A 55,741-nucleotide genomic window follows, 5' to 3' on the forward strand; every position below is an offset into this window, starting at 1 on the left:
TCGAGTATCTTCGCTACTTGCCGAATTAGCGACTGAGGTGTATACCGTTTTTCTCCCTGAGGGATTCCGTGATGTGAATCACTTTTTTGTACAAGTAAAAAATCCGACAGATACCTTCCAGCAGTTACTGCAAGAAACCGTGGAAGAAAGTGTGAATGTTCCTGTTTCACCGGATGTTCGAAATTTGGTTGTTTTTCTGGAAGAATACCAAAAGCGACACCAGGGGCATTTGCAGGGAATATCCACTGGCTTTGACAGCTTAGACCAAAAGCTCATGGGCGGGCTGAGGACCGGACTTTACTTGATAACCGGCCTTGTATCGAGCGGGAAATCCATGCTTTTGCGGCAGATGGCGGACCAAATTGCCCAATCAGGTACACCTGTAGTTTACGTTTCCTGGGATATGACGGGCTTTGAGTTATGGGCAAGAAGCATGGCGCGCTTGTTACAAATGTCTCCTCAACATATCATTTCGGCAAAAGTTCCTATAAACAAGCTAAATCAAGCGAACCAGGAGTATCTGACAATTGCCAAGAATATGTGGACCCTAGAGGGGCGAATGGATACGACTCTCGATGAAGTGGAAGACTATGTAGAAAGGATTATCCAATCCATCGGAAAAGTACCAGTTGTCTTTATCGATCATCTTTTTCGCGTTCCCTTACGTGATAAGGAAGGAAGGTTGGTTCAGCAGAATTATTCCTTAGTCGCCTATTTCCTTCATCAATGGTCGCGCCAATGGGATACGCCAATCATTGCAGCAGCACCAAGGCAATCGCAGGATCCCCCTCTTCATTCTTCCATTGAAGCAGCGGTGGATGTCATTCTTTCACTTGAAGCTAATGAAGATCAAGAGCAGTCCATTACCCTACAGCTGAAAAAAAATCGTAATGGCACGTTAGGTGAGCTTGCGTTCACCTTTGATAAGGAAAAAGCTGTATTTTTTCCTTCTCAACCTAAGCTTTAAGATGTATACTAAACCACGAATGACTTTCTTTTGTAGCATATAATCGTTTTGAGGTGGTAATGATGGCAGAAAAAGAAGTGGCAGATAAACAAGGCACGATACAAGAGCCTGCAAAGGAAAATCTGAATGTCCTTGTGTCCACTCAACAAGTCATTGGTGAGGCCCTTTCTAAGCTGGGTTATCCTGCGCCTGTCTTTGAATTGCTTAAAGAGCCTATGAGGGTTTTAACCGTACGCATTCCAGTTCGAATGGATGATGGGTCGGTTAAAGTGTTTACAGGCTACCGTGCGCAGCATAATGATGCAGTCGGACCTACTAAAGGCGGGGTGCGTTTTCATCCGGAAGTTACGGAGGATGAGGTAAAAGCGCTATCCATCTGGATGAGCTTGAAGTGCGGAATTGTGGATCTTCCTTATGGAGGAGGAAAAGGGGGAATCATCTGTGACCCTCGTGAGATGTCTTTCCGGGAACTCGAGAGACTAAGCCGTGGGTATGTTCGCGCGATTAGTCAGATTGTGGGTCCCTCTAAGGATATTCCAGCTCCAGACGTTTTTACCAATTCGCAAATTATGGCTTGGATGATGGATGAGTATAGCCGAATCCGAGAGTTTGATTCACCCGGCTTTATTACGGGGAAACCGCTGGTGTTAGGTGGCTCACATGGAAGAGAAACGGCTACAGCTAAAGGTGTCACGATATGTATTGAAGAGGCTGCGAAAAGGAAAGGTATCGAACTCCAAGGCGCCCGTGTTGTCGTGCAAGGCTTCGGTAATGCAGGAAGCTTCCTAGCTAAGTTTATGCACGATAAGGGAGCGAAGATCATTGCGATCTCCGATGCATATGGAGGTTTGTATGATGAAGAAGGCTTGGATATTGACTACCTATTAGATCGACGAGACTCTTTTGGAACGGTTACTAAACTGTTCAAAGATACGATCACGAATAAACAACTATTAGAATTAGACTGTGATATCCTTGTACCTGCTGCGATTGAAAACCAGATAACCGCAGAAAATGCTTCTAACATCAAAGCGAAAATCGTGGTAGAGGCCGCAAACGGACCCACTACTCTTGAAGGAACGCGTATTCTAACGGAAAGAGGAATCTTGCTTGTCCCTGATGTGTTAGCGAGTGCTGGGGGCGTGACCGTTTCGTATTTTGAGTGGGTTCAGAATAACCAAGGGTACTATTGGACAGAAGAAGAAGTAGAGAAAAAACTTCGAGACGTCATGGTTCGTGCTTTTGAAAATGTATATAATACCGCTCAGACTCGACGAGTCAATATGCGATTGTCTGCTTATATGGTGGGATGCCGCAAAATGGCCGAAGCGTCTCGTTTCCGCGGTTGGGTATAAAAGAAAAGGCTGCCTCTTTTCCTAAGAAGGCAGCCTTTAGAATTGTTATTGAAAGAACTTCGCAAGTTCTATGGGATCCTTGGTCGTCTCCCACGCGATCATAAGCTTGATTCTAGCCTTTTGTCCATTTAATCCATTAGAGAAAATCACTCCCATTTTCCCCAGTTGATACCCTCCACCTTCATACCCGTAAAGGTCCTGGACGAAACCATTAAAACAGCGTGAAACGAGGACGACAGGCTTTCCTTTTTCGCAGAGTTCGCGGATGATCGGAACAATGCTTGGCGGAACATTCCCTGCACCAAAAGCTTCAATAACCACCCCATGGATATTATCTTCCAAGAGGAATGTCAGCCATTCTGGCTGCATCCCAGTGACTACTTTAATTAAAGGAATATTAGCAGAGATCCCTTGAAGATGGAAGGTTTCTCTTGGAAGAGGCGCTTCGGTATATTGTACCGCTTTTTTGGAGATCAAACCGACCGGGCCATGCTGTGGCGATTGAAAGGTAGCAACGTTACTGGTATGGGTCTTCGATACATACCTGGCAGCATGAATTTCATCGTTGAACACTACTAGTGCGCCTCTTTTTCTGCTTTCCGGTTGAGCAGCCACCCGAACCGAATGCACGAGATTGATGGGGCCGTCAGCTCCTAATTCATTACTGCTTCTCATCGCGCCAGTGACAACAATCGGCTTGTCAGTAGCTAGGGTTAAATCAAGCAGATAGGCGGTTTCTTCTAAAGTATCCGTCCCGTGGGTAACCACAACACCAGTGACCGCTTCATTTTGCAGGTATCCTTGTAGATGGGTAGCAAGCTGAACCATATGCTGAGGAGTCATATGCGGGCTAGGGAGGTTAAGGAAATCATCCATAATAATTTCACCAAATTCCTTTAAAAACGGAGTAACCTGATGCAGGGGCTGTTTACCCTGGGGCTTGACGGCTTCACTCTCCTCGTCAACGGCCATAGCAATGGTACCGCCAGTATTGATTATAACGATCTTGTTCATATATTCCTCCAGGTGTTTTATATTTCTTGAAAGCATGTTACGATGGAAAAGAACGGATGGTTACACGCAGTCTTTTCACTAGTATAATGAAAAAGTGCCCCAAGAAAAAGTGGGGGGGATAGGATATGATCGCCACGATTGGTGCATCCATCGCACCTGGTATTGCACTTCTTAGTTTTTTTTACTTGAAGGACCGTTATCAAACCGAGCCATTGCACATGGTTATTAAGACTTTTGTGTTTGGAATCCTATTAGTTTTTCCTGTCATGGTCCTTCAGTATGGGCTACAGGAGGAATTTTATTTTGGAGACTTTGGTAAGGCGTTTATCATTGCCGGTTTGATCGAAGAGTTTTTTAAATGGTTTATTGTCTATTATACGGTTTATAAGCATGTAGATTTTGATGAGCCTTATGACGGGATTGTCTATTCGGTTGCCGTTTCACTTGGCTTTGCTACATTAGAAAATTTCTTTTATCTGTATTCTTTTGGGATTCAAGAAGCTTGGATGAGAGCCTTGCTTCCTGTATCTAGTCACGCCTTATTTGGAGTGACGATGGGATATTATTTAGGAAGGGCAAAATTCGAAGGCACTCTCTCCAAACAACGCTGGTTGATGATTTATGCTGTAGTTGTTCCTGCGCTGCTGCACGGATGCTATGATATGATTTTGCTTAAGAGTAAGCATCACTACCTATGGATGATTACACCATTCATGGCTTTTCTTTGGGTTATCTCTCTAAGGCGTGTACGGAAAGTGCAAAGTAAGTCTAAAATGGCTTCCTTCTGATCAAACTAGAAATGAGGATGACTAGAAGGAGGAGTCTAAATGTCTATAAACGAACGGCATAAGGTGAGAATTCGCTGCAACTTATGCGGAGAGAAATTTACACTTGTCGGTAAACGGGCAAAGTCTGGAGAAGTAGAAACGGGCTTTAAACAATGCCTCTGCAATAATGATCGAGATTTTCAAGTTTCTGAGATAGAATATCTATAAGGGTATGCCTTCTAGCGGCATATCCTTTTTTTTTCGAATAATCCTCCTGGTTAAAACTCACAATAAGAGCAATACTATCACAAACTGGAAGCAGGAGGATGATCTATGAACCATCGCTTCAGAGTTCTTATCCTGATGGCCCTCTCCATTTCGATGATCGTGGCCCTTATAAATCTGACCTCTTTTATGGATAAGGAGACATTCAGCGGAAGAGTCCTGTCCCGAGGTTCCTCAGGCCAAGATGTAGTGGAGCTTCAGGAACGCTTAAAGTACATAGGGTATTTAAATGATGTGTCGGACGGTAAATTTGGATGGAACACGTACTGGGCTCTACGGAAATTCCAAAAGGATTTTGGACTGAATGTAGACGGAAAAGCAGGTCCGCAAACCCAAAGGATATTGGCCAGTAAGACAAAGTATAATCCGAAGCCTAAGCAGGCAGCAGCACCGAATCCAAAACAGAATCAAGCACCGGCCGGTGGGGGGCAGGCAAGCTATAAGCCCCATGGGTATTCCGATAATGATCTAAAGATCATGGCGAATGCCGTATACGGAGAGGCTCGGGGAGAGCCCTATGTTGGGCAGGTGGCGGTAGCTGCGGTGATACTGAACCGAGTGAAAAGTGCTACATTCCCCAATAATCCAACCGGTGTCGTCTTTGAGCCCAGAGCCTTCACTGCGGTTGCAGACGGGCAGATATGGCTGACTCCAAATGATACAGCCCGAAAGGCTGTTCAGGACGCTTTAAATGGCACGGATCCCACAGGCGGTTGTACGTATTATTTCAACCCGGATACCGCCACTTCCGGTTGGATCTGGACTCGCCCTCAGGTGAAAAAGATCGGAAAGCACATATTCTGTAAATAAGGAGTGGACTACCTATATGTATACAAAAGTAACCGGAGTCATTGCACCTGTACTTGCTGTAGCGGTCATTGGTCTAGGCATGTGGGGGTATCAAGAAAATCAGGAAAAAAACAGGGTTTTGATTAAGGCGGAAAATCAATATCAAAGAGCCTTTCACGAGCTAACTTACAATATGGACCAATTACAGGATGAGTTAGGCAAAACCCTTGCCGTCAATTCTAGAAGACAAATCGACGGAACCCTGAGTAATGTGTGGCGTCTAACTGCCGAAGCCCGCAATGATGTGGCTCAGTTGCCTTTAGGTATGCTGCCTTTTGGAAAGACCCAGGAGTTTCTAGCTAATATTGGAGACTTTTCTTATAAGGTAGCTATTAGAGATCTCAATAAGGACCCTCTATCCGAAAAAGAATATCAACAGCTAAAGGGCTTCCATAAACAAGCTCAAGAAATTCAAGAGGAGCTCCGTACTGTCCAAGACAAGGTGCTAGACCGACAATTACGCTGGATGGATGTTGAAACGGCATTAGCTCAAGAGGAATCTGGCTTGGATGCTACGATTCAAGATGGTTTTCGAGCCATTGATCAAACCGTAGATGAGTATAGCAATGTCGAAGTGGGACCTGGAATTAATTCGTTACAAAATCAGAAGCAGTTCAAGATAGAGAATCTCAAGGGCAAGGAAATTACGCAAGAAGAAGCAAGGCAAATTGCCATGAAATTTATCGGCATGAATGAGAATGAAGCGGATGTCAAGGTAAGAAAAACAGGGAAAGGGCTGGAATATCAAGCCTATAGTGTAAATGTTTCGCCTAACGAGAAAAATGCCGAAAGCATCAATCTCGATGTCACGACCAAAGGCGGACATGTGATTTGGCTACTGAATCCTGCCCAAGTGCAAGAAGCCAAGATTAGTCTGAATCAAGCAAAGCAAAAAGCAGACGATTTTCTGCAACAGCACGGCTACGATAACATGGAAGCTTTTGTTATCGATGAATACAGCAATATTGCTGTCATGAATTACGCGTATAGTCAAGACAATGTACGGATCTACCCTGACCTGGTTACAGTAAAAGTGGCGCTTGACTCTGGCAATGTGATTGGTTTCCAGTCGGAGAACTATATCTTTAATCATAAGGAACGGACGATTCCTAAGCCGAAGCTAACGGAGGCACAGGCTCGAAAGGAAGTAAATCCTAACCTCAAGATTGAAGAGTCAAGGCTAGCTCTCATCTTGAATGATGCAAACGAAGAAACGCTGTGCTACGAGTTTAGAGGACAGCTGGGCAATGAAGCTTATCGTGTTTTTATTAACGCAGATAATGGTGAAGAAGAAACGGTCGAAAAGCTGGATGGTCCAAGCCGTGACCGCTAAAGCATAAAAGAGAAGAGCCCGCTCAAGTGGGGCTCTTCTTTTGTGTTCGCGTTTAAGTTTTTTGGTATAATGGATAGTAGCAATAATGGTGGAGGGGTTCTATGTTCCCTGGAATCAGTACGGTCGTCAGAATTTACATCAGTTCCGCGGGTGATATAGAGCCGCAGGACATTTATAAGTCCAGGGTAGATAATCTATTAAGCGAGTCCTTGATGATTGAGGTACCGCTTCATGAGCAGAACGGGAGACCCATGGCTTATTCACCTGGACAAGAGATTACCATGTTTCATTTTGCTATCGATGGATCCAAATTTATTCTGCCTAGTCGGATTCTTAGCCGGGTAATTGACGGTGTACCTCTATGGGAGGTAGCATTGCCCCCCTCTGACGCTATCCAACGGATACAACGGCGAAATTATTTGCGAATCCCTGCTTCTTTGGAGCTGTCGCTTAAATCCTTAGCTAAGAAGAATCATTTTCTTGCACGTACGCTGGATGTTAGTGGCGGGGGTGTAGCTTTTACCTGCAAAACTGACTTTCGGATAGATCATGGTGAGCGGTTGGCTTGCTGGCTGGCCATCCCTACCAAACAAGGCATGGAGCATGCTTCTTTTATCGCGAAGGTAGTAAGAGTTGTACCGCCAAAGGAAGAAGGGGAGCAACAAGCTATCTCGCTTATGATCACGGAGATTCGAGAATTAGACCGGGAGAAGATTATCCGCTACTGCTTCGATCGGCAAGTGGAGTTGCGAAAAAAGGGCGTATTGTAGCGATTTATATTTACCTTCATTTGTGGTGATAATGGAAATGGAGGTGCCAATGTATGAGAAGTGAGAAGTTTCCTAGTTATGAAGAACGATTTTGCCTATTTTCCCAATCTGTTGAGAAGTGGTTGATTGCCGCTATTTTGCTCCTATTGGTCTCCCTGACCCTCTCTCAAGTCCTGCTGAATTTCGACAGCGTGCGCGCATGGCTTGTTGAAGTAGAGAGATTGGAAGGCGTTGCATCTTAAGGAACACTATGGTACTATCAAGGTATCCAATGCCTGATGATAATTGAATAGATAGGATGTATTTAGTCTTTCAGTCTGTGCTCTTTTTATCTTAAATATTTGATGTAACCTAATAACTTGAGCGTAAAAGCAGGCAAAACCCTGCTTTTTCTTATGGCTAGAAAGGGATGACTCCATGAATATAGCAATAGACGGGCCAGCTGGAGCGGGGAAGAGCACCGTAGCGCAGCTTGTTGCCAAACAGGTTGGTTTTACATACATCGATACCGGAGCCATGTACCGAGCTTTAACCCTTAGGGCATTAGATAGGAATGTTCCACTCGTAGATGAGGAAGGACTAGTCGACTTGCTTCGTTCCATGCTGATTATTCTTAAGCCAGGTGCGGAAGGCCAAAAGGTATTTGTCGGAGACACCGAAGTGACCGATGACATCCGGCACCCTGAAGTCAGCAGGAATGTTTCCATTGTAGCTAAGCACCCGAAGATACGCCACGAGATGATGGTGCTGCAACGAAATATGGCTAAGGAACAAAACGTGGTGATGGATGGCAGGGACATTGGGACACATGTATTACCCTCTGCAGAAGTGAAAGTGTTCCTTACGGCCTCGATTGAAGAGAGAGCTCAGAGGCGCTATAAGGAACTTCAGAGCAAGGGACATCCTGCAGACCTAAGCTTACTAAAGGAGGAAATCGCTCTTCGCGATAAATTGGATAGTGAGCGTGAAACAGCTCCGCTTCGTTGTGCAGAAGATGCGACTATCTTAGATTCTACAGGCTTGTCCATTGATCAAGTAGTGGAGAAGATCGTTGAACTTTATAGAGATACTGTAGAGTCAAGGCGGATCTGAGCTTATGGGATTGTATCGATTTTTCCGAGCCTTGTTCCGATTATTTTATCGATTGATATATCGTTGGCAGGTTATCGGCCTTGATCGAATCCCTAAGCAAGGGGGTGTCATTCTTTGTTCGAATCACATTAGCAACTTAGATCCCCCTTTTATTGCCGCACCGTTGGACAGACAGGTTATGTTTATGGCCAAGGAAGAGCTTTTTCGAATTCCCATCGTCTCTTGGCTTATTAGAGAATTTGGAGCCTTTCCGGTCAAGCGAGGAAATAGCGATCGCGCTGCACTGAAGAAGGCGCTTCAGATTTTAAGTGAGGGGAAAGTTCTGGGCATCTTCCCGGAGGGCACTCGTAGCAAGAACGGCAAATTAGGAAGACCTTTTCCCGGAGCTGCATTATTTGCCTTAAAATCGGATGCTGCCGTCATTCCTGTAGCCATCATTGGATCTTGGATCCCGTTCTCCAAAATGACGGTAGTGTATGGCCATCCGATGGAATTTAGTCCATACCGCAATATCAAGCTTACTACGGAAATAACTACAGAAGCAGCAGAAGCGATCATGAAGGAAATACAAAAGCTTCTTGACTTGAATCAAATATGTTAAAATGTTCTATACTAAGATTACCACAAATCGCAATCATTTCTTTTATAACATATAAGTAATGATCAATCTATTATCAGTGAAGTGTGCTAACTTTTAAGGAGGAATGGTCCATGGCTGAAGAAATGCAAAACGCAGAAGTGAGAGCAATTCAAGTGGGAGAAACAGTACAAGGTAAGGTAACAAAAGTAGATGCAAAGCAAGCTTTAGTAGACATTGGTTACAAGACCGAAGCAATTCTCCCCATCAGCGAAGTATCCAGCCTGCACATTGAGAAGGTGGGCGATGTACTGACTGAAGGAGAGGAACTAACCCTGCAAGTGACCAAAATCAACGAAGAAAAAGATGAGGTCATTGTGTCTAAGAAGGCAGTAGATGCAGTTAAGGCGTGGGATGAGCTTGAACAGAAGTTTCAGTCCGGTACCATCTTCGAATGTCAAGTAGCCGATGTAGTAAAAGGCGGATTAGTGGTGGATGTAGGGGTGCGCGGATTCATTCCAGCTTCTCATGTAGAGCGCCACTTTGTAGAAGACTTTTCTGATTATAAGGGACGCACGTTAAGCCTTAAGGTGATTGAATTAGATAGAGAAAAGAACAAAGTGATCTTATCTCATAGAGCCGTTCTGGAAGAGGAAGTAAACCAGGCAAAGAAAAAGATTTATGATGAAATCCAGGTGGGTGAAGTGATCGAAGGAACCGTTCAGCGTCTAACTGACTTCGGTGCTTTCGTTGACGTTGGCGGAGTAGATGGATTAGTTCACATCTCGGAATTAGCTTGGGGACGCGTTGATAAGCCATCTGACGTAGTAAGCGAAGGCGATAAAGTAAAGGTTAAAGTTCTCAAAGTTGATCGCGATGGAGAGCGTATCAGCTTGAGTATGAAGGAAGCTCAGCCTGGACCATGGGAAACGGCCAGCGCACAATTAAAAGCTGGAAGTGTAGTAACCGGGACGGTTAAGCGCTTGGTAAGCTTTGGAGCCTTTGTTGAAGTGGCGCCTGGAGTAGAAGGTCTCGTTCATATTTCTCAGATCTCTAACCGACATATCGGAAACCCTGCAGAGGTTCTACAAGAAGGGCAAGAAGTTCAAGTGAAAATACTAGATCTCAATACCGCAGAACAACGCATCAGCTTATCCATCCGCGAGGTTGAGGAAGAGACAGAAACGAAAGCTGTTAAGAAAGAATTAGCCAATTATGAAGCAGATCAAGGCGGCATGGGTGTAACCATTGCAGATCGTCTTGGTGATTTAGCTAAAAAATTGAAGTCATAAAATGAGGGCAAACGAATATGCAGAGGACATCACGAAAGAACGATCACATCAAATATGCGATTGAGACCGGGCAAAGTGGTCATCATGGTTTTGATGATGTGAGATTCGTCCATAACTGCATTCCCCAATCCCTTGTTTCCAACATAACCTTGGATACATCATTCGGCGGACTTTCCTTAAGTTCGCCGATTGTTATTAATGCAATGACAGGCGGCGCAAAAGAGACCTTTATCATTAATGAGAAACTGGCCCTTTTGGCTCAGCGCGCTCAATTGGCCATGGCCGTTGGGTCTCAGATGGCCGCACTAAAGGATCCGTCTGTGCGTGGCACCTATGAAATCGTCAGGAAAGTGAACCCATCGGGAATTATTTTTGCGAATCTAGGCTCAGAGGCAAGTCCCGAACAGGCGCTTGCGGCTGTGGAGATGATTGAAGCGGATGGCTTGCAGATCCATCTAAACGTGATTCAGGAGTTAGTCATGCCTGAAGGGGACCGTGATTTTAGAGGGGTACTTGAACGGATTCAAGCGATTGTCGAGACGGTTAAATGTCCAGTATTTGTCAAGGAAGTTGGTTTTGGGATGGCTCGCGAATCAATTTTGAAGTTGCTTGAAACAGGCATTTCAGGAATTGATGTTGGGGGTAGTGGGGGAACGAACTTTGCCCGCATTGAAAATGCCAGACGCAAGGTTCCTGTAGATATGTTTAATGAGTGGGGTATGACAACGGTTCAGAGTCTCCTGGAAGCTTCTTGTTGCTCAGGAAAAACCGATATAATGGCTACTGGCGGCATCCAGAACGGATTGGAAGTGGCTAAGGCTATTTCTCTTGGGGCTTCTGCTGTCGGCATGGCTGGATTCTTTCTGCGTTTAGTTACGGAGTGTAATGAAACCGAGAGTCTATCGGTAACTGAAGCTTTGCAAGAACAGCTGAGGTTGGTCATGACTGCTTTAGGAGCGGAAAATATGATCCAGCTTCGTCAGCGCCCCCTTGTTATTTCAGGTCAATCTTATCATTGGGCGAAGATGCGAGGTATTGACTGCAGTATGTACAGCAGGAGAGTGTAAATATAAAAAGGCGAATCCCATCGGATTCGCCTTTTTTTCTACCGCATAGGAAAGTAACAGGTTACTCTAAGCTTTAAGTGGTCGGATCTTACCGCTGCCGAGCTTAATGAAGAAATTTCCCTCCCCATTTTTCAGCAATTTGATCCCCATTAAATTGATGACCGTCGTGTAAAACGCCATTCTTACTTTCACCTCCTTCTCCATCCTATGAGGAATGGCTCAAGTCCTATTCCCATACAATTATTTCCTTTTTAATTTTCTTTTATGTTTTTATTGGATAGGTAAATACTAATGCAAGAGAAGTTAGGTATGAATTCAGCGAGGAGGATATTCATGGGTAAACCAAACATTTACCGTTTATTGGCTGTACTTCTCCTAGTTCCCTTACTGTTAGGGCAGCCAGGAGAAAGTTTAGCTGCTGGGGGTAGACTAAAAATTCCAGATTCTGTTAAGGACATATCCAGGCAAAATACGTATCCCAATCCAAGTATGGATCCTGAATATGTCCAACCTAGTTCATCCACCCTTGAACTATTTAAAACAACAAATTATGAGATTGAGAATCCAAATTTAATTCGACTGCTTAATGAAACGACAATCCAGCCTTCTAAGCTTGCGATTGGTTTCAGGGCAAATATATACCTGGGTAATTGGGCTCTCAACTATGAGTCAAAGGAGACTTCTGTCAACTGGGAGTACAAGCAGGCCAATTTGAATAAGTTAGACAATCGCGGAGGTAGAGAAACCTCAGAACTGACGTATGAGCAGCAAGAAGAATTTACAGCAGTGGGTGGACTTACTACAGATGTGTTAGCGGAAGAGGACGTAAGAAAGCTTATGATTGCCGCGGCGAAACAGAATACGGGGCTTAACCTAGCTTTCGAAAGTACAGTAGGAAAAGGAACCAAGCAGGAAACCATTATGCGAGTACCTGCAAAAAAAATCGGTTACCTTCAAGCCTATGTACCGGCGGCTAGCGAACGCGGAAATATTACTTATGGTGAAGTATACTTAAACATACAAGGAAGCGAAAAAAAATTAATCATTAAAAATGTGACCCACAAGGGAGTGGGAGCTTGGATCCCAGTACAAGATAAGCTATCTTTTAAGTATTCTTTGTCCGAAAACCCGAAAACAAATCAGCCATAATCTTAGAAGGTCTGAGTTTCTCAGACCTTTTTGTTTTTTCCATGCGGTTTTGAGGAATAATGAAAATACTGTCTACTTTAAGCAGAGAGGGGTTAATCGTAAAGTGAACGATGGCTTTTTAGGGATGATTGGGTTATGGTTCTTTCTTCTTTTCGTATGGATAGGTGTTTTTGAAAGATTCATGAAAAAACATCGCGTTAGCAAAGCAATGGTAAGCCTCGTACTATTGGCTGCCTTGATAGGAGGGGGCCTTTATATTGAACTGCCTGAAAATGGCAGGATGATGGTTATTCCTTTTGTGATTCCCCTGGCGGTGGGAGTATGGCTATGGATACGGCAGGGAGACCAACAACGTCTGCATCTTTTGACGGCAAGTTTTTTAATCGGGGCTTCTCTGTTCTTTATGCAATTACTCCTGCGCTTAGATCCCGTCTTAATGTTTATCCCAGAAAAGTATATGCTTGCAGGTTTTGTTGTCATCCTCGTTCTTGTGGCTGCACGGAAATCTTTTCATCAATATGTCCTTCTTTCACTCGGTTTGGGGTTAAGTGATCTTTGCATCCAGGCCTACATGTGGAATAAAACCGGTTCGTATGTATTGGGTGCATCTTACCAATGGGACGTATGGTGGATTAGCTTTTATCTTTTGATTGCCGTGCGGGGCATCGTACGCTATTTGAACCTACCAAAACTTTGGAAAAGGAAAAGAGCAGAAACCACTAGTTAGGAAAGGAATAATTTCTATGGAAAATTATACTGCAGCAGTAATTATGGGCGTGGTGGTTGGCATCATCAGTCGAATCCTTATGTTACGGACCGACTATCGTTCTTATCCTACATACCCCCATGGACAAGTCATCCACCTGGCTTTGGGCGTTATTGCTGCTGGATTAGGATCAGTAGCCGTGCCGGCTTTTATGGAGGAAGATTTTACGGCTGTCACGTTTCTAGGCTTAGCTGCTTCCCAGTTCCGCGATGTAAGAAATATGGAACGTAATACTCTGCAACAATTGGATCAGATGGAGCTAGTTCCGCGCGGAACAGCTTATATTGAAGGCATTGCGATGGTGTTTGAAGGACGAAATTACTTGGTTATGCTTACCTCCATCCTAACCACCGCTGGGACAATTCTTTGGGGATGGAAGTGGGGCATCGTGATCGGCCTTGCTACACTCTTAATTGATAAAATCTTCATGTCTGGTAAAAATGTAGGGGACATTGCTGAGGTAAAAGAAGGAACCATTCGGATGGAAGGCCAGCATCTGTATGTCGATGATATATACATCATGAATGTGGGTTTGGAAGATACGAGAAAGAAAATTCAAAAGCAAGCCATGGGGATGATCTTAACACCGAAGAACGCCAACGGAGTCGTAACCTTAGGAAACTTAGGTCAGAGGCAAGCTGTTCTCCATGACGTAGCCACAGTCCTTGGGGTTTTTCGTGATGCCGGCGAACCATCCCTTGTCCCATTAATAAAAAGAAGTTTGGATGATGGAAGATTAGGGGTTTTTCTTTTGCCTCAGTTAAGAGACGCAGAGAAAATCAAAGCGACTATTAAAAGGGTGCCTGTACTCGAAAGTATTTATCGAAAACCTCTGGAAGCTAAGGTTAATAAGTAAGGAGTGAGGGAACAAAATGGGAATGGCATTGGAAAAAACGATACTTGCTGTAATAACCACCAATCGGGAGCTGGTCTCAGGAGGGGCCCCGATTTTTTTTGCAGCGAATAATGAGGAAATGCAACAAATCTCCTTTACCCTAGAAAAAATTTTAGATGCTATGGCTCATACATTAACTGACGGAATCATGATTATTGTTAAGCATTTTTAAGTAACAATTGCAAGAACCTAAGAAATCAAGTAATATAGATGGTTGAAAGTGAGGTTGGAGAATTATGGCTAATCCAGTTGTGGCTATTGTAGGCAGGCCAAATGTTGGGAAATCAACATTGTTTAATCGTATTGTAGGAGAAAGAATCTCCATTGTTGAGGATGTTCCGGGGGTAACACGGGACCGCATATACAGTAAGGCGGAATGGCTCGATCGTCATTTTCACCTTATTGATACAGGTGGTATAGCATTCGATGACCATGATATTCTACTCGAACACATTCGCCATCAAGCCGAATTGGCGATTGATGAAGCGGACGTGATTATCTTTGTAGTCGATACGACGACCGGCATTACCAGTACGGATGAAGAAGTAGCTAAAATGCTGTTTCGTTCGAAAAAACCAATTGTATTGGGAGTCAATAAAGCGGATAATCCAGAACGCTTAAACCAAATGTACGAGTTTTATTCGCTAGGTTTTGGTGAACCGATTGGAATCTCGAGTGTCCATGGCCTAGGTATCGGGGACTTATTAGATGAAGTTATTAAACACTTCCCGGAGGATACCGAGGAAGAATATGATGAAGACACGATCCGCATTTCCCTGATCGGAAGACCGAATGTAGGAAAATCGTCGTTGGTCAACGCCTTGCTAGGAGAAGAGCGTGTAATTGTAAGTGATATCGCGGGGACGACCCGGGATGCGATTGATACCCTGTTGACGAGGGAAGGACAAGACTTTGTTCTCATTGATACGGCGGGGATGAGAAAGAAGGGTAAGGTCTATGAGGCAACGGAGAAATATAGTGTGCTCCGTGCCCTTCGAGCTATTGAGCGTTCGGATGTCTGTATCATTGTTATTAATGCAGAAGAAGGCATAATTGAGCAGGATAAGAAGATTGCGGGTTATGCTCACGAGGCGGGTAGAGCCGTTATTATTGTTGTTAACAAGTGGGATGCGATCGAAAAAGATGATAAAACGCTTCATCAGTTCGAGAGAACGGTGAGGGAACACTTCCTATTTATGGATTATGCTCCTATCCTATTCGTTTCAGCGAAAACCAAGCAACGGATCCACCAAATCTTGCCGAAGGCCAAAGATGTTGCCGATCAGCATGCCATGAGAATACCTACGAATGTGTTGAACGATCTGATTCATGAAGCTACTACGGTCACTCCTCCGCCATCGGACAAGGGAAGAAGGCTGAAAATCAATTATGTTACACAAGTTTCTGTTAAGCCGCCTACCTTTGTACTGTTTGTGAATGATGTAGAGCTGCTCCATTTTTCATACCAGCGTTTCTTAGAGAATAGAATTAGAGAAGCTTTTCCTTTTGAAGGGACACCGATTCGTCTGATTGCAAGGAATAAGGCAACCGAGTAGGTGCAAAGGATGAGGAAATAGGGAGAGGATTGAGGGGAATGTATACAGTCATCGCAGTTATCGCCGGGTACCTTCTTGGGTCCATCAGCTTCAGCTACTTGGTAGCCAAGAAGATAGCTGGAATTGACATTCGTCAGCATGGCAGTGGGAATGCAGGAGCCACGAATACATTAAGGGTTCTAGGGAAAGGACCGGGTATCCTGGTTCTGCTGTTGGATGCACTCAAAGGGATGGTTGCCGTTTGGCTGGCTCTCTGGCTGACAGACGGCCATCACTTAGCTACCGCTTTAGCTGGAGCAGCCGCTATTGTTGGGCATAATTGGCCCGTGTTTTATGGCTTTAAAGGGGGAAAAGGAGTAGCTACAACGATTGGTGTGATTGCTGCTCTTTCCTTCTACCCATTTCTCTGGTCTGTACTAGCTACGTTGTTGGTCATTTACCTTACACGGTATGTATCATTAGGGTCACTTGTGTTTCTTGTCCTCATTCCTATTTTCATGTTTGTCTATCGTGACCCACAGGAATTCATCTGGATGGCCATTATCTTGGCCATTCTTGGCTTTGCTAGGCATTCCCAAAATATTGTGCGCCTGCTTCAAGGAAAGGAAAGTAAATTGGGGCAAACCAAAAAATAAGGGAGATGAGCAGGGTGGAAATAGCATTGATTGGAGCGGGGAGCTGGGGAACGGCTTTAGCGATGGTATTGGCAGACAATGGCCATCATGTGCACATGTGGTCGAGAAGAGAAGACCAAGCGCGAGAAATAAATCTTCAACACACCAATACCAAGTACCTCCCCCATATTGAACTATCCGAATTCATTTCATGCTCAACCAATCTAGAAGAGGTAATAAAGGGGAAACCGGTTGTTTTGTTTGTTGTCCCCTCACATGGCATAAGGGAGCTAGCCAGAGAGGCAGCCGCATTTATGATGCCAGGGACGTTATTGATTCACGCTGTGAAAGGATTAGAACTCGGAACCTATAAGAGGATTTCGGAAGTCCTTCAAGAAGAACTGCCAGCTTCTGTTCATTCTCGTATTGTGGTCCTCTCCGGGCCCAGCCATGCAGAAGAAGTGAGCCAGAAATCTCCTACTACCGTTGTAGTGGCTTCCCAACCTATTGGAGCGGCCGAACAAGCGCAAGACTTATTGATGAACTCCTATTTTCGGGTGTATACTAACCCCGATGTTACGGGACTAGAAATTGGCGGAGCGCTGAAGAATATTATTGCCCTTGGCGCTGGTCTGTCGGACGGGCTAGGCTTTGGCGATAACGCCAAGGCCGCTCTGATGACAAGAGGATTGGCCGAAATTAGCCGGCTAGGTGTACATTTGGGGGCTGATCCCATGACGTTTTTGGGATTGGCGGGAGTAGGAGATCTCATTGTAACTTGTACGAGTAAGCACAGTCGGAACTGGAGAGCAGGGAACCTGCTTGGTCAAGGGATGTCTTTAGAAGAAGTGCTGGAACGAATGGGTATGGTCGTTGAAGGGGTGAAGACGACTAAGGCAGCCTATGAGCTTGCGGAAAGAATGCAGGTGGAGATGCCTATTACCAAGGAACTTTATGAGGTACTGTTTGAAGCGAAGCTGCCCCGTCATGCAGTTGAGGATTTGATGGGGCGTTTGAAGCGCCATGAAGGAGAAGAAATGGCACAGAATTGATGCTAATGTCATAGCATGATAAAGTGAGATTAAAGATCCACCATATAAAATATTGGGCTTCTAACTAAGTTGCATTATGCACAGCGTCCACATAGGATATATTGGGTTCTATTAACGCAGCCTTTAACAGGCGAAGATACAGTCAAAGAGGGGTAACGGAAACGTTACCCCTCTTCTTTTTTTAGGGACTCGTCCCGTGCGAAGGTTTCCACAAGGGCTTGGATCTCCGGAGATTGCAGTAGAGTCATCATTTGCCTATAGTCTAGGCTGTGCAGATTCTTAACCCAGTCTGAGGATGGAGGGCTTTTGAGGTTAAGGGAATCGACAAGTCTCTGGATGTTTTCTAATGTTGAGTGGAGTTTCAGCAGTTGCTCACGGACCATTTTCACTTGAGTTGCCATATCGGGGTAGGGTTCCTGATAGGCTTGACGGAAAGGCGCTGGGGCTTGTTTAGGGTAATTGCGTTGGAAGGTAGTAGGGCGCCTGCGCTTAATACGTTCTGGGTTTTTCCAGCTTGGATTCATCATATCCATGCGAATGCCTCCTTTTTAGCATTCTATTCACACTTGGGCTGAAAGGTGTTTTTGGCCAACTTATGCTATAATGAGAAGGATGACTAAAGAAAGAAGGATAGTGGAGAAATGGATAAAGAAATGTCGTCTTTTGTTGCTATGGGACTTATGTTTTTGGCGAATATCGCCATTATTTTTGCTCGGAGTAAGCTAAAAGGAATCCCACGATTTATTGTTTCAACGTTCGCCTTCTTGTTGTTGATCCCATCTTTGCTCCTTATTCTTGTTGTTTTGCTATGAGAGTCAAGATTGAGTTTCAGCCAAAAGGGAAGACGGTATCGGTTAACAAAGGTGAAAATATACTCCAGAGTGCGCTTAAGAATCGCGTAGCCATTCGCAACCGGTGTAATGGAAATGGAACCTGTACGACTTGTAAGGTTAAGATCGCGACGGCTGAGCCAATGGTATCTCTCCCGTCGACACAGGAGATGCGGATGCTGAGTGAACAAGCTCTTACAGAGGGGTATCGCCTGGCTTGTCAAACACGCGTCTATGGACCGATTCTCGTACAAATTCCTGAAGAGGCATGGAAGAGCACGGTCAAAGAGCAGATAGAACGACAGCGCCAGGAAAAGGAAGGAATATAGAAATGAGTAGACTATGGATTGTACTGCTAATTACGGTTTTAACGGGCTGCATGTACCCTCAAGAACGAAAACTAGAAAATCAACTGCCGCCTCTGCAACAGGTTCAGATGGTTCAGGGGGCTATTGATCAGTTTTTTGCGGAAACGCGGGTACTTCCGATCGCCACCAAAGAAGCGAATACTCCCATATTCGAAAAATATGTCATTCAATTTAATCAACTAGTACCTAAATACCTGCCTTATATGCCGGGTGCGGCATTCGAGCAGGGGGGATCGCATCTATTTGTGTTAACGAATGTAGAGGTTCAGCCTACCGTTAAACTACTGGATTTAAAAATGGTCGAACATATACATGATATTCAAACGAGAGTAAGTCGCTTTCATACACAAAATCAAAATCTTCCTGTAGCGGAGGTTATCCAGCCTGGTTATTTCAAGATCGATTTGAGGAAGATTGGTGTGGCGAAGGATAGGGACAGCGTCATAAGTCCAGTAACGGGGAATAAGCTTCCCGTCGTTATGTCAGCTGAGGGAGTGGTCGGGATCGATTATCAAAAGGACCTAAGCCAAATTATCCAAGGGGTACAAGGGCCCATCCCTCCAGGTAAAGATCTCCTTGAATTGATTCCAGAGAATTCCCTTTATGTACCGGTTAAAGCCTTTTCGTATACGCTTGTCGAAAACGTTCCAACACTTAAGTAAAATATTTTTATACCTAATTGTCATAGATCCATTGCCCAGGCCATAGGATGGTTTATAAAGGCAAAGGGGTGCGATCGGTGATCAAAAAGAACAATTGCCTTGTCAATTGTTCTTTTTATTTTTACTGAACGACATTTGATCATAAACTCGCCACCGCCTCATATATTTATAATGTCCTAATCTATCCTAGAGTCCAATGAAGCATTTATTTTGAAGGGGAGGTAAGAATGTGGAACGAGTAGATATTTTTAAAGATATTGCAGAACGGACAGGGGGAGACATCTACATAGGCGTAGTTGGTCCTGTCCGCACAGGTAAATCTACTTTTATCAAACGATTCATGGAACTCGTGGTCATGCCAAACATTAAGAGTGAAACGGATCGGGCCCGCGCGAAAGATGAATTGCCGCAGAGCGCAGCTGGACGCACCATCATGACCACTGAGCCTAAATTCGTTCCCAATCAGGCTGTGGAGATTCATGTTGCTGACGGCTTAGAGATCAATGTGCGGCTCGTTGATTGTGTTGGGTATGCTGTTACAGGAGCAAAGGGGTATGAAGACGAAAACGGTCCTCGCATGATTAATACTCCTTGGTATGACGAGCCTATTCCCTTTGAAGAGGCTGCGGAAATCGGGACGCGTAAGGTTGTTCAAGATCACTCTACTCTAGGGGTGGTGATCACAACGGACGGGTCGATAGCCGAAATACCAAGAGAAGGTTATTTAGTAGCCGAAGAAAGAGTAATCGCAGAATTAAAAGAAGTAGGGAAGCCGTTCATCATAGTTGTGAACTCTGTCCATCCAGAACGAAAAGAAGCTCAGGACCTTCGCCTCCAGCTTATGGAGAAATATGATGTTCCCGTATTGGTCATGAGTGTAGATGATATGGTAGAGGCGGATGCCATGGCTACCCTTCGAGAAGTGCTCTTCGAATTCCCTGTGCACGAAGTCAATGTCAATCTTCCTAGCTGGGTAATGGTACTTCACGATGATCACTGGCTCCGTCAGAACTATGAAGAAAGCGTAAGAGAGACAGTAAAAGAAATTCGTCGCTTGAGGGACGTAGACCGCGTAGTGGGGCATTTCAGTGACTATGAGTTTATTGAAAAAGCTTCCTTGTCTGATATGAATATGGGTCAAGGGATTGCTGAAATTGACCTCTACGCACCTGATTATCTATACGATCAGATCCTTGTAGAAGTAGTTGGCGTAGAGATTCGCGGTAAGGATCATCTCCTCCAGCTCATGCAGGAATTCTCACATGCCAAGCGTGAGTATGATCGGGTGGCGGTTGCCTTAAATATGGTAAGACAAACGGGCTATGGTATTGCTCCACCATCCATTCAGGAAATGACGTTAGATGAGCCGGAGATCATACGCCAAGGCAGCCGGTTCGGCGTTCGTTTAAAAGCGACAGCACCATCTATTCACATGATTCGAGTAGATGTGGAATCGGAGTTCTCTCCTATTATCGGAACGGAAAAGCAAAGCGAAGAGCTCGTACGCTATCTGATGCAGGACTTCGAGGAAGACCCGCTTAGCATCTGGAATTCCGATATATTCGGTCGTTCCCTTAACTCCATTGTCAATGAGGGCATTTCGGCGAAGCTTGGCATGATGCCAGAGAATGCACGGTATAAGCTTCAGGAAACCCTTCAAAGGATTATTAATGAGGGCTCTGGCGGGTTAATTGCCATTATTCTTTAAAAGAAGCAAACTTGTATGAAGGCCTCCATCTTATCGATGGGGGTCTTTTTTCTTCTATCCTCTCATTCTCTATAAATCTAGTGAAAAAAATGGCGAAAAATCCATATTTCATGAGAAAACCCCTTGAACTCAACGGTTTTCTATATTAATATAAAGCATGTTACGAGAGAAGAAACGCCGTAGTCTCAAGTGTTTTAGAAAGAAATTCTAGTAAATAGGTATAAATAATTGCAAAATGGTTAAAGAAAGTAGTAAGTACGAAGGCCAACTCATTGGGAGGAGGTGAAACAATGAATAAGACAGAACTTATTTCTTATGTAGCTGAAGCAGCTGAGCTAACTAAGAAGGATGCAACAAAAGCAGTTGAAGCCGTATTCGATGCGATCGAGAACGCACTGAAAAACGGGGATAAGGTTCAGCTTATTGGTTTTGGTAACTTTGAGGTTCGCGAGAGAGCAGCTCGTAAAGGCCGTAACCCGCAAACTGGAGAAGAAATCGAAATCTCTGCAAGCAAAATCCCAGCTTTTAAACCTGGTAAATCTCTTAAAGATTCCGTTGCTGGAGTATAATCTGTACATAGTTAGATGAAATCTGCACCTTAGGGTGTGGATTTTTTTTTATATAAAAAGGGTCCATGAAGGACCCCGCTCATACTAGCTTACTTTTGAAAGAACGAATTTCCGATCCGCTGCACGATAGGAGTAGACTAAGGAGATAGCCATAAAGAGCACAGCTCCCCCGAATAAAAACGGATAGGTGATATCGAAATAAAAGAGCAGAGAGCCAATCAGAGGCCCTAGAATACGTCCTAGGCTGTCCATCGAAGAGATAAGTCCGGAGGCCACTCCTTGTCCGACTGTGGTCTTTTGCGTGACAAGAGAGGTTACACAAGGACGTATAAGGGCATTTCCGATACCGAATATCGTGACATATAAGGCCGCTGTCCAGAAGTTAACCGAAAAGAGTATGAGAATAAAGCCAGTCCCGGATACGAGCAGCCCGATTAATATGGCCTTGCTCTCCATTCCCTTTTTAATTTTTTTCCTAACTACATATCCTTGGATCACGGCTCCTGCTACACCGCTGATGGCAAACATCATACCCATTTCAAAGGCTGAAGCGCCAATTTTAGCGACTTGGAAAAATTGAAGGGTACTTTCTAAGCCAGCCAGGGTAAAGGAGACAAGAAAGGAAAGGATGTACAGATGTTTAAGAGGCCCAGCAAAGGCTTTCCATCGAGATTCACGAACCTCAGGTTGGCCATGTTCCTTCGGCTGATGGGACTCTTTTAATACAAACCAAGCAAAAATCAGTGTGCCTAAAGATAGGGCAGAGGCAGCAAAAAACGGCAGCTCGTTACCAAACACACTGAGGAGCCCGCCGAATGCCGGGCCGAAGATGAAACCTAATCCGATAGACATGCCAGCTAGTCCCATGCCCTTTGTCCGATTGTCTTCAGAGGTAATATCTGCAACGTAAGCAATGCAGCAAGCCGTAGCTGCACCAGAGAAGGCGCCACCTAACAAGCGGGAGGCATACATGACCCACAGGTTCTGATCAGAGATTCCAAAAAGGAAAAAGCTTAGGCTAAAGCCAAAAACCCCAATCATGATAATCGGTCTTCGTCCGATGCGGTCCGAAAAAGCCCCCCAAAGGGGGGAGAGAAAGAAGGACATCGCAGAGTAAAGGGAAAGCATGAGTCCCAAGTGGTAAGTTGCGGCTTGCGCATCTTCTATCATATTAGGGAGAACAGGAATAATCATCCCAAAGCCAATGAAAATGGTCACAAGGATGACCATAATCGTGAGCATTCGCTTATCCATGGATGGCTCCCTTCTTACTTTCAGATTCGTTCGCTGCTTGGTTATGGTCTAAGGTTTGGAAACACATGTAACACAGGATGCCAAACAATCCAGCTATAATGGTATTGTGAAGTAAGGCAGGACCTAGCGCTAAACGGGCGAGTACCACATAGCCTCCGCTTAGAACCTGAAGAATTGTAAAGATCAGAAGGGCAATGGATCCATAATATAAATCTTTACGCACTCGATAGTACTTCACAATAACGACAGTGAGCCACACAACCAAAATCAGGAAGATGAACGCAGCCACGCGGTGGACGAACTGAATCGCAACTGAGCCTGAGCCGATAAGGTCAGGAATCCAGTACCCATTACACTTTGGCCAGCTAACACAGCCTAAACCAGATTTGGTGTGACGAACATAAGCACCAAGATAGACAACGATATAGCAATAAACGGAGAGCCACCAGATGGCATTTCTTAGTTGCTTAGTAATCGATCCTAGCTTTTGCGGCTGAATCATTCGTCCCTCAAAAACTAGGATCGTAAGTAATAATACAGAAGCAAAAGCCGTCAGGGAAAAGCCAAAGTGCAGGGCCAGCACAGCGGAGGATTGGCCCCATACGACTTGAGCCGCGCCTAGTAAAGCTTGAAGAAAGGTAAAGAAGAAACCGAGAAAGGCAAAGGCCTTTACTCCAGGCTTGTCCCCTAATTTACGCCAAGCCCATACCGATTGAACGACCACGAGAATACCGACAACCCCGGAAATGGCTCTATGGCTGTATTCAATGATGGATTCCAAGCTATCAAGCGGAGCAAATTGACCATGACACAACGGCCAAGTATTCCCGCAGCCTTGCCCAGATCCCGTCTTAGTGACGAGAGAGCCAGCGATAAGCACAAGGAACATGCCAATGGTGGTTAGGATGGAAACCCATTTTAAACCCTTATTCATTTAATAACCTTCTTTCTGGCATAAAAAGCCGGATGATGATCTATGAAGTCTATAGAATACTTAAGTTTTACGATCAAAATGCCATCTTTCATTTTATCAGTAGATACTCACAATGTTAATAAGTTTTTCTATCCAGTAAGTATTTTAGTGAACGTACTCGTATTTTGCAATTTTTATGATCAGGTGCTATGATTGGAATGTGTTTTTTGGAGTAGGAGGCGAAGGAAAATGAGTGTAGATCATGAGAAAATTCAACAAGCGGTTAGGATGATCTTAGAGGCGGTGGGTGAAGACCCAGACCGGGAAGGGTTGCTAGATACGCCCGCTCGCGTAGCTAGAATGTACGAGGAAATCTTTCAAGGATTACATATTGAACCTAAGGAATATTTTTCTGCTATATTTAGTGAAGAACATGAAGAACTCGTACTAGTCAAGGATATTTCTTTTTATTCGACTTGTGAGCACCACCTGGTTCCGTTTTTTGGGAAGGCTCATGTGGCATACATACCCCAAGGGGGAAGAGTTGTAGGACTTAGCAAGCTAGCAAGAGCTGTTGAGGCGGTTGCTAAGCGCCCTCAGTTGCAAGAAAGAATTACTTCTATCGTAGCTAATAGCATCATGGAAATGCTTGAGCCCCAGGGAGTAGTTGTCGTTGTTGAAGCAGAGCATATGTGTATGACGATGCGTGGGGTGAAAAAGCCGGGTTCCAAGACAGTCACCTCTGCAGTCAGAGGGTGCTTCGAACGCGATGTAGCTGCCCGAGCCGAAGTATTTAGCTTGATAAAGGGATAGGAGGAGATAGTTCATGAGTGATCAACCACAACCAAATGATTATTTTATTATTAAGGCCAAGGAAAACGGGGTGAACGTGATTGGACTAACGCGAGGCGAAACTACGCGTTTTCATCATTCCGAAAAATTGGATAAAGGCGAAGTCATGATTGCCCAGTTTACGGATCATACTTCGGCTGTGAAGATAAGAGGCAAGGCGATTATCCATACGAGGTATGGGACTATCGATACGAGTGAAGAATAACTATAAATCAGTCAAGCAGGCGAGCGAGTGCCTGCTTTCTTTTTGTAGTAGCAATCATACATCCTCCTTTCTGCTCGTACACTTAAAGGAGAGGGAGGTGTATAACATGCAATTAGCGCGTAATTTGTTTTTTGCCATAGTCCTTTCTACCATGCTTGCCTTTCTGCTTTCTTCCTTGCCACCCAATGTCGAGGAACAACAACTGGGATTAACCCCTGTGTTTAAGTCAACCAAGCCTATGATATTAAGGGAAGAAAATCTAGTAGATGTGCTTTCCGCCTTTGAGACGCGTTTAGCATTAGGGCATGTAAAATGGGAAAATCGCAATCTTTTTATTGATTATAAGGCCTCAATGGAAAAACCGATTTACGTAGAAGATATATACGATGACCTTTTCTCCGTCATAAAATTTGCCTATCTGAATGTCAATAATGTTGAAGGCCTATATGTGCGCGTCCTTTATAAGGAAAAAGGCAGGGATGAAGTGCTCATTGCAGTTTCCGCCGAAAAGACGAATCATCTGCTCAAGGCCTTGACAGAAACAGAAGATAAGAAATCTTTCCTTCAAGAATTTACAACCTTGACCCATGGTGTACTTTGGAAGACAAACTTTCAAAAATGATTCTTAAAAATTAATGTTAATTAGGATATAATTTGTATGGTATACTTGATCCATTGTCATTTTGGGGGAAAAAATCATGATTCTAACGCATTGTTTATTCCGGGAGGAATTAACGGACATTATAGACGAGTTAAACACCCAGATATCCTGTGATTTTGTTCACCGCTACGTGGAAATTCCCTCCATCCCTTATGTTCGGATGCAGGTCCTTTTTTTGTTTCTGCATGATTCTGGTGTAGCCTACGATCAAATTAAGCAATACCTTATTCCAACGTCCCTTATCCAGGTAGCCCTGGATTGCCATGAGGAAGTGACCTTGCTGCCGCAAGTTTCAGAACAGGGAATTCGTCGGAGACAACTGACGGTCCTGGCGGGGGACTTATTTAGCAGCAAGTATTATTATCTTCTGTCGAATCTGGGGGATATTCCCTTGATTAAGACTTTGGCAAAATCCATTTATGATATTAATGTAGCAAAGACTCAGTTGTACACGCAGCATCATCTACCTTTAGAAGAAGCCATGCAGCTTCGAACTAAAATCGATACAGCCCTTTTTACTAGTTTTATCCCACGTTTTTCTGATGAGCTGGTTGCTGTTTGGCGGAGATTAATGGAGCAATTATCGCTAATTGAACGATTGGTTCAGGAGTTATCAAGGTATCAAAGCAGCCAAGAGCTAAGTGGACATATGAAGAAACTGGCTGGAGAGATTTCCGTGCGGGAAGCAGCCAATCGAGTTCGCTTGATGATTGAACAAGCCATCGGAAATATCCAGGAAGATGTTTATTTTCTGCGCAAGGATGAGGTAAAGCAAGGGATTAGGGATCTTATTAAGAGCACCGTGAAACAGACTGAGAATCAGGTTTCCATTCCCTAGGATGTAAGGAGATAGTACAAGATGAATAAATTAAAGATAATCTTAGAGATGATTAAATTTGAGCATACTATATTTGCCCTTCCATTTGCTTACATGGGCGCAATACTTGGAAGTATTGTGGTAAATGGAACCTGGCCTACTTTAGGTCAGATCTTCTGGATTACCCTTGCCATGGTAGGAGCCAGAAGTGCAGCCATGGCACTTAATCGAGTGATCGATCGGGCGATTGACGCAAGAAACCCTCGAACAGTAACCAGGGCCATTCCTGCAGGCTTGCTTTCAGCTAAAGAGGTGTATGTCTTTATTGTTGGATCCTTTGCCCTCTTATTTTTCGCTGCTTTCCAATTAAACATGCTGGCGGTGCAATTACTGCCCCTTGCGGTTTTTGTACTTGTTTTATATTCTTACACGAAACGTTTTACTTGGGCCTGTCATCTCGTCTTAGGTGTGGCCATTGGGCTCGCTCCTCTTGGGGGATGGGTGGCAACTACGGGCCAGGTGGATATGATCGGATTACTGTTATTTGTAACAGTAGCCCTATGGACAGCCGGGTTTGATATTATTTATGCTTGTCAGGATATTGAATTTGACAAACAAAATGGTCTCTACTCTATTCCTAGTCGCTTTGGTTTAGCTGGCGCTTTAAGTTTAGCTCGATGGTTACACGCAATAACCGTAATAGGATTTGTGGCCTTATACTTCCTTACCGATTTAAGCTTCATGTTTGCCATCGGGGTACTTGTTGCAGCGGTCATCTTAATTTATGAGCACCGTCTAGTGTCTCCACATGATCTTTCCAAATTAAATACGGCGTTTTTTACAATGAACGGTGTATTAAGCGTAGTGGTTTTTGTTTTTACAATACTTGACTTGGTGATAAAATGAGAATAGGAAAAATATCTTATACCAATGTGTTGCCTGTTTTTTATTTTTTCCAAGACGCTAAGTTCGCGGGACAAGCTTCCTTTATTGAGAAGGTGCCTGCCGAATTGAATAGGCATCTTGCAGCCGGAGAAATTGATTTGGGACCGGTTTCTTCCTTCACTTACGCAGAAAATGACGGGGCCTATAACGCCCTAGAGGACTTATCCGTTAGTGCGCTAGGGGCCGTGGGCTCCATTTTTCTGTTTAGCAAGTTCCCCTTAGAAGAGTTGAAAGAGCCTAGAATTGCATTGACCAATACTTCTGCTACTTCTGTTAATTTACTCAAAGTGATCATGGAGAAATTTCAAGCGGCTCATCCTCAATATGTGACTATGAAGCCCTCCTTGGAACAGATGATGGATCAAGCCGATGCAGCCTTGCTAATTGGGGATGATGCTCTGATGGCAAAGCTGACGAATCCAGGGTATTATGTTTACGATTTAGGGGAATTGTGGTATAAACATACAGGGATGTGGATGACGTTTGCCTTGTGGTGTGTGCGAAAAGATGTAATCGCTACGGAACCGAGTTTATTAGGGAACATCCACTTGGAGTTTCTAAGGGCAAAAAAACAGGGTGCAGAGCAATTGGATGATATCATTCGTCATTCCCAACGCGAATTCGGGGGAAGTTATGAATTCTGGAAAGGGTACTTTTCTGGGCTATGTCATGATTTCCAATCAGAACAGAAGAGAGGGCTGGAATATTATTTTCGCTGTGCAGCCGAGATTGGCTTATTAGCTCGTCCTGTTGAAGTCATTACATGGGGTGCGGGTGCGAGAATAACTTAAGGTGAATGTATGAAATTAGCTGACATTTTTTTTCAACTAAAGAAAGATATGCAGTATATAGAAAAAGAGCTGGCTAAATCCATCTCAACGAAAGACGCCCTACTATACAAGACTTCCAGTCATTTGCTTAAGGCAGGAGGAAAAAGAATCCGTCCTGTTTTTGTCTTGTTGGGAGGGAAATTTGGAACGTACGATCGAGAGAGGTTAAAGCATTTGGCTGTTGCATTGGAGCTCATTCACATGGCGACATTAGTTCATGATGATGTGATTGACGATGCCGCTACGCGCAGAGGCCAGCAAACGGTAAAGTCCAAGTGGGACAATCGCCTTGCTATGTACACGGGAGATTATATTCTTGCAGAGGCTCTTTTGACTGTAACGGAATTAGAAAACCCGAGAGTTCATCAGATTTTGTCTCGTTCCATTAAGCAAATGGTTGAGGGTGAAATTGAACAAATTCGTGATTTTCATGATTGGGATCAAAGCCTACGAAACTATCTGCGACGAATCAAGCGGAAAACAGCTTTGCTTATCGCTGTAAGCTGCCAGCTTGGTGCGATTGTTTGCGGTGCCCCAGAAAAGCATGTTAGGGCCTTATACAACTATGGCTATAACGTGGGGATGGCTTTTCAAATCACCGACGACATTTTAGACTTTGTCGGAGACGAGAAAACCCTAGGAAAGCCAGCAGGCAGTGATTTGCGTCAAGGGAATATTACACTTCCTGCCTTGCATACCTATCAAGATCCCAAGCTTGGTCCTCTATTGAAGTCTTGGATGACGACGGGAGCTAACAACAGCGGTGAGGTTCAAGTTTGGTTGCCAGATGAAAAGATAGAGGATGCTATCCAATTAGTAAGAAAAGCGCAAGGACTTCATTATGCCCAAGCTTTAGCAGATCGCTATATTTCTAGAGCCATGCATTGGCTTGAGGACCTGCCAGAAGGCCAGCCTAAAAAGTCTTTACAAGAAATTGCGAAATTCATCGGGAAAAGACAGTTTTAGTATTTGCATTATGAAGGTCATTTTTGGTAAAATCACATTCGTGAGACTGATTTTGGGGCCTTATCTATTTAAGGCCTAATACATAAGAGGGAATGAGGGAATTTTTTATGGCATTAGAAAGAACTTTTGTAATGGTGAAACCTGATGGTGTTCAACGTAACCTAATCGGTGAAATCGTAACCCGTTTTGAGAAGAAAGGCTTTAAACTCGTAAGCGCGAAATTGATGAGCGTGGGACAAGCTTTAGCAGAAGAGCATTATGGTGAGCATAAAGAGCGCCCTTTCTTCGGCGAATTAGTTGGATTCATCACTTCTAGCCCTGTTTTTGCAATGGTTTGGGAAGGGGACAATGTAATCGCTACAGCCCGCAATATGATGGGTAAAACGAATCCTGCTGATGCTGCTCCTGGTACCATCCGTGGTGATTTCGGAGTGAGCGTAGGTATGAACATCATCCATGGCTCCGATTCTGCTGAGAGTGCACAACGTGAGATCGGTCTTTGGTTTAAAGAAGAAGAGCTTGCTTCTTACGAAAAAACAGTGAATCAGTGGGTTTAATCCCATGTGAACCGCAGAGGTTTTCCTTCTGCGGTTTTTCCTTTTTTTCAAGGAGAAGGATTTTAAACGATCTCTCTCGAATAGTTATCTCATATACGACAGAGACAAGCAGGGTGAGAGATAAGCAGATGGAAGACCGTGATTTTGCACAATTCATTGCAAGCGTAAAGAAGAAGACAGGTATTGACCTAGCTTTATATAAGGAAGCACAGATGAAGAGACGCCTTACCTCATTAAGACAGAAACGAGGCTTTGCTAATTTTGTTTCCTATTTTGAAGGCATGAATCAAGATAAAGAGCTGTATTATGAATTTCTTGATCGGATGACGATTAATGTATCCGAATTTTTTCGTAATGCAGGACGTTGGGAAGTCCTTAGTCAAAAGATCCTGCCGCGTTTATTGAAAGAAAAATCAAGACTAAAGTGCTGGAGTGCTGCCTGCTCCACAGGAGAAGAGCCTTATACGCTAGCGTTGATCTTATCCCGCTTGATGTCGTTGCGAGACATTAATATCCTGGCAACAGATATCGACGAAGGAGCGATTGCGAAGGCGAAGTTAGGGGTTTATGCGGAGAGATCTCTTCATGAATGCCCTAGGGAGCTGGTGAAGCGATATTTTTTCCAAGAAGGAACACATTATCGCCTTTCAGACGAGATTAAGAATACCATCCAATTTAAACAACACAATCTGCTGGCGGATCCTTTCGATTCTCAATATGACCTCATCATTTGCCGAAACGTGATGATCTATTTTACGGAGGAAGCTAAGCATGAATTATATAAAAAGTTTAGTCAAGCTCTACGACCTGGAGGTGTCCTGTTCGTTGGTAGCACGGAGCAGATATTTCAGCCGCAACAATATAAGTTAGAGGCAGAGGATACATTCTTTTATCGTAAAGTTTTATAAAGGGGTAATCGGTGATGTTTAATTTCTTATTCGCACTACTAGCTACCTATGTCTGTTATAAACGAGGATTGGCTTATATGTTGGAGTCAAGAATTCTAGCCAGCAGGAAAGCAGAAAGACGCAGCTACGTTATGTTTTTGCTGGCTGGCGTCTTTTTGGGTGACTTCATTGGCTTAACAGCTGCATTCCACTATTTGCCGAACATGCCTCTACTGCAGGCTACTGTGGGAACACTCTGCTCGATTCTCTGTGGGGAGGCTTTTTTCTACTACAACAAACGAGCAGTTCAAAAGATTCCGACGGTTCAGGAAAGAAAAAACTACTAAGGTTGTTGTTGGTAAACACTATGAATACTTACCTTTCCTATGCCTCAAACTAGGGATAGATGGTTAAGCTTCTGATTGCTTGATAAAAGGGGTTTTCTCCTGGTCCCATTAGGGACTTTTTCGTATTAAACACTATCATTTTTTATGTAGCTATAATATAATAGCACATAAAACAATATGACACTTAAAAGTGCTAAAGGGTGGAGGAGTTCAGATGAGATATTTGACAGCCGGAGAATCGCATGGTCCTCAACTAACGGCGATTATTGAAGGAGTGCCTAGCAATGTTCCTATTTCAGCGGAGAAGATTAATGAACAGTTGCTTCGTCGCCAAAAAGGACATGGTCGAGGACGTCGGATGCAAATCGAACAGGACCAAGTGAAAATCGTAGCCGGAGTAAGACATGGTTTGACTACCGGTGCTCCGATCTGTTTAGTGGTAGAGAATAAGGATTGGACACATTGGCAGCACATCATGGGTCCAGATCCGGTAGAAGATGATGAAGAGGTTAAGCGTCAGGTTACTCGCCCACGTCCTGGTCATGCGGATCTGAATGGGGCTCTAAAATATAATCAAAAAGATATGAGAAACATCTTGGAACGATCAAGCGCAAGAGAAACTGCTGTTCGTGTAGCTGTAGGTGCCGTAGCTCGCCAATTATTAGAACAGTTCGACATTAAAGTGGGTGGACATGTTAAACGAATTGGCTCTATTGAAGCGAAAGAGGTGGAAGTATCGTTAGATGAGCTGATTCGGATTACAGAAGAGTCACCGGTTCGTTGCCTTGATGAAGAAGCCGGCAAGCAGATGATGGCACTGATCGATCAAGCTAAACAGGATGGCGACTCCTTAGGGGGGATCGTCGAGGTCATCGTGGAGGGTGTCCCGATCGGTCTTGGCAGTCATGTTCAATGGGATCGGAAGCTAGATGGCAAGCTCGCTCAAGCGGTAATGAGCATTCAAGCGTTTAAAGGTGTTGAAATCGGGATCGGTTTTGAAGCGGCTACCCGTCCAGGTTCTCAGGTCCACGATGAGATCGTTTGGAGTGAAGAAAAAGGATTTTCTAGAAGCAGCAATCGTGCAGGCGGACTAGAGGGTGGAATGACCACCGGCATGCCGATTGTCGTTCGAGGCGTTATGAAGCCTATTCCTACACTTTACAAGCCTCTGATGAGTGTTGACCTGGAAACGAAGGAGCCTTTTGCAGCGACAATTGAACGTTCTGATAGCTGTGCGGTTCCTGCTGCGTCCGTAGTAGCAGAAGCGGTTGTAGCTTTTGAAGTGGCAAAGGCCTTGTGTGAGACCTTCCATAGCGATAACCTGAACCAGATGAAAGCTAGCGTGCAGCAGTTTAAACAATACTTGGAGACCATTTAGTTATGAAAAGATTAAAAGTTGAGCTAGGGGAGAGGAGTTATCCTATTGTCATTGGAAGAGATCTTTTGGATCGCCTTCCTGAAGAACTTATGGCCCGAGGGATTACTCCGAAAAATAAACTGTTTATCATCACAGATCACCAAGTAGGGCCGATATACCTCGAGCGAATGGAGTCCATTCTCCAGGCCGCAGATTACCAAACGGGGGCTAATGTGATCTCCGCGGGGGAACAATCCAAATCGTTGCATGTTCTTGAAGAGATCACAGGAAGTGCACTGCAAGCAGGGCTTGATCGCAAATCGGTCTTTATTGCATTAGGTGGTGGCGTTGTAGGGGACTTGGCTGGTTTCTGTGCGGCTACCTATATGCGAGGAGTCCCTTTTGTACAAGTTCCTACGACCCTGTTGGCTCATGACAGCAGTGTAGGCGGGAAAGTTGCGGTTAACCATCCACTAGGTAAAAATATCATTGGAGCTTTTCACCAGCCAAGCTTAGTGTTATATGACACGGAGACTCTAAAAACACTTCCACCGCGAGAAATCTATGCTGGTTTTGCGGAAGTGCTTAAGCATGGATTGATTTGGAGTGAGTCCTTCACTCAATGGCTGGAAGAGCATGCGGAGGAGCTTCTTGCTCTTCAATCACCTTTTATCGATGAGGCGATCTACCAAGGCTGCTTGATTAAATCTCAAGTGGTTTCTGAAGACGAAACCGAGCAAGGAAAACGAGCGATACTTAATTTAGGCCATACGTTCGGCCATGCTCTTGAGTCTCTCTCTCAGTATGGGGGGCTGATCCATGGAGAAGCTGTTGCGTTAGGTATGGTTGCGGCAGCATTGCTAGCCGAACGCATTGGAGTTTGTCCTGAATCCGAGCAGGTGGCTAATAGAACCATAGCGTTATTGAAGAAATTCCATCTGCCTGTACGTATGGATGATCAGTTTACACCTGAGCAAGTGTTAGAAGCCATGAGACATGATAAAAAGGGCAGTGGAGGAAAATTAGTTTTCGTCCTTCCAACACGAGTGGGTGCTGTTGATATCTTCCATGATGTGAAGGAAACGGATGTATTAGAAGTATTAAAAATGTCAAAAGAGGTGTCATAAGAATGGGAGTAAGGGGGATACGCGGAGCGATCACCGTTAAAGAAGATACATCAACTGAGATACTAGAAGCTACGGAAGAATTAGTGCATGAAATCATAGGTCAGAATCAGATCTTGCCTGACCATGTTGCCGCCATATTTATCACCGTTACCACGGACTTAGTTTCTGATTTTCCGGCGAAAGCTATCAGAAAAATCGGTGGATGGGAGCTCGTTCCGTTAATGTGTTCAACAGAAATTCCGGTACTAGAAAGCTTGTCGAAGTGTATTCGGGTGATGATGCTGGTCAATACGGACCTGAATCCAGACGAAGTGAATCATGTATTCTTAAGGGAAGCCAAGAAGCTTCGCCCAGATCTTGCCGACATTAATGCATTGACTTCAAACTAGCATTATAATAAACTAAAAATTAAGTTAGAGTTGAGAAGCTGAGCCTGAGTTTGAGAAGTGAGTTGAGTTGAGGAAGCAGAGCCTGAGTTGTTCATAGAGGAGGTCGAGGTATGGCCTTTGTCTATTTACTATGTACATTCAGCCCAGGGTTCCCCTGGGCTTTTTATGTTCTATAAGTCTATAACGAGACTCTGAATGGATGCTCTCCCCTCGCCGCTTCTCTTCTTTTATCATGAAAGGAGAGGTGCACCACCATGTATTATCCCCCCGTCGAAAAAGCAGTAGAGCTTGCTGCTCAATATAATTTGATTCCCATTAGAATGACCTTTATGGCTGATCAGGAAACACCGATCAGTATTTTTCAAAGATTGCGCTGCGATGGTTCGTTCCTTCTAGAGAGTGTAGAAGGTGGCACGCGTTGGGCGAGATATTCTTTTATTGGCTTGAATCCGCTCATGACCCTTCAAGCGAAGAAAGGAAAAGTAACGATTCACTACCGAAATGCGCCTTCAGTTGAATCCTTTGAGCACCCTATTGAGCGGTTGCGCCAGGAGCTTCAGTCGTTTCGCAGCCCCGATGAGCTGGATTTTCCCCGATTTTCCGGAGGGGCCGTTGGATATTTTGGCTATGACATTCTACGCTACTATGAGGAGCTTCCTGAAGCAAAACAAAACGACCTAAACATGGATGATGTCAAGTTCATGTTTGCCGACGAAGTCATTGTATTCGACCACTTGAAGCAAGAAATCCAAGTTATCGGCCATATTATGGTGGAACCAGGAGACGGTCGATCTGACATAGAGGCCAAATATCAAGCTTGTTGTCAGAGAATTAAGGCATTAGCGAGAAAAACGCGAAGCCGCGAACAGATGCCCAGCGAATTATATGTCGTACCCCATGAGTATGAACCAATTGAGGTACAATCCAATCTAACGCAACCCGAATTCATCAAAATGGTAGAAGCGGCGAAGGAATATATCGCTTCAGGAGATATTTTTCAAGTGGTTCTCTCCCAGCGCTTCTCGGTTGAGGATTCGCCTGATCCGTTCCATGTGTATCGCGTGCTGCGTTCCTTGAACCCATCTCCCTACATGTATTTCCTCCAGTTTGCGGAGGATGAGATCCTCGTAGGAACATCTCCAGAGCTCTTAGTGAGAGTCGAAGATGGCAAGGTAGAGAACCGACCGATTGCAGGCACCCGCCGAAGAGGACGGACAGCGGAGGAAGACGAATATCTAAAAGCGGACCTACTAGCTGACGAGAAGGAAAGAGCGGAGCATCATATGCTCATCGACCTAGGGCGCAATGATGTCGGCAGAGTTTCTTCCTATGGATCTGTTCAGGTAGAACAGTTCATGGAAATTGAGATGTACTCACATGTCATGCATATTGTGTCTCATGTGACAGGCAGACTTCAGGAAAACAGGGATGCCTTCGACGCGTTAGCTTCCTGTTTCCCAGCAGGGACGGTATCAGGGGCACCGAAGCTTAGGGCTATGGAAATCATTGCGGAACTGGAGCCTCACGCAAGGAATGCCTATGCGGGCGCGATCGGATACTTTAGCTTCTCTGGGAATATGGATTCCTGTATTACGATCCGCACCATTGTATTTAAAAATGGGAAAGCCTATATTCAGGCCGGTGCAGGCATTGTAGCGGATTCGGTACCAGAAAAGGAATTTGAAGAAACGGAAAATAAAGCTGGAGCCTTAGTAAGAGCCATTCAAATGGCCAAGCAGATTCAGAGATTAGAGGAGGATGACGAGTATGTTTCAACCCCTACTAAATAAGGTAGTTGACTTGAAGCATTTGAGCCGAGAAGAGTCTAGAGAAGCGATGAGTTTAATTATGTCTGGTGAAGTGCCTGCTTCGCAGCTAGCGAGCTTTTTAACGGCGATGAAAATAAAAGGTGAAACGGTAGAGGAAATTACAGGTTTCGCTTTGACTATGAGAGAAAAATCATTAAAGGTACAGGTGCCTAACCACAACCTAATTGATACCTGCGGTACTGGCGGCGATGGAGGAAGGACCTTTAATATTTCTACAGCTTCCGCCTTTGTGGCAGCAGCAGGCGGAGCAAGGGTAGCGAAGCACGGCAATCGTGCCGTATCGAGCAAGAGCGGAAGCGCAGATGTGTTGGAGCAGCTCGATATCTCTATCCAATTAGGTGAGGCAGAAGCGAAGACTTGCTTAGAGATGACAAACCTGTGCTTCATGTTTGCCCCTTTTTACCATCAAGCGATGAAGCATGCAGTAGCCACTCGCAAAGAGATCGGCTTTCGCACCGTCTTTAACCTATTGGGTCCTTTGACGAATCCGGCCCAAGCAGACCGTCAGCTCATGGGAATCTATGATGCTAGTCTAGCAGAAAAGGTGGCGCAGGTGCTTCGTGAGCTCGGGCTGGTAAAAGCCCTGATCGTCGCAGGCGAAGATGGTCTAGATGAAATTAGTATTTCGGCACCTACTAAAGTAGTGGAACTAAACGAGGGAGACATCAAGTCTTATACCCTTACTCCGGAGGAGTTGGGCTTGAGCCGCTACCCAATTAGTCAAATTTCCGGAGGAAATGCAACAGAAAATGCAGTGGTTATTCAACGTATCTTCTCAGGGCAAAAAGGAGCCGACCGAGATATTGTGTTAGCAAATAGCGCGGCATCCTTGTATTTGGCAGATCGCGTTTCCTCCTTGCAAGAAGGGGTAAAGGCGGCTAGGGAGATTATCGATCAGGGTCTAGCAATAGAAAAACTACAACAAGTAGCTAAGGTAACTAGGGGGATGTCCCATGTTGGATAAAATTGTGGCAACGAAGCTTATAGAAATTGAACAGCTTAAGCAGGAGTGGAACCAAGACGAGATGGAGCGGCAGATTGCTGAACTGCCTCCAACCAGGTCTTTTATCAACCGATTGGTACAAAGCCAGCGTTCCATTAGCGTCATCGCGGAGGTTAAAAAAGCTTCCCCTTCTAAAGGGTTGATTCGACAGGATTTTGATCCTCTTGCAATTGCTAAGGCGTATGACTTGGCAGGCGTCGATGCGATGTCTGTACTCACAGATGTAGACTATTTTCAGGGGAGTAATACGTATCTAACGGAGATTCGCAAGCAAACCAATACACCTATTATTCGAAAAGATTTTATCATTGACCCCTTACAAGTTTACGAAGCCAGAAGAATTGGTGCAGATTGTATATTATTGATTGCTGCGATCCTAAGCTCTCAACAATTAGAAGAACTGTCCTCCCTAGCCGATAGACTAGGGTTGGACGTCTTAATTGAAATCCATAACAAAGAAGAACTGGAGCTTGTACTAGCTTCTACGCAGCCTCGTTTGATTGGGATTAATAACCGTAATTTGAAGACCTTCGAAACCTCACTTCAAACGACGGAGGAGCTTCTACCGTTTATCCCGAATTCTCTTCCTGTGGTAAGCGAAAGCGGCATTCATTCTGCAGATGATATTCGTTATTTGCGTGAGCTGGGCAGGGTCAGGGCTGTATTAGTAGGCGAGCATTTTATGCGCAAGCCTGATATTGCAGCAGCTGTAGAGGAGTTAGTGGGATCATGAGAGCTGCCCCGTTAGTCAAATGCTGTGGATTTAAAGATGCAGAAGGACTGTCGCAGTTGAATGCTTTAGGCGTAGACTTTGTGGGGTTCATATTGGCTCCGAGTAAACGAAATGTGAACCCAGCGGATCTGCCAGGACTGTTTCAAGCTGTACCTGCGGGAATGAAGAAGGTTGGCGTATTTGTAAACCCGAGCCTAAGTGAGCTAGCTGACGTGATGAAGATCGCCGCGTTCGATCTGATTCAGCTGCACGGACAAGAAAGTCCAGACTTTTGCAGACAATTGAAGCAAGAGTTTTCGGTAGATATCATCAAGGCTGTACACATCGGGGACGGTCAGGGACAAGTCCCGCCGGATGAATACGGAAAATGGATTGATTATCTTTTATTGGATACCTTAGACCCGCAAGCGGCCGGTGGGACGGGCAAAACGTTCCGCTGGGACGTGATCCCTATGTTTGAGCAGTGGTGCAAGGTGCACGGAGTGAAGCTATTAGTTGCCGGCGGCATTACCCCGGAAAATGCGTTGCAGCTTATATCGGAGTGGCCTCTTGCAGGTATTGATGTAGCTAGCGGAATTGAAACCGATGGACGGAAGGATCGTTTGAAAATAGAGAAGTTGGTAGAAAGGGTGAAGGGGAATGGCAGGAGTACCTAACGAGCACGGCCGTTTTGGAGAGTTTGGTGGAAAGTATGTACCGGAAACCTTAATGAACGCGCTAGAAGAGCTCGAGAGAGAATATCAGTTGGCTAAAGAAGACGCAGAATTCCAAGAAGAATTGAACTATCATCTTACTTACTTTTCAGGTCGAGCTACACCATTGTATTTTGCCGACCGTCTAACGGCACACCTCGGTGGTGCCAAGATCTATCTTAAGCGTGAAGATTTAAACCATACAGGGGCCCATAAACTCAATAATGCCTTGGCACAGGGACTATTGGCGAAGCGCATGGGAAAAAACAAAATTGTAGCGGAAACCGGCGCTGGACAGCATGGAGTGGCTTCAGCAACCGTTGCAGCCAAGCTTGGATTGCAGTGCAAGGTATTCATGGGAGAAGAAGACATTCGCAGACAGCAGCTCAATGTTTTTAGAATGCAACTGTTGGGCGCAGAAGTGATTCCGGTGAGCTCAGGCACAAAGACCTTAAAGGATGCCACCAACGAAGCCATCCGCTATTGGGTGACTAATGTGGAGGATACCTTCTATTTGATAGGTTCAGTTGTGGGGCCGCATCCGTATCCGATGATCGTCCGAGATTTCCAAAGGGTGATCGGAGATGAAACCAAGGAACAGATCTTAGAGCTGGAAGGCAGACTTCCGGATACCATTGTTGCTTGCGTGGGTGGCGGAAGCAACGCGATGGGAATTTTCTATCCTTTTGTCGCGGATCCTTCGGTACGTTTAATCGGGGTGGAGGCAGCTGGACATGGTGTGGATACGGATAAGCATGCCGCCACCTTTGCGAAAGGGACCAAGGGAGTAATCCATGGCTCGTTGACTTATCTTCTACAGGACGAATGGGGACAGATTCAAGAGCCTCACTCTATTTCCGCTGGTCTTGATTACCCAGGCGTTGGGCCAGAGCACGCTTACTTGAAGGAAGTTGGGCGTGCGGCTTATCATCCGATTACGGATCAAGAAGCTCTGGAGGCGCTGCAGCTGCTTTGTAAGACAGAAGGGATTATTCCTGCCCTAGAATCTTCTCATGCGATAGCAGAGGCAATGAAGCTGGCTCCACAGCTTCCAGCGGATCATCTTTTGGTGGTTTGCTTATCGGGCAGAGGAGACAAAGACGTAGAAGCGATACAGCACCATCTGAAGGGGGAAGTCTAATGCAGAACTATACCATTGCGGAAAAGTTTGCCCAACGAAAGGGTCCCTTGTTCATTCCCTTTATTACGGCTGGAGATCCGAGTCCTGAGGCAACGGTTGCGATTGCTTTAGCCTTAGAAGAAGCAGGAGCGGATATATTAGAGCTAGGCGTCCCTTATTCAGATCCCCTGGCAGATGGTCCGACGATTCAGCGTGCATCCGCACGTGCGCTTCGTCACAAGGTCTCCATTCAAGATTGCTTGAGCATGGCGCAGCAGATGCGTCAGCAAGGGTTATCTATCCCAATCATTTTATTTACGTACTTTAATCCCGTCCTGCAGTACGGATTTACTCGCTTGTTTGAACAAATGAAGGAAGTGGGAGCAAACGGTATTTTAATTCCTGATTTGCCAGTGGAAGAAAGCGGTGAGGTGCGACGAGTGTCTCAGCAATTTGGCTTGCCTTTGATTTCATTAGTGGCGCCTACTTCCCAGCAGCGTATCCAAAGGATTGCAGAACAAGCAGAAGGATTCGTCTATTGTGTATCCTCGCTAGGGGTGACAGGCGCTAGAAGTGAGCTTGCCGCAGGAATAGATTCGTTTCTTCAGGAAGTAAGAAAGCATGCGAATGTCCCTGTGGCCGTAGGCTTCGGGATCTCAAGGCCAGAGCAAATGGCTCAATTAGCTCCCCATTGCGATGGACTCATTGTGGGGAGTGCGCTTGTTCAAGTGATAGAAGAAGCAGGTGAATTGCTTTTGGACGAGGATAAGCGAGCCCAAGGACTGGAAATGATAAAAATGTTTGTACAAAACCTAAAATCTGGAGTAAGATAGAAAAAAATTTACTCTAGGAGTGAGAGACATGAATCCTAAAAAGCAAATTGTAGACTTACCGGTCTATCAACCAGGGAAGCCGATAGATGAAGTGAAGCGCGAGCTCGGACTAGAGAAGATTGTGAAGCTAGCCTCCAATGAAAATCCATTCGGCTGCTCTCCATTAGTTAAACCAGCCGTCCAATCTGTACTCGATGAGCTTGCGATCTATCCAGATGGCGGGAGCATGGCGTTGCGCGAGGAAATGGCTTCTTTCTTAGGGGTGCCCGGTTCTCAGCTAGTCTTTGGCAACGGATCAGATGAGCTCGTCATGCTGACGTCCCGAGCTTATCTTGAAACAGGAACGAATACGGTTATGGCTACTCCTACCTTCCCGGTCTACAAGACCACGGCAACCATTGAAGGTGCAGAAGTGATTGAAGTGCCGCTTAAAGATGGCGTACATGATTTAGAAGCGATGCTAGGCAGCATCACAGAGCAAACCCGAGTGGTATGGGTTTGTAACCCGAATAACCCGTCTGGGACGATGAACGATCAAGAGCAAATCCTGGCGTTTCTAGAGCGGGTCCCAAGCTCTGTACTTGTTGTACTGGATGAAGCCTATTATGAGTATGTGACGGATTCTTCTTACCCAGAGTCGATTTCTCTGCTTAAGACATTTCCTAATGTATTGATCCTAAGAACCTTCTCCAAAATCTATGGGTTAGCAGGACTTCGCATTGGCTATGGTATTGCTTCCGAAGAGATTGTGGATAAGATTAATCGCGTTCGTGAGCCTTTTAACACAAGCAGCATCGCTCAGAAGGCAGCCATTGTCGCCCTAAAGGACCAAGAATTCGTGAAATCCTGCCGTGAGGCGAACGAGGTGGGAAGAAACCAACTTTATGCCGGGTTCGAAGAAATGGGACTTTCCTATTATCCATCCCAAGGAAACTTCGTACTAGTCGATACAGGACGTAATGGAAATGACGTATTCCAAGCCCTTCTTCGCAAAGGCTACATTGTTCGATCAGGGGTGGCGTTAGGCTTTCCTTCTTCAATACGCGTAACCGTTGGAAGCCAGGAACAGAACGAAGGTTTCCTTACTGCCCTTCGTGAGGTGTTATAAGTGAAAAAAGTAGCGGTACTAGGCGTGGGACTCATTGGTGGGTCCCTAGCGCTTTCTTTAAAGAATGAGAATATTGAAATAATCGGCTTTGATGTGGATGCGCAAAATCTGCAAAAAGCAATCGACTTAGGTGTAATTGATCATGCTACGGACCATTTAGCTGGTGCGGTGCAGGATGCGGACGTAATCTTTTTATGTTCACCGGTAGGGAAGCTCTTCGAATTGCTTTCTTTCCTGCGCTATACCCCGCTTAAAGAAGGGGCAATTATCTCCGATACCGGCAGCACAAAATCGTCCATAATGGAATGGACAAAAGGGTTTCAACAGCGCAAGGTTCATTTTATAGGCGGACATCCGATGGCAGGATCGCACAAGTCTGGGGTGGAAGCGGCGCATGACCGCTTGTTTGAGAATGCCTACTATGTACTCACTCCTGATGCTACGGTTCCTGAATCCGCCGTTTCTGCTTTAAAGGAGCTCTTGCAGCCTACGAAAGCCAATATTGTGGTTCTGGATCCGGAAGAGCATGACCAAATTGTAGGGGCCATCAGTCACTTTCCGCATATCATTGCAGCTGCTCTGGTTAACCAGGTCGGGCGTTACAGTGAGAACACGCCGTGGTACAACCGCTTAGCAGCAGGTGGTTTTCGGGATATTACGCGGATTGCCTCCAGCAACCCTCATATGTGGCGAGACATCTTATTACACAACCGCAAGGTGATGCTTTCCTTAGCTGAGGATTGGAGAGGCGTTTTGGATGAGATCATTGGTTTTGTGAAAGAAAACGATGGTCAAGCTATTGAAGACTTTTTCCGGGATGCCCGTGACTTCCGCGACCAATTGCCAGAACGAACCAAAGGAGCGATCACCCCGCTCTATGATCTTTATGTGGATGTACCGGATAATCCAGGAGTCATTGGAAAAATCACCACCTTGCTAGGTGTAAAGGATATTAGTATTACAAATATACGTATATTGGAAATTAGGGAGGACATTATGGGGGTTCTCTTAATCACCTTCCGTAATGATGATGATCTGGAGAAAGCCCGTGAAGAACTCACCAAGGAAGGGTATCGGGTATATTCACGGGAATAGGAGGAAGAGGGATATGTTAACAACGAAAAACGCGAAAAAGATTGTCGGCGAGATCACTGTTCCAGGAGATAAGTCCATCTCCCATCGCGCCGTGATGTTTAGCTCCATGGCCAAAGGGAAGGCTCGCATCTATGGATTCCTTCCTGGAGCCGATTGTCTAAGCACCATTAGCTGCTTTAAAAAAATGGGGGTGTCCATAGAGCAACAAGGAGACCAGGTTGTAGTTGACAGTCAAGGATTAGACGCACTAGTCGAGCCGCATGAGGTTTTAGATGTGGGCAACTCCGGAACGACGATCCGCTTAATGTCCGGTATCTTGGCTGGACGTCCCTTTCATTCTACCCTAGTAGGAGACGAGTCGATTGCACGACGTCCGATGAAGCGTGTAGTCAATCCCTTAAAGCAAATGGGGGCAAGAATTGACGGCCGCTCCGGTGGAGAATTTACGCCGCTTTCGCTTCGCGGAGGCGAGCTAAAGGGCATTGAGTTTCACTCCCCAGTGGCAAGTGCACAGGTCAAATCTGCTATCATCCTCGCGGGTTTACAGGCTGAAGGAGTAACGACGGTGTACGAGCCTCACCTTTCCCGTGACCATACCGAGCGCATGCTATCTTCTTTTGGCATCGAACTGGAATCCTTCGAAGGGGGAGTCTCGATCCGTGGTGGACAAACCATGGTGCAGCAAGAAGAGATCCATGTACCAGGCGATATCTCGTCGGCCGCCTTTATGCTGGCTGCTGCTGCCATTCTACCAGGAAGTGAACTCACGATTCGAGGAGTTGGCGTGAACCCGACTAGAACGGGAATCATTGACGTCCTACTTGAGATGGGTTCTGACCTAAAAGTGGAGAATGAGCGCATCCAAAATGGCGAGCCTGTGGCTGACTTAACGATCCGCTATGCTCCGCTTCGTGGAATCGAAATCGGTGGCGCAATTATCCCTAGGTTGATCGATGAAATCCCGATTATTTCCGTCATCGCATCGCAAGCAGCAGGAACAACCGTGATTCGCGACGCGGAAGAGCTGAAGGTGAAAGAAACGAACCGCATCGACGTAATGGTCGAGGAATTGCGCAAGATGGGAGCACAGGTGGAAGGGACTGAGGATGGTATGATTATCCACGGAGGTGCGTCCTTAGTGGGTGCCCATTGTCACAGTCATGGAGATCACCGCATTGGCATGTCTATGGCCATTGCCGGATTGGTGGCTGAAGGACAAACTACCGTCGAAGAAGCGGAAGCCATCAATGTGTCTTTCCCGGGGTTTGAGGAGACTTTATCGAAGATTGTTGAAGGTTAAAAGAAAAGCCGGATTCTCCTTTGTTGAAAGGGGATCCGGTTTTTTTACTTGCAGGACTGCATTTTAATCACGAAATCGAGCGTTTCGTGCCCTGATTCTGGGGTTACGCCCAAATGAGGTACCGCCTGGCTCAAGTCCTCACTTTCGTTTTCCTATGAACCCACCCCTCGACCTGCTTAAACTTCAACAACCGGCAACTCCAAAGTGACCTTCGTCCCCTTACCCAACGTGCTCTCGAGCATGATTGTGCCTCCATGCTTTTCTGCTATCCATTTTGCCATGGAGAGCCCAAGTCCAGTACCAGGAAACTGACGAACATTGCCGCCCCGGTAAAAGCGGTCAAATACCTTATGGAGGTCATCCGGGGATACGCCCACTCCCGTATCCTCGATGATCGCTTGCAAACGGTTGGGTGTATGCTCAAACCGAAGCTTTACGTATCCTGACACTGTATACTTAAAGGCATTTTCCAGTAGGATCAGGAAAATTTGCTTCAAAAAGTCTTTGTTACCTTTAATGGAGACATTCTCGATAACAGAATCCCCTTCATATAAGAAGTCCACTCCAGGCTTTACCAACGGATCTACTTGCCCAATCCATTCGTCTATCCATGGACCTAATTGGATCTCCTCGAGTTGCATATGGTAGCCTGCATCGGCCCTCGCCAGTGTAAGAAGATCATGCACCATGCGCGAGACTCGTTCAATTTCTTCTACCATATCCTCCATGGCTTCCATCGAGAAAATGCCTTTTTCCAAGTAGAGTTTTCGTAGAAAGTCCATATTCCCACGGATGGAGGTTAAGGGAGTCCGCAGCTCATGACTGGCATCTGCGACAAACCGTCGCTGGGTCTCATAAGACTCTTCTAGTTCTTTGTACATCTTTTCGATTTTCTCCATCATCGAATTAATTTGTCGTGAGAGCCGACCGATTTCATCCGGTGGGCCCGTGTAGGAGATTCTTCTCTCTAACGCGCCTTCCCTTTCAATTTCTGCAGTTGTATCCGTGATTCGCTGAATAGGGAAGAGAGCTTTTCGGGCAAGGATCCATCCGATAAGGGCAGACAGCGTTACGGTTGTTATGGCACCTATGGCCAATAGCCAGCGTAAATTTGTAAGGGAACGGTGAAACCCATATAAGGATTCCGCGACTTGCAATACTCCAACAAACTGCTTCCCAGAGATGAGGGGCAAATAATAGATGCGGATTTGTGTCCCTCCTACATTTTTCGTTTCATAGAACGGACTCCCCTTGACAATATGAGATAAGGCCTCATAAGAGATCGGAAGAGATTGTTCTCCTAGAGACTCTGAACGTGATAGAATTTCCCCGTTCGGATTGACAATTTGCAAATAAAGCTCGGGTGCTGAAAACACATCGATATCCGGAAGGACAAGCTTCCGGATGGGGAGAGGGAAGATATCGACAATTTCGATGGATTGGTGAATTTCTCTACCACGGTCCCGAAGATGGTTGTCAATTTGATTCATTTCCCGATGACTAAAGAAAAGGTATAAATAGGTGCAAAATAACGTGATAACCACGAGAAACACCACGCTGTACCACAAAGTCAGCTTTAGGCGAATGGGCATCTAGGTATCCTCCCTAAGAATGTAACCAAGGCCACGCACGGTGTGGATCAGTCGCGGTTCTCCTTTTTCCTCTAGCTTGGCACGCAGAGTAGCTACATACACTTCAATGACATTGGATTCTCCTTCATAATGATGGCCCCAAATCTGATGGAGGATCTGATCTTTTGATAACACAATCTGGGGATGATCCATAAACATTTCTAGGAGGTCGAATTCTTTTCCTCGTAAGTCGACTTTTCGCCCGTTGCGAAAACAGGTTCGGCTTTGACGATGGAGTTCTATTCCCATTACATGCAGTTGACTCCCCGTTTCTCTGCTAGGTTGGTTTCTTCGTAACTGTGCACGTATTCTAGCCAGTAGCTCGGTTAAAGCGAAGGGCTTTACGACGTAGTCATCTGCCCCCAGGTCTAACCCCTTCACTCGTTCTTCCACTTCGTCTTTTGCGGTCAGCATGATAATGGGGGTGGGGCTTGTGTTACGGATTTCCTGACATACCTCCCAGCCGCTTAACCCAGGGAGCATGATATCTAAAATGATGAGGTCAAATGAGTGTTGCATACAAGCCATAAGGGCATCCTCACCGCTCAAGACAACGTGAACGGCATAGCCCTCATATTCTAATGCGCGTTTTAGCATCGTACCTATTTTATGATCATCATCAACCACCAAGATCTGTTCTTTTTTCATGTGCATTCACCGCCTTATGGAAAGGAAGCCTCGGGTCACGAACGACCTGAGGCTTATCTAATTAATTACTATTATAATTTTTTTCTCCAATGATGACAGTCACACTTTTAAACTCTCCATTGCGCATGATCAGCAAGGTGTGGCTGGAGCCTGCCTTGGTGTCTGCAATGGCTTTAACAAATTGGTCGCTGCTCGTCATTTTTTGTTTATCGAGCTCAATTACGATATCTCCTTGTTTGAGACCCGCTTTTTCTGCCGGACTTCCTGTAGCGACGTATCCTATCACGACACCCTCTTTCATGTCCACATCAAAATATTTGGCCAGTTCGGGAGTCAAGTCCTGGATAGAAACGCCTAACCAAGGGCGCGACACTTTTCCTTTATGGATCAAGTCTTCAAGGACTTCCTGGACGGTGTTGATAGGAATGGCAAATCCGATGCCTTGCGCTTCGGCATTGATTGCCGTGTTAATGCCGATCACTTCTCCGTCCAGGTTAAGAAGCGGACCTCCGCTGTTTCCGGGATTAATAGAGGCGTCTGTTTGTAGAAGATTTTTAAATTTTGCTTGACCGATGTTCAGCGGTCTTTGCTTGGCACTTAAAACTCCTACCGTTACGCTATGATCAAGCCCATAAGGATTTCCGATCGCGACAGTCCATTCGCCTACCCGGATTTGATCAGAATCTCCCATCTTGAGAACGGGGAGGTTTTGATCAGGGTCGATCTTTAGGACAGCCAAATCGAGCTCTGGATCTTGCCCGATAATCTTGGCTACATATTTTTTTTCCGCGCCGACAATATTCACTCGGATGGTCTGCGCCCCTTCCACCACGTGGTGGTTAGTCAAGATATAACCATCTTTACTGATAATGAAACCCGAACCCAGTCCTTCTCTGCGCTGCTCCGGTTGGCTAAGCGGATAGTCTCCTCCGAAAAACTGCCGAAAGAACAAATCTCGTTCGGATAGAGACGTTTTTTGGGAAGATTCGGTTTCAATTTTGACAACCGCAGGCCCGACCTCTTCTACCATTTTGGCTATGACATTTGGATTATTGGATTCAAGAAAGGCAGCTTGCTGCACGGCAGAAACGGGGGTGGATACACTAGACTGGCTTGGAATGGTTTCGGTTTGATCCTTGAAATAGGAGGCGTTCTCCACCCCTAACCAGAAGCTTCCTGTTAATAAGGTCCCTGCCAGAAATGAGAGTAGGGCTGTTTTGATTGGCTTATTCGACATGGTTAATCCCTCCTGTTTTTCTTTACTATCTATCTTTATTAAATCCCTTCAACCTTAAACCAAGCTGAAAAAAAGATGACAATTTCCGTGTTAATGACCTAGGCTTGTCATCTTTTTCCTATTTTCTTCATATCTTTTAGCAAAGTGTGGACACGGACAAAGGAGGAAAGGGAATTTTGAATCGATACCTTGGATATTTATTTTTTTCCACAGGACTACTTTCTGCAATGGTTCTGGTCAAGCTCTGGGTTATTCCCTTTACCTTATGGCGGCTTTTCCCGCAAACCGATCTTGTATCCAGGCTGTATGAAGTGATGATCATGGCGTTTGGAGGGGTCACGTTTCTCCTGTTCATTGTATTGGGGTACTTAGGTAAGCATGTGTTTCATATAGATGTATCGAAACATTTACTTCTTCACTTTATTATCCAGCTCCCTTTTGCTCTCCATGCTTTCTTGCAAGAAGTGTCAGATGCCCGTCCTCTGCTTGGGGTGGCGCGAGTGTTTGCGGAAGGGTGGTGCGGTCTCATGGCAGAGCCGACAAGGCTGCTGTTTATGGTTTACCCTTGGACAGATATTTTTGCGATCATTGCAAGCTTTGTTTTTTTAAGCATCGGGCGAAAAATCGAAATTGTAGACGAGGATACTCGATGGATAGAGCAGCGAAAAAAGATGAGGGTGGGACGTGTATGAAAACATTAATTCGCGGGGCCACGCTGATTTATGCCGGAGGTCCAAAAGTTGAGGACGTTTTGATTCATAGTGGTAAAATTCAAGAGATTAGAAGCGGCATTCGTCCGATGGGGGGAGAACGCCAAATTGATGGTTCATCCCAATATGTTCTCCCAGGGTTTATTTCTGAAGAGGGGACTTTAGCTCAAGGGGTAACGACCAAGATAAAAAAAATCCATTGGAGTGAGACGGCCGATTTAGGAGATTGGAACCAGAATCAGGGGGAAGAATGTACGGATTATGTATTTCGGGTTTCGTTGGCCTCATTGACGAAAGAGTTGCTGGAGCGATTAGATCAAAATCGAGTGAAAGTCCTTCGAGTGGAACAAAAACTAGACTGGCGAATTTGGGAGGAGCGGATTCAGCGTGCTGGGATAGTCCTGGAACTCGAAGCGGATGAATACAGAAGTTTGGCTGGTCTGTCAATCCCCTTCATTGTACCTTATGGTCGAATAAAGAAGGTTGGAAGATCCCGAACGATCATAAAGGTCACAGATGAAGGCAGGCTGGCGTGGGCAAAGCAAATGAAAAAACTGGATCCTTTGGATATGAGGTCTTATTGGTTGGAGGAACAGGAAACGATCTTGCCAAAGTTAGTCAAAGAAGAAGAGATTGTTCGGTATCTATCCATCCTGGCCCATATTCGATCTCGTGTTCCAGCCAAGGTATTTGGTGTTTTCCCGATGAAAGGTTCTTTACATGTGGGAGCAGATGCTGATCTTGTTTTGCTAGAGAGGAGTCAGCTAGTAGATCAAGCAGGTGCGGCATTAGTACCAAGGGTCATGCGAAAGGGTGAGTGGATCGAATCGGGAGAGAGGGCAGGGAAAAGCCAGTTTTTAAGCGCTAACCGAACCTATGCATATGGTTTTTAAGCTTCAATTTATATCTTCCAATCATGACAACCTCACGTCATAAATTGGAAGATATATTTTTGTTTTTTTTGCAGGAAAATGGCGGGATGTGACGAATTTGATGATTGAGAAGAAATAAGGATCAATAGAATCATCCTTTTCACATATTTGTTGAAACCTTTTTGCTTCAAGTTACGTCATAATGAAGTAGAGAGAACAGCGCAAAAATGTTCAGTTTGCCAAGGGGGTTGGAGAGAATGATGACTGATTCACAATTGATCCGTGAAATTAAGGATGGTCAGGTAGAATACTACTCTGAAATTATAAAACGATACGAAAAAAGACTTCTTGCTTTTATTGTACATATGTTAAATAATACTCACTTAGATCATATGGCCGAGGATCTCTGCCAAGAAACTTTCTATAAAGCGTTCCGCAGCTTACAGTCCTTCCGAGATGTGGAAGCTTCCTTTTCCACATGGTTGTATACGATAGCCCGGAATACGGTATTAAGTGAACTTCGCAAAAGTCGCAATTCTGAAATCTATATTGAAGACAGTAAGGTGGATCCGATCACATCGCTGGACCGCCTGCCAGAATATGAACTCCTTCGTACAGAGAGAGAGAAGCTAGTACGCTTAGCGATCGAGGGCTTACCCGAGAAGCAACGTCACGCCTTAATCCTAAGAGAGTACGAGGACAAAGATTACAAGGAGATTGCTGACATATTGGATTCTACGGTAAGCTCTGTTAAGTCCCTTCTTTTCCGAGCCAGGAGCAGCATTAAGACTCAGTTAGAATCTTATTTTTCCGAAGCCCAGTGGGAGGAAGCCAAGGGGATGACTAATACATGAGATGTTCGGACGCCATTCATTTGATGGCAGGCTATGTCGATCAGACACTACCCGAGCATTCGATGAAGGCGATGAAGCAGCATCTTCAGCATTGTCAGGACTGCAAGATGGAGTATATCATCTGGAAGGAGAGCAGTAAGCTGTTTCAGATGGACTTTTCGAGCCTGCCAGTGCCAGAGACGGCACCTTCCCTTTCGGAAGGTGTGATGACTCGCTTAGCCCGAGAGGATAAGTGGACGTTTCCGATAACTGCACACGTTTTTGCTCTTTCTCCCTCTGTGAAGAGATGGATGACGACGATGTCGGTTATTTTCCTGCTTGTGTTTGGGGTTCTTGCCTATGCGACGTTCCACTGGGAGCAGACGTCAGCTACGGAGCAAGGCCAAGTCGAATGGAAGGAGCTGTCATCATCACGAATGGTGATAGGCTTTGACCAACTGGTCGCTAATTCTTCTCCTAAGGGGGAAGATACGGATTTCAGGTACAAGCTGATTGCGAGTATCGGTGATCCTTTAAACTTGGATCATAGCTCGTATTCACCTCCTAATAAGGGTTTAGTTGCTGCGTTTTTAGGAATAATGGTTACGGTAGTAACGATGAGCTGGTTGTCGAGAGCATAAACAGTTAAGCCGTTCTTAAGTTTGGGACGGTTTTGTCGTTTTTAAGGGGGAATGTACGTGTATGGTGGAATCTATGATCAAATAGATCAAGCGATGGAGAAGATTCGAGGAGGGCAAGTGAATGAAGGCTTGTCCATTCTGCAGTTTTTGATGGGAGAAGCGGAAGGCCAACCGGATTTACAGCTTATATTGGCTGACGTGTTTTATGATTTGGGTCATGCAGATACCGCACGAGCTCTGCTAGAGGAGTTACAAGATTATTTTGACGAGCTCACCACGGATATGCAGATTGAAGCAAGAACGCTTAAAGCGGAAATTATGATTGATTTGGGCGAGTTGGATGAAGCGATGGAGGAGCTTTTCTCTTGCATTGACCTTGAGCCGGATTATACAAGAGCATCTCTACTACTTGCAGATATCTATCTCATGCAGGACTTGCCGGAGATCGCTTGTCGACATCTTGAAAATATATTGGATCTCGAATCAGATCAAGAAGATGTGAGATTGATCCTTAGTGACTTGTATCTGCAGCTTGGAGAACTAGAGAAGGCACAAGCCCATTTAGACCAGTTGATTGGAACAGAGCTTGAAGGGCAGGTAAGGCTGGTTCAAGCGAGATTATGGAGCCAAATGGGGAATTTTGAAGATGCCTATCGACAATTTCTCCAGTGCTGGACTACGGACCCGAGTCCCGATGCTTTATTCGGTCTTTCTGCAACGGCGCTGCAGCTCCATCAGACCGAGGAAGCAATTGAGTATGCAGAGGAGCTGCTCCAGCTAGATGCTAGTCATGTTGGAGCCTATCAGGTTCAAGCAGAGGCTTTTCTTCGTCTCGATCGACAGGATGAGGCTAGACAAGCTCTCATGAAAGCCCTGGACCTGCAGGACCAGGATGAAGCCATTCTGCTCAAGCTTGTGGAGATTCATTATGCACAGGGAGAACTGGACGCTGCCAGGAAGTATGTTCAGCAATTACTTTCGGCTAACGAAGAGCACGAGGTTGCCTTGGAATGGCAGGGTAAATTGAACTAAATATAAAGATCACAAACCGCTTCGTAGCTCTTGGCTGCGCATGAAGCGGTTTGTTTTTTTCTATGTAAATCGATTTTGAATAATTTGCGTTCGCTCAGGGTATAAGGGATCGTGAGATCGGTTAATAATGGAGCTAGGAGGAAGGGAGGGAAGCAGATATGAGGCTCGCAGAAATGCTAAGCTATGCCGACATCGATCAGCTTCACCAATTGGCGAGCACCTATGCTTGTGATTGTAACATCAATTCTAAAAATGAACTTATCCAATCTTTACTTACCTCTATTAAGAGGGATTCAAACATTACGGAGCAACTAGAGACGTTGAAGAAGGAAGAGCTTCATTTTTTGATGTATATCGTTTTTGACTCGAGAACGAGCTTTACGCTCGAAGATCTTAGAGCAAAAGCCAAATTTTCCTATATTCAGGACTTGGACCGAGATACGTATAGGAAACTGGTATCGGTAGCTTTGAAGAAGGGTTGGATTTTTAGAGGGTTATCGAAGAATGCAGGATCTTCCTTCCAAGTTCCAGAGGATATGAGACAGCGCTGGGCAAAGCTCATTTTAAGAATGGAGCTGGGAGATCAGCCTAAATACCAGGAGCCAAGTTTTTATCGCGATGAGGGATATGCTCTGGTTCAAGATCTCCAGCAGCTATTAACTTATATCGAGCGGCATCAGCCTCCCCTTACATCAGAGGGTGTCATATACAAGCGCAATCAACAGCAAATCATGGAACTGATGGCTGTTCAAGAAGAACTTGTTGAAAAAGGGGGGTGGCGATTTGGTTACGGAAGGCATTTTCGGGAATACCCAGATCGGTTCTCTCTACTCTATGACTTTTGCTACTATAGAGGGTATCTAAAGGAAGACCCAGGAGCTTGTCTTTGGCTAACCCCCCAAGCGGAAGAAGCTCGGCAGCTCCCCCATGAGGTTCTCTCTACAGAGTTGTATAAGTTCTGGCTTCGGGTCTATAAAAGACCGATCAGTGGACTGCCCATGTTCGCCCGTCTGATTGGGAAAGCAGCGGAAGCTTGGGTAAGCGAGGAGGTCTTGGTGGAGATGCTAGGAACCAAGATTCGATCATATTATTACGATAAAGAAGAAAGTATTGCAAGAAATCGAATATTAAAAATGATGGTTCATTTAGGACTGCTCCGCAAAGGATTACTTGAAGAAGAGGTCTGGGGCTTTCAGACAACGACGATCGGCAGGAATCTTCTGGAATCTGTCGAAGGGTATGTAATGAAGGATATTGTTTTAGATCGAAAAGTAGAAAAGCCTTAAATATAAAAATCCGAAAATTGTGAACTTTTTATAGAGGAGGTTTTTGTTTGTGGGTGAAGCAGCTGTATCCGTATCTGCCAAAAAAGAATTTATTCGCTGGTTCTTGACTAAATATCAACTGAAGAAAAAAGAAGGCACATGGCTGTTCAATTATATGTTGTCGGATGAACGTCTATTGGAGAAAGTTCATTTTACAGATGATCTTCGCAACCGGGAAAAAACCATGATCATTTCAACTCTTTGTTCACAGGCCACTCCATTTCAATTTCAAAAGCAGTCTAAGATTTACTACGATGTGGAAAGAGCCTTTCATGATGTTCGACTAAACCCAGAAGAAGATGTTTATATCTCCCTTTATTTTAAGGATCGGCTGTTATGTCCACAGTATCTGGCAGTATTGGAGGGAAGACCTATGGAAGGGCAACGTGTCTCGCAAGAGGATGTAATGAGTTTGATTGCGGAGATTGTCATGGATAAAGCGATTCGAAAGCAGCGATTAAAGACGCTCTATGCAGAAATCGACCACTCCCTTCAAGAGGGGAACTCCGATCAATTTTTTATTCTTTCAAGAGAGTGGAATGAGCTTAGAGCACTCGAGTTGGAACTAGAGAGTTGACAACATCCTTTAATTCCATGAAAATACTTAAGTAACGAAAACTCGGAGACCCCGAGTTTTTTTCTGTACCTTTTATAGAACCAAGGAGGAGACTTCTTATGAGATGGACATTAGAAGATATGAAAACATATGAAGGGGCAAAGGAATACATCGATACGGCTCTCATTCCCATCTATTATCTATCCCCAAGTGAGTTAGGCGTAGCTAAGGTGCAGGAGCAGAGATGGATGGAAGAGATTTGCGTGTACGCGGAAAGGCAGCTGACGGGAAGAATCGTTCTGTTCCCCACCCTTTACTTATTGAAGCAGGAGACTGAGAGTATACCACCTTTTCAAGCCGATTCATTCCCCCATGTACTTTTTGTTACAACCGAAGAATCAATGGAGAAAAGTTTAGCAGGATTGAATTTTTCTGCTTATTTCTTAGAGCGGAAAGAAGACGAAGAGGATCTTTCCGTGATGGTAAAGGAAGGAAAAAAATTGACACAAAAAATAATGGAGCTGTGGAAAAAATAGTTTTCTTTGGTATTGCCCAAGGTTTGGAAGGACAAACTATCTATGGAAATGCCTTATTCTCAAGTAAGTGAAGTATCGGTGTCAAGAGAAGACATAAAATGTTCACAAAACCTTTTCAAACTCGAATACTTTGTATGTCGTCTACAAGATAGTCTTGACACTCTTCGTTCTATTTCGCTATCATTGAAATGTCCTAGTTTCAGTGTGTATTATTCTGTGGTCCGTACGGACTTTTTCAATTAGAAGGATAGGAGGTCAGAGAGAAATGAGTAAGAAAGACATTTCCAGGCGGACGTTTTTGAACTACATGCTCATGGGTACTGGTGGCTTTTTAGCTGCAGGGATGATCACCCCGATGGCTCGTTTTGCCTTGGACCCTGCCTTGAAGGCAGATGCAGGCGGAGGAGACATGGTAGCTGTAACGACTGTAGATCAGTTAACGAGCGAGCCGCAACGTTTTGACTTTAAAGTCAAAGTGACAGATGGTTGGTACAAGACTGAAATTCCACTGTCCGCTTGGGTGTATACAGAAGGGGATAATATCATTGCCTTATCGCCGATCTGTAAGCATTTGGGCTGTACGGTTCAATGGAATACGGAACCAAGTAAGGAAAATCACTTCTTTTGTCCATGTCACTTCGGTTTCTACGAGAAAAACGGGAAGAACGTTCCCAATACTCCTCCACTTGCGCCGCTCGATAAGTATGCGTACGAAGTGAAGGAAGGAAAACTTTATCTGGGTAAACCAGAACCAAATCCTGTTTAGGAGGGGCGTAAACTAAATGATTAAGCAAATCTACGACTGGGTCGATGAGCGCCTCAATATTACGCCGATGTGGCGGGATATCGCCGATCATGAGGTGCCTGAGCACGTAAACCCAGCGCATCACTTTTCCGCATTTGTATACTGTTTTGGCGGATTGACCTTCTTCATTACCGTTATTCAGATCCTTTCAGGCATGTTCCTGACGATGTATTATGTTCCCGACGTTATTAACGCCTATGAATCCGTTCGCTACCTGCAAAACGAAGTAGCGTTTGGTGTTATTATTCGCGGTATGCATCACTGGGGTGCCAGTCTTGTTATCGTTATGATGTTCCTACATACTTTACGTGTGTTCTTTACTGGATCTTATAAGCATCCGCGTGAATTGAACTGGGTAGTGGGGATGTTAATTTTCTTTGTAATGCTAGGTCTTGGATTTACAGGATACCTACTTCCTTGGGATAACACGGCTTACTTCGCAACTAAGGTAGGGGTAGAGATTGCAGCTACAGTACCTTTCATTGGTACATTCATCAAGCATCTATTAACTGGTGGAGAAATTCTTGGTGCTCAAACGCTTGCTCGCTTCTTTGCGATTCATGTATTCTTCTTGCCAGGTGCATTGTTAGGGCTTCTAGGGGCACACTTTATCATTATTCGTAGACAAGGTATTTCTGGGCCTCTATAAAATCAAACTATTACAAGAAGTTTACGTAAAATCGCTAAGAGGGGGGTACATGGAGAATGGCAAAGCAAGATAAAACAATAGAATACGTTGGCGATTCACGGGTTCCTGCCAAGCGCGAACCAAACATCTCGCCTTCTTATTCGGAATTTCCAGGGAAAAATGAGCCGTTCTGGCCTAACTTTCTACTTAAGGAATGGATGGTAGCAGCGGTTGCTTTAATGGCTTTCCTCATTTTAACGGTAAGTCATCCATCACCATTAACGGATAAAGCAGATCCAACGAATACGGACTTCACTCCGCTTCCGGACTGGTACTTCTTATTCCTTTTCCAATTGTTGAAGTATCCATGGGCATCTGGAGATTGGGTATTAATCGGTATCATGGGGATTCCGGGACTCATGTTCGGGGGCTTGCTACTCGCTCCGTTCTTGGATCGCGGACCTGATCGTCGCTGGACGAAAAGACCCGTATCTTCTGGTTTAATGTTCATAGGTATCATCTCTATCGTTTACTTGACATGGGCAGCTATGGATGAGCATCATAAGCATCATCCTCCTAAGGAGAAAGATGCAAGTCATGCAGCGCCTGCCCCAGCGGCCCCAGCTCCTGCTGAGACCGATCACCCAGGTGCAGAGGTATGGGCCAAGCAACAAACATGTCAAGCATGTCACGGTGTAGATATGGGTGGCGGTGGCGGCCCTGCATTAGCGCAGGTCGGCGGACATCTTACTGCAGATGAGATTAAGAACGTTATCGTCAATGGACGTGGCGCCATGTCTGGCGGAATGTTCAATGGCTCTGATGAAGAACTTGATCAATTGGTTGAGTATCTGGCAAGCTTGAAATAAATGAAGGAACTGACTGTTCTCGAACAGTCAGTTTTTTTCGTTCAGGGAGTATATTCTTATT

At 45.1% G+C, this 55,741-nt stretch carries 65 protein-coding genes (1 of these 65 cut by a window edge); 57 read left to right on the top strand and 8 right to left on the bottom strand.

The window, feature by feature from the left end; all coding sequences use genetic code 11:
* A protein-coding gene (locus EIZ58_RS02480; RefSeq protein WP_134698935.1) for a DnaB-like helicase C-terminal domain-containing protein crosses the window boundary here: on the top strand, positions 1-967 show its 3' portion. 524 nt of this gene lie to the left of the window's left edge; the window shows 967 of its 1,491 coding nt (coding positions 525-1,491); its start codon lies beyond the left edge, outside the window; it ends in the stop codon at positions 965-967.
* A gap of 59 nt (positions 968-1,026) precedes the next feature.
* Positions 1,027-2,322 (top strand): Glu/Leu/Phe/Val family dehydrogenase, encoded by a 1,296-nt coding sequence (locus EIZ58_RS02485; protein ID WP_134698936.1) that lies wholly within the window; start codon positions 1,027-1,029, stop codon positions 2,320-2,322.
* Positions 2,323-2,367: 45 nt separating this feature from the next.
* Here EIZ58_RS02485 and EIZ58_RS02490 read toward each other — a convergent pair whose 3' ends face one another.
* On the bottom strand, positions 2,368-3,336 hold the full coding sequence (locus EIZ58_RS02490) for an asparaginase (RefSeq protein WP_134698937.1): 969 nt from the start codon (positions 3,334-3,336) through the stop codon (positions 2,368-2,370).
* A 125-nt stretch (positions 3,337-3,461) separates the two neighbouring features.
* Here EIZ58_RS02490 and prsW point away from each other — a divergent pair, with 125 nt between their 5' ends.
* The 10 genes from prsW (at position 3,462) to fni (ending at position 11,368) form a co-directional block, all read left to right on the top strand.
* On the top strand, positions 3,462-4,124 hold the full coding sequence (gene prsW, locus EIZ58_RS02495; RefSeq protein WP_134698938.1) for a glutamic-type intramembrane protease PrsW: 663 nt from the start codon (positions 3,462-3,464) through the stop codon (positions 4,122-4,124).
* Positions 4,125-4,163: 39 nt separating this feature from the next.
* Complete coding sequence (locus tag EIZ58_RS33030; protein WP_167577447.1) at positions 4,164-4,331, top strand: hypothetical protein; 168 nt, start codon at positions 4,164-4,166, stop codon at positions 4,329-4,331.
* A gap of 135 nt (positions 4,332-4,466) precedes the next feature.
* On the top strand, positions 4,467-5,198 hold the full coding sequence (sleB, locus tag EIZ58_RS02500; protein WP_370297621.1) for a spore cortex-lytic enzyme: 732 nt from the start codon (positions 4,467-4,469) through the stop codon (positions 5,196-5,198).
* A 16-nt stretch (positions 5,199-5,214) separates the two neighbouring features.
* Complete coding sequence (ypeB, locus tag EIZ58_RS02505) at positions 5,215-6,570, top strand: germination protein YpeB (protein ID WP_134698940.1); 1,356 nt, start codon at positions 5,215-5,217, stop codon at positions 6,568-6,570.
* A 101-nt stretch (positions 6,571-6,671) separates the two neighbouring features.
* The gene (locus tag EIZ58_RS02510) at positions 6,672-7,340 is read left to right on the top strand and encodes a flagellar brake protein (protein ID WP_134698941.1); all 669 of its coding nucleotides are present in this window, start codon (positions 6,672-6,674) and stop codon (positions 7,338-7,340) included.
* A gap of 53 nt (positions 7,341-7,393) precedes the next feature.
* On the top strand, positions 7,394-7,582 hold the full coding sequence (locus tag EIZ58_RS02515) for a hypothetical protein (RefSeq protein WP_134698942.1): 189 nt from the start codon (positions 7,394-7,396) through the stop codon (positions 7,580-7,582).
* A gap of 175 nt (positions 7,583-7,757) precedes the next feature.
* Positions 7,758-8,432, top strand: a complete 675-nt coding sequence (gene cmk / locus EIZ58_RS02520) for a (d)CMP kinase (protein ID WP_134698943.1) — start codon at positions 7,758-7,760, stop codon at positions 8,430-8,432.
* A 4-nt stretch (positions 8,433-8,436) separates the two neighbouring features.
* The gene (locus EIZ58_RS02525) at positions 8,437-9,033 is read left to right on the top strand and encodes a lysophospholipid acyltransferase family protein (protein ID WP_134698944.1); all 597 of its coding nucleotides are present in this window, start codon (positions 8,437-8,439) and stop codon (positions 9,031-9,033) included.
* Positions 9,034-9,143: 110 nt separating this feature from the next.
* The gene (gene rpsA, locus EIZ58_RS02530; RefSeq protein WP_134698945.1) at positions 9,144-10,301 is read left to right on the top strand and encodes a 30S ribosomal protein S1; all 1,158 of its coding nucleotides are present in this window, start codon (positions 9,144-9,146) and stop codon (positions 10,299-10,301) included.
* 17 nt (positions 10,302-10,318) lie between these two features.
* Positions 10,319-11,368 carry a type 2 isopentenyl-diphosphate Delta-isomerase gene (gene fni, locus EIZ58_RS02535; protein WP_134698946.1) on the top strand — a complete coding sequence of 350 codons (1,050 nt, stop codon included), beginning with the start codon at positions 10,319-10,321 and terminating at the stop codon, positions 11,366-11,368.
* 66 nt (positions 11,369-11,434) lie between these two features.
* Here fni and EIZ58_RS34745 read toward each other — a convergent pair whose 3' ends face one another.
* A complete protein-coding gene (locus EIZ58_RS34745; protein WP_255438133.1) occupies positions 11,435-11,560 on the bottom strand; it encodes a hypothetical protein in 126 nt (41 codons plus the stop codon).
* 141 nt (positions 11,561-11,701) lie between these two features.
* On the opposite strand from EIZ58_RS34745, the gene EIZ58_RS02540 reads away from it, so the two are divergent.
* From EIZ58_RS02540 to EIZ58_RS02570, 7 genes are all read left to right on the top strand, one after another.
* Positions 11,702-12,517, top strand: a complete 816-nt coding sequence (locus EIZ58_RS02540) for a YfkD family protein (RefSeq protein WP_167577448.1) — start codon at positions 11,702-11,704, stop codon at positions 12,515-12,517.
* A 124-nt stretch (positions 12,518-12,641) separates the two neighbouring features.
* Positions 12,642-13,244: a YphA family membrane protein gene (locus EIZ58_RS02545; protein ID WP_483296322.1), complete on the top strand. Its 603-nt coding sequence runs from the start codon at positions 12,642-12,644 to the stop codon at positions 13,242-13,244.
* Positions 13,245-13,260: 16 nt separating this feature from the next.
* Positions 13,261-14,139, top strand: coding sequence for a YIEGIA family protein (locus tag EIZ58_RS02550; protein ID WP_134698949.1), 879 nt, complete (start codon positions 13,261-13,263; stop codon positions 14,137-14,139).
* A gap of 22 nt (positions 14,140-14,161) precedes the next feature.
* Positions 14,162-14,350 (top strand): capping complex subunit for YIEGIA, encoded by a 189-nt coding sequence (locus EIZ58_RS02555; RefSeq protein WP_205672116.1) that lies wholly within the window; start codon positions 14,162-14,164, stop codon positions 14,348-14,350.
* Positions 14,351-14,414: 64 nt separating this feature from the next.
* Complete coding sequence (der, locus tag EIZ58_RS02560; protein ID WP_134698950.1) at positions 14,415-15,734, top strand: ribosome biogenesis GTPase Der; 1,320 nt, start codon at positions 14,415-14,417, stop codon at positions 15,732-15,734.
* Positions 15,735-15,772: 38 nt separating this feature from the next.
* Positions 15,773-16,369, top strand: a complete 597-nt coding sequence (gene plsY / locus EIZ58_RS02565; RefSeq protein WP_205672098.1) for a glycerol-3-phosphate 1-O-acyltransferase PlsY — start codon at positions 15,773-15,775, stop codon at positions 16,367-16,369.
* Positions 16,370-16,374: 5 nt separating this feature from the next.
* Positions 16,375-17,400 carry an NAD(P)H-dependent glycerol-3-phosphate dehydrogenase gene (locus EIZ58_RS02570; RefSeq protein WP_134698951.1) on the top strand — a complete coding sequence of 342 codons (1,026 nt, stop codon included), beginning with the start codon at positions 16,375-16,377 and terminating at the stop codon, positions 17,398-17,400.
* A gap of 164 nt (positions 17,401-17,564) precedes the next feature.
* Here the strand turns inward: EIZ58_RS02570 and EIZ58_RS02575 are convergent, their stop codons facing one another.
* A complete protein-coding gene (locus tag EIZ58_RS02575) occupies positions 17,565-17,933 on the bottom strand; it encodes a hypothetical protein (protein ID WP_134698952.1) in 369 nt (122 codons plus the stop codon).
* 108 nt (positions 17,934-18,041) lie between these two features.
* On the opposite strand from EIZ58_RS02575, the gene EIZ58_RS02580 reads away from it, so the two are divergent.
* The 5 genes from EIZ58_RS02580 to EIZ58_RS02600 all read left to right on the top strand — a co-directional run bounded on the left by EIZ58_RS02580 (position 18,042) and on the right by EIZ58_RS02600 (position 21,537).
* Positions 18,042-18,212, top strand: coding sequence for a DUF2768 family protein (locus EIZ58_RS02580; RefSeq protein ID WP_134698953.1), 171 nt, complete (start codon positions 18,042-18,044; stop codon positions 18,210-18,212).
* Positions 18,209-18,559, top strand: coding sequence for a 2Fe-2S iron-sulfur cluster-binding protein (locus EIZ58_RS02585; protein ID WP_134698954.1), 351 nt, complete (start codon positions 18,209-18,211; stop codon positions 18,557-18,559). The genes EIZ58_RS02580 and EIZ58_RS02585 overlap by 4 nt, the downstream gene beginning before the upstream one ends.
* 2 nt (positions 18,560-18,561) lie before the next feature.
* Positions 18,562-19,260, top strand: a complete 699-nt coding sequence (locus EIZ58_RS02590; protein ID WP_134698955.1) for a hypothetical protein — start codon at positions 18,562-18,564, stop codon at positions 19,258-19,260.
* Positions 19,261-19,489: 229 nt separating this feature from the next.
* Positions 19,490-20,968 carry a stage IV sporulation protein A gene (gene spoIVA, locus EIZ58_RS02595; protein ID WP_134698956.1) on the top strand — a complete coding sequence of 493 codons (1,479 nt, stop codon included), beginning with the start codon at positions 19,490-19,492 and terminating at the stop codon, positions 20,966-20,968.
* A gap of 290 nt (positions 20,969-21,258) precedes the next feature.
* Complete coding sequence (locus EIZ58_RS02600) at positions 21,259-21,537, top strand: HU family DNA-binding protein (protein ID WP_134698957.1); 279 nt, start codon at positions 21,259-21,261, stop codon at positions 21,535-21,537.
* A gap of 84 nt (positions 21,538-21,621) precedes the next feature.
* Here the strand turns inward: EIZ58_RS02600 and EIZ58_RS02605 are convergent, their stop codons facing one another.
* Together EIZ58_RS02605 and EIZ58_RS02610 are read right to left on the bottom strand one after the other, a co-directional pair.
* Positions 21,622-22,791, bottom strand: coding sequence for an MFS transporter (locus EIZ58_RS02605; protein WP_134698958.1), 1,170 nt, complete (start codon positions 22,789-22,791; stop codon positions 21,622-21,624).
* Positions 22,784-23,725, bottom strand: a complete 942-nt coding sequence (locus EIZ58_RS02610; RefSeq protein ID WP_134698959.1) for a COX15/CtaA family protein — start codon at positions 23,723-23,725, stop codon at positions 22,784-22,786. Before EIZ58_RS02610 ends, EIZ58_RS02605 begins: the two co-directional genes overlap by 8 nt.
* A gap of 228 nt (positions 23,726-23,953) precedes the next feature.
* On the opposite strand from EIZ58_RS02610, the gene folE reads away from it, so the two are divergent.
* From folE to aroA, 22 genes are all read left to right on the top strand, one after another.
* Positions 23,954-24,517 (top strand): GTP cyclohydrolase I FolE, encoded by a 564-nt coding sequence (gene folE / locus EIZ58_RS02615; protein ID WP_134698960.1) that lies wholly within the window; start codon positions 23,954-23,956, stop codon positions 24,515-24,517.
* 13 nt (positions 24,518-24,530) lie between these two features.
* Positions 24,531-24,761 (top strand): trp RNA-binding attenuation protein MtrB, encoded by a 231-nt coding sequence (gene mtrB / locus EIZ58_RS02620; RefSeq protein WP_134698961.1) that lies wholly within the window; start codon positions 24,531-24,533, stop codon positions 24,759-24,761.
* Positions 24,762-24,867: 106 nt separating this feature from the next.
* On the top strand, positions 24,868-25,383 hold the full coding sequence (locus tag EIZ58_RS02625) for a hypothetical protein (RefSeq protein ID WP_134698962.1): 516 nt from the start codon (positions 24,868-24,870) through the stop codon (positions 25,381-25,383).
* Between the two features lie 76 nt (positions 25,384-25,459).
* Complete coding sequence (locus EIZ58_RS02630) at positions 25,460-26,260, top strand: heptaprenyl diphosphate synthase component 1 (protein ID WP_134698963.1); 801 nt, start codon at positions 25,460-25,462, stop codon at positions 26,258-26,260.
* Between the two features lie 21 nt (positions 26,261-26,281).
* Positions 26,282-27,145, top strand: a complete 864-nt coding sequence (locus tag EIZ58_RS02635) for a UbiA-like polyprenyltransferase (RefSeq protein WP_134698964.1) — start codon at positions 26,282-26,284, stop codon at positions 27,143-27,145.
* The gene (locus tag EIZ58_RS02640) at positions 27,142-27,975 is read left to right on the top strand and encodes a menaquinone biosynthetic enzyme MqnA/MqnD family protein (RefSeq protein ID WP_134698965.1); all 834 of its coding nucleotides are present in this window, start codon (positions 27,142-27,144) and stop codon (positions 27,973-27,975) included. The genes EIZ58_RS02635 and EIZ58_RS02640 overlap by 4 nt, the downstream gene beginning before the upstream one ends.
* Positions 27,976-27,984: 9 nt before the next feature.
* Entirely contained in the window at positions 27,985-28,980 is a 996-nt protein-coding gene (hepT, locus tag EIZ58_RS02645) for a heptaprenyl diphosphate synthase component II (RefSeq protein WP_134698966.1), read from the top strand.
* 107 nt (positions 28,981-29,087) lie between these two features.
* Entirely contained in the window at positions 29,088-29,537 is a 450-nt protein-coding gene (ndk, locus tag EIZ58_RS02650) for a nucleoside-diphosphate kinase (protein ID WP_134698967.1), read from the top strand.
* Between the two features lie 128 nt (positions 29,538-29,665).
* The gene (locus EIZ58_RS02655; RefSeq protein ID WP_134698968.1) at positions 29,666-30,445 is read left to right on the top strand and encodes a CheR family methyltransferase; all 780 of its coding nucleotides are present in this window, start codon (positions 29,666-29,668) and stop codon (positions 30,443-30,445) included.
* 14 nt (positions 30,446-30,459) lie between these two features.
* Positions 30,460-30,771, top strand: coding sequence for a hypothetical protein (locus EIZ58_RS02660; RefSeq protein ID WP_134698969.1), 312 nt, complete (start codon positions 30,460-30,462; stop codon positions 30,769-30,771).
* 214 nt (positions 30,772-30,985) lie between these two features.
* Positions 30,986-32,149: a chorismate synthase gene (gene aroC / locus EIZ58_RS02665; protein WP_134698970.1), complete on the top strand. Its 1,164-nt coding sequence runs from the start codon at positions 30,986-30,988 to the stop codon at positions 32,147-32,149.
* A 2-nt stretch (positions 32,150-32,151) separates the two neighbouring features.
* Positions 32,152-33,255, top strand: coding sequence for a 3-dehydroquinate synthase (gene aroB, locus EIZ58_RS02670; protein WP_134698971.1), 1,104 nt, complete (start codon positions 32,152-32,154; stop codon positions 33,253-33,255).
* 2 nt (positions 33,256-33,257) lie between these two features.
* Positions 33,258-33,644 carry a chorismate mutase gene (gene aroH, locus EIZ58_RS02675; protein ID WP_134698972.1) on the top strand — a complete coding sequence of 129 codons (387 nt, stop codon included), beginning with the start codon at positions 33,258-33,260 and terminating at the stop codon, positions 33,642-33,644.
* Positions 33,645-33,898: 254 nt separating this feature from the next.
* On the top strand, positions 33,899-35,434 hold the full coding sequence (gene trpE / locus EIZ58_RS02680) for an anthranilate synthase component I (protein ID WP_134698973.1): 1,536 nt from the start codon (positions 33,899-33,901) through the stop codon (positions 35,432-35,434).
* A complete protein-coding gene (trpD, locus tag EIZ58_RS02685; RefSeq protein WP_134698974.1) occupies positions 35,412-36,437 on the top strand; it encodes an anthranilate phosphoribosyltransferase in 1,026 nt (341 codons plus the stop codon). Before trpE ends, trpD begins: the two co-directional genes overlap by 23 nt.
* On the top strand, positions 36,427-37,209 hold the full coding sequence (gene trpC / locus EIZ58_RS02690; RefSeq protein ID WP_134698975.1) for an indole-3-glycerol phosphate synthase TrpC: 783 nt from the start codon (positions 36,427-36,429) through the stop codon (positions 37,207-37,209). Before trpD ends, trpC begins: the two co-directional genes overlap by 11 nt.
* Positions 37,206-37,865: a phosphoribosylanthranilate isomerase gene (locus EIZ58_RS02695; protein ID WP_134698976.1), complete on the top strand. Its 660-nt coding sequence runs from the start codon at positions 37,206-37,208 to the stop codon at positions 37,863-37,865. The genes trpC and EIZ58_RS02695 overlap by 4 nt, the downstream gene beginning before the upstream one ends.
* Positions 37,849-39,042 (top strand): tryptophan synthase subunit beta, encoded by a 1,194-nt coding sequence (gene trpB / locus EIZ58_RS02700; protein ID WP_134698977.1) that lies wholly within the window; start codon positions 37,849-37,851, stop codon positions 39,040-39,042. Before EIZ58_RS02695 ends, trpB begins: the two co-directional genes overlap by 17 nt.
* Positions 39,042-39,854 carry a tryptophan synthase subunit alpha gene (gene trpA / locus EIZ58_RS02705; RefSeq protein ID WP_134698978.1) on the top strand — a complete coding sequence of 271 codons (813 nt, stop codon included), beginning with the start codon at positions 39,042-39,044 and terminating at the stop codon, positions 39,852-39,854. Before trpB ends, trpA begins: the two co-directional genes overlap by 1 nt.
* 28 nt (positions 39,855-39,882) lie before the next feature.
* The gene (gene hisC, locus EIZ58_RS02710) at positions 39,883-40,962 is read left to right on the top strand and encodes a histidinol-phosphate transaminase (protein WP_134698979.1); all 1,080 of its coding nucleotides are present in this window, start codon (positions 39,883-39,885) and stop codon (positions 40,960-40,962) included.
* A complete protein-coding gene (locus tag EIZ58_RS02715) occupies positions 40,963-42,057 on the top strand; it encodes a prephenate dehydrogenase (RefSeq protein WP_134698980.1) in 1,095 nt (364 codons plus the stop codon). It begins immediately after the preceding gene.
* Between the two features lie 13 nt (positions 42,058-42,070).
* On the top strand, positions 42,071-43,357 hold the full coding sequence (gene aroA / locus EIZ58_RS02720; protein WP_134698981.1) for a 3-phosphoshikimate 1-carboxyvinyltransferase: 1,287 nt from the start codon (positions 42,071-42,073) through the stop codon (positions 43,355-43,357).
* A 176-nt stretch (positions 43,358-43,533) separates the two neighbouring features.
* Here aroA and EIZ58_RS02725 read toward each other — a convergent pair whose 3' ends face one another.
* The 3 genes from EIZ58_RS02725 to EIZ58_RS02735 all read right to left on the bottom strand — a co-directional run bounded on the left by EIZ58_RS02725 (position 43,534) and on the right by EIZ58_RS02735 (position 46,873).
* Complete coding sequence (locus EIZ58_RS02725; RefSeq protein WP_134698982.1) at positions 43,534-44,949, bottom strand: sensor histidine kinase; 1,416 nt, start codon at positions 44,947-44,949, stop codon at positions 43,534-43,536.
* Entirely contained in the window at positions 44,950-45,636 is a 687-nt protein-coding gene (locus EIZ58_RS02730) for a response regulator transcription factor (RefSeq protein WP_134698983.1), read from the bottom strand.
* A gap of 61 nt (positions 45,637-45,697) precedes the next feature.
* Entirely contained in the window at positions 45,698-46,873 is a 1,176-nt protein-coding gene (locus EIZ58_RS02735; RefSeq protein WP_134698984.1) for a trypsin-like peptidase domain-containing protein, read from the bottom strand.
* A gap of 176 nt (positions 46,874-47,049) precedes the next feature.
* On the opposite strand from EIZ58_RS02735, the gene EIZ58_RS02740 reads away from it, so the two are divergent.
* The 11 genes from EIZ58_RS02740 (at position 47,050) to EIZ58_RS02790 (ending at position 55,680) form a co-directional block, all read left to right on the top strand.
* Entirely contained in the window at positions 47,050-47,565 is a 516-nt protein-coding gene (locus tag EIZ58_RS02740) for a hypothetical protein (RefSeq protein ID WP_134698985.1), read from the top strand.
* Positions 47,562-48,476: a hypothetical protein gene (locus EIZ58_RS02745; RefSeq protein WP_134698986.1), complete on the top strand. Its 915-nt coding sequence runs from the start codon at positions 47,562-47,564 to the stop codon at positions 48,474-48,476. The genes EIZ58_RS02740 and EIZ58_RS02745 overlap by 4 nt, the downstream gene beginning before the upstream one ends.
* Before the next feature lie 239 nt (positions 48,477-48,715).
* Entirely contained in the window at positions 48,716-49,309 is a 594-nt protein-coding gene (locus EIZ58_RS02750; RefSeq protein WP_134699608.1) for an RNA polymerase sigma factor, read from the top strand.
* A complete protein-coding gene (locus EIZ58_RS02755) occupies positions 49,306-49,929 on the top strand; it encodes an anti-sigma factor family protein (RefSeq protein ID WP_134698987.1) in 624 nt (207 codons plus the stop codon). Before EIZ58_RS02750 ends, EIZ58_RS02755 begins: the two co-directional genes overlap by 4 nt.
* A gap of 57 nt (positions 49,930-49,986) precedes the next feature.
* Positions 49,987-50,961: a tetratricopeptide repeat protein gene (locus EIZ58_RS02760; protein ID WP_167577449.1), complete on the top strand. Its 975-nt coding sequence runs from the start codon at positions 49,987-49,989 to the stop codon at positions 50,959-50,961.
* 158 nt (positions 50,962-51,119) lie between these two features.
* Positions 51,120-52,247 carry a hypothetical protein gene (locus tag EIZ58_RS02765; RefSeq protein ID WP_134698989.1) on the top strand — a complete coding sequence of 376 codons (1,128 nt, stop codon included), beginning with the start codon at positions 51,120-51,122 and terminating at the stop codon, positions 52,245-52,247.
* 49 nt (positions 52,248-52,296) lie between these two features.
* Positions 52,297-52,863 carry a ReoY family proteolytic degradation factor gene (locus EIZ58_RS02770; RefSeq protein ID WP_167577450.1) on the top strand — a complete coding sequence of 189 codons (567 nt, stop codon included), beginning with the start codon at positions 52,297-52,299 and terminating at the stop codon, positions 52,861-52,863.
* A 98-nt stretch (positions 52,864-52,961) separates the two neighbouring features.
* Positions 52,962-53,378 (top strand): DUF2487 family protein, encoded by a 417-nt coding sequence (locus EIZ58_RS02775; RefSeq protein WP_134698991.1) that lies wholly within the window; start codon positions 52,962-52,964, stop codon positions 53,376-53,378.
* 265 nt (positions 53,379-53,643) lie between these two features.
* Positions 53,644-54,144, top strand: a complete 501-nt coding sequence (locus tag EIZ58_RS02780; RefSeq protein WP_134698992.1) for a Rieske (2Fe-2S) protein — start codon at positions 53,644-53,646, stop codon at positions 54,142-54,144.
* 16 nt (positions 54,145-54,160) lie between these two features.
* Positions 54,161-54,832 (top strand): menaquinol-cytochrome c reductase cytochrome b subunit, encoded by a 672-nt coding sequence (gene qcrB, locus EIZ58_RS02785; RefSeq protein ID WP_134698993.1) that lies wholly within the window; start codon positions 54,161-54,163, stop codon positions 54,830-54,832.
* Between the two features lie 56 nt (positions 54,833-54,888).
* Complete coding sequence (locus EIZ58_RS02790; RefSeq protein WP_134698994.1) at positions 54,889-55,680, top strand: menaquinol-cytochrome c reductase cytochrome b/c subunit; 792 nt, start codon at positions 54,889-54,891, stop codon at positions 55,678-55,680.
* Positions 55,681-55,741 lie beyond the last annotated feature (61 nt).

The sequence above is a fragment of the Ammoniphilus sp. YIM 78166 genome (assembly GCF_004522215.1).
GTDB lineage: Bacteria > Bacillota > Bacilli > Aneurinibacillales > RAOX-1 > YIM-78166.

Bases quoted from the DNA above. Each gene is read 5' to 3' on its own strand.
- EIZ58_RS02485 (WP_134698936.1), top strand. From the start codon at position 1,027: ATGATGGCAGAAAAAGAAGTGGCAGATAAACAAGGCACGATACAAGAG.
- EIZ58_RS02490 (WP_134698937.1), bottom strand. From the start codon at position 3,336: ATGAACAAGATCGTTATAATCAATACTGGCGGTACCATTGCTATGGCC.
- prsW (WP_134698938.1), top strand. From the start codon at position 3,462: ATGATCGCCACGATTGGTGCATCCATCGCACCTGGTATTGCACTTCTT.
- EIZ58_RS33030 (WP_167577447.1), top strand. From the start codon at position 4,164: ATGTCTATAAACGAACGGCATAAGGTGAGAATTCGCTGCAACTTATGC.
- sleB (WP_370297621.1), top strand. From the start codon at position 4,467: ATGGCCCTCTCCATTTCGATGATCGTGGCCCTTATAAATCTGACCTCT.
- ypeB (WP_134698940.1), top strand. From the start codon at position 5,215: ATGTATACAAAAGTAACCGGAGTCATTGCACCTGTACTTGCTGTAGCG.
- EIZ58_RS02510 (WP_134698941.1), top strand. From the start codon at position 6,672: ATGTTCCCTGGAATCAGTACGGTCGTCAGAATTTACATCAGTTCCGCG.
- EIZ58_RS02515 (WP_134698942.1), top strand. From the start codon at position 7,394: ATGAGAAGTGAGAAGTTTCCTAGTTATGAAGAACGATTTTGCCTATTT.
- cmk (WP_134698943.1), top strand. From the start codon at position 7,758: ATGAATATAGCAATAGACGGGCCAGCTGGAGCGGGGAAGAGCACCGTA.
- EIZ58_RS02525 (WP_134698944.1), top strand. From the start codon at position 8,437: ATGGGATTGTATCGATTTTTCCGAGCCTTGTTCCGATTATTTTATCGA.
- rpsA (WP_134698945.1), top strand. From the start codon at position 9,144: ATGGCTGAAGAAATGCAAAACGCAGAAGTGAGAGCAATTCAAGTGGGA.
- fni (WP_134698946.1), top strand. From the start codon at position 10,319: ATGCAGAGGACATCACGAAAGAACGATCACATCAAATATGCGATTGAG.
- EIZ58_RS02540 (WP_167577448.1), top strand. From the start codon at position 11,702: ATGGGTAAACCAAACATTTACCGTTTATTGGCTGTACTTCTCCTAGTT.
- EIZ58_RS02545 (WP_483296322.1), top strand. From the start codon at position 12,642: ATGATTGGGTTATGGTTCTTTCTTCTTTTCGTATGGATAGGTGTTTTT.
- EIZ58_RS02550 (WP_134698949.1), top strand. From the start codon at position 13,261: ATGGAAAATTATACTGCAGCAGTAATTATGGGCGTGGTGGTTGGCATC.
- EIZ58_RS02555 (WP_205672116.1), top strand. From the start codon at position 14,162: ATGGCATTGGAAAAAACGATACTTGCTGTAATAACCACCAATCGGGAG.
- der (WP_134698950.1), top strand. From the start codon at position 14,415: ATGGCTAATCCAGTTGTGGCTATTGTAGGCAGGCCAAATGTTGGGAAA.
- plsY (WP_205672098.1), top strand. From the start codon at position 15,773: ATGTATACAGTCATCGCAGTTATCGCCGGGTACCTTCTTGGGTCCATC.
- EIZ58_RS02570 (WP_134698951.1), top strand. From the start codon at position 16,375: ATGAGCAGGGTGGAAATAGCATTGATTGGAGCGGGGAGCTGGGGAACG.
- EIZ58_RS02575 (WP_134698952.1), bottom strand. From the start codon at position 17,933: ATGGATATGATGAATCCAAGCTGGAAAAACCCAGAACGTATTAAGCGC.
- EIZ58_RS02580 (WP_134698953.1), top strand. From the start codon at position 18,042: ATGGATAAAGAAATGTCGTCTTTTGTTGCTATGGGACTTATGTTTTTG.
- EIZ58_RS02585 (WP_134698954.1), top strand. From the start codon at position 18,209: ATGAGAGTCAAGATTGAGTTTCAGCCAAAAGGGAAGACGGTATCGGTT.
- EIZ58_RS02590 (WP_134698955.1), top strand. From the start codon at position 18,562: ATGAGTAGACTATGGATTGTACTGCTAATTACGGTTTTAACGGGCTGC.
- EIZ58_RS02600 (WP_134698957.1), top strand. From the start codon at position 21,259: ATGAATAAGACAGAACTTATTTCTTATGTAGCTGAAGCAGCTGAGCTA.
- EIZ58_RS02605 (WP_134698958.1), bottom strand. From the start codon at position 22,791: ATGGATAAGCGAATGCTCACGATTATGGTCATCCTTGTGACCATTTTC.
- EIZ58_RS02610 (WP_134698959.1), bottom strand. From the start codon at position 23,725: ATGAATAAGGGTTTAAAATGGGTTTCCATCCTAACCACCATTGGCATG.
- folE (WP_134698960.1), top strand. From the start codon at position 23,954: ATGAGTGTAGATCATGAGAAAATTCAACAAGCGGTTAGGATGATCTTA.
- mtrB (WP_134698961.1), top strand. From the start codon at position 24,531: ATGAGTGATCAACCACAACCAAATGATTATTTTATTATTAAGGCCAAG.
- EIZ58_RS02625 (WP_134698962.1), top strand. From the start codon at position 24,868: ATGCAATTAGCGCGTAATTTGTTTTTTGCCATAGTCCTTTCTACCATG.
- EIZ58_RS02630 (WP_134698963.1), top strand. From the start codon at position 25,460: ATGATTCTAACGCATTGTTTATTCCGGGAGGAATTAACGGACATTATA.
- EIZ58_RS02635 (WP_134698964.1), top strand. From the start codon at position 26,282: ATGAATAAATTAAAGATAATCTTAGAGATGATTAAATTTGAGCATACT.
- EIZ58_RS02640 (WP_134698965.1), top strand. From the start codon at position 27,142: ATGAGAATAGGAAAAATATCTTATACCAATGTGTTGCCTGTTTTTTAT.
- hepT (WP_134698966.1), top strand. From the start codon at position 27,985: ATGAAATTAGCTGACATTTTTTTTCAACTAAAGAAAGATATGCAGTAT.
- ndk (WP_134698967.1), top strand. From the start codon at position 29,088: ATGGCATTAGAAAGAACTTTTGTAATGGTGAAACCTGATGGTGTTCAA.
- EIZ58_RS02655 (WP_134698968.1), top strand. From the start codon at position 29,666: ATGGAAGACCGTGATTTTGCACAATTCATTGCAAGCGTAAAGAAGAAG.
- EIZ58_RS02660 (WP_134698969.1), top strand. From the start codon at position 30,460: ATGTTTAATTTCTTATTCGCACTACTAGCTACCTATGTCTGTTATAAA.
- aroC (WP_134698970.1), top strand. From the start codon at position 30,986: ATGAGATATTTGACAGCCGGAGAATCGCATGGTCCTCAACTAACGGCG.
- aroB (WP_134698971.1), top strand. From the start codon at position 32,152: ATGAAAAGATTAAAAGTTGAGCTAGGGGAGAGGAGTTATCCTATTGTC.
- aroH (WP_134698972.1), top strand. From the start codon at position 33,258: ATGGGAGTAAGGGGGATACGCGGAGCGATCACCGTTAAAGAAGATACA.
- trpE (WP_134698973.1), top strand. From the start codon at position 33,899: ATGTATTATCCCCCCGTCGAAAAAGCAGTAGAGCTTGCTGCTCAATAT.
- trpD (WP_134698974.1), top strand. From the start codon at position 35,412: ATGTTTCAACCCCTACTAAATAAGGTAGTTGACTTGAAGCATTTGAGC.
- trpC (WP_134698975.1), top strand. From the start codon at position 36,427: ATGTTGGATAAAATTGTGGCAACGAAGCTTATAGAAATTGAACAGCTT.
- EIZ58_RS02695 (WP_134698976.1), top strand. From the start codon at position 37,206: ATGAGAGCTGCCCCGTTAGTCAAATGCTGTGGATTTAAAGATGCAGAA.
- trpB (WP_134698977.1), top strand. From the start codon at position 37,849: ATGGCAGGAGTACCTAACGAGCACGGCCGTTTTGGAGAGTTTGGTGGA.
- trpA (WP_134698978.1), top strand. From the start codon at position 39,042: ATGCAGAACTATACCATTGCGGAAAAGTTTGCCCAACGAAAGGGTCCC.
- hisC (WP_134698979.1), top strand. From the start codon at position 39,883: ATGAATCCTAAAAAGCAAATTGTAGACTTACCGGTCTATCAACCAGGG.
- aroA (WP_134698981.1), top strand. From the start codon at position 42,071: ATGTTAACAACGAAAAACGCGAAAAAGATTGTCGGCGAGATCACTGTT.
- EIZ58_RS02725 (WP_134698982.1), bottom strand. From the start codon at position 44,949: ATGCCCATTCGCCTAAAGCTGACTTTGTGGTACAGCGTGGTGTTTCTC.
- EIZ58_RS02730 (WP_134698983.1), bottom strand. From the start codon at position 45,636: ATGAAAAAAGAACAGATCTTGGTGGTTGATGATGATCATAAAATAGGT.
- EIZ58_RS02735 (WP_134698984.1), bottom strand. From the start codon at position 46,873: ATGTCGAATAAGCCAATCAAAACAGCCCTACTCTCATTTCTGGCAGGG.
- EIZ58_RS02745 (WP_134698986.1), top strand. From the start codon at position 47,562: ATGAAAACATTAATTCGCGGGGCCACGCTGATTTATGCCGGAGGTCCA.
- EIZ58_RS02750 (WP_134699608.1), top strand. From the start codon at position 48,716: ATGACTGATTCACAATTGATCCGTGAAATTAAGGATGGTCAGGTAGAA.
- EIZ58_RS02755 (WP_134698987.1), top strand. From the start codon at position 49,306: ATGAGATGTTCGGACGCCATTCATTTGATGGCAGGCTATGTCGATCAG.
- EIZ58_RS02765 (WP_134698989.1), top strand. From the start codon at position 51,120: ATGAGGCTCGCAGAAATGCTAAGCTATGCCGACATCGATCAGCTTCAC.
- EIZ58_RS02775 (WP_134698991.1), top strand. From the start codon at position 52,962: ATGAGATGGACATTAGAAGATATGAAAACATATGAAGGGGCAAAGGAA.
- EIZ58_RS02780 (WP_134698992.1), top strand. From the start codon at position 53,644: ATGAGTAAGAAAGACATTTCCAGGCGGACGTTTTTGAACTACATGCTC.
- qcrB (WP_134698993.1), top strand. From the start codon at position 54,161: ATGATTAAGCAAATCTACGACTGGGTCGATGAGCGCCTCAATATTACG.
- EIZ58_RS02790 (WP_134698994.1), top strand. From the start codon at position 54,889: ATGGCAAAGCAAGATAAAACAATAGAATACGTTGGCGATTCACGGGTT.